Below are 56,168 nucleotides of genomic sequence, written 5' to 3'. Positions count from 1 at the left end.
AAGCGAGCAGAATTAGGGCGCCACCTATAACGGTTCTAACTCCCGGCACCTCTCCAAAGACCAGGAACGCGTAAACTATCGCGCTCAGCGGGTCGAGGTAGCTCAACAACGAGGCGTCCTTGACTTCAACCTTCTTCAGCCCGTCCATGTAGAGGTAGAGAGCTAAAACCGTGTGGAGCAGGACGAGAACCGCTATTGCCCACCAGACCGGGCTTCCAACGTTCTCAACGGCCACGAAAGGCATTAAAACGACGGAAGCTATCGCCAGCTGGAGGAAGGTCAAGCTTTCGCCGTCAACGCCCCTCAGGAACCTGCCGAGGTTTGGAATCAGGGCGTAGAAGAGCGCCCCCAGAAACGCGAATACGATTCCTGTGAAGTCCCTGTCGGAGAGGCTGATTCTCTGGGAAGACGCTATGAGGAGCAGTCCCGTGAAGGCTATCGCAAGGCTCAGAACCTTTCCCGCGTCGAGCCTTTCATTGAGGAAGCGCCACGAAATCAGCGTCGCCAGAACCGGGGCGGTGTAGTAAACGAGAACCGCGTTCGCTATGGTTGTGTAGTTGAATGCTGTGAAGAGGAAGACCCAGTTTAAGGCTAACGCAGTCCCGAGCGCGAGCATGTGATAGGGCCTCTCTCTAAGCTCTCTCAAAGCGTTTCCGAGCTTTTCCCTGAGGCCGAGGATTGGAAGGAGGACGAGCGCCCCGAGTGAGACCCTCGCAAAGGCGACGCCCAGGCCGGAAAGTCCCGAGAGCCTGCCGAATATTCCGACGCTCCCCCATATAAGCATTGCAAGCGCTATCTGGGCCTTTCCCCGGTTCATAGCGAGCTCTCCCACTCCTCGTACGCTTCCTTGACTTCCTCCTTCCTGAACTCTGGCACGGCGTCCCTAAAGGGGTTAAAGCGCTCGAGTTTTCCCTCGTCGGGGCCGATGTAGGTCGTTATCAGCCCGACCTTGGAGTGCAGGCTCGAGGGCAGACGGAGGATTCTCTTAACGTCAACGGTAACGCGCCCGTCGAAGTAGGCCTTGGAGAAGGTGCTCGATATCGAGAACAGCCTTATCAGCGTTTTATAGCCGACTCCGCTCGGGAAAGATGCCAACAAACCTCTCTCGACGAAGCTCCTCACGATTCTATTCCTGCTCTCATCGCTCAGGAGTTTTCTAGCAAGGCCCTTCTTTATCCCCGCGCTTATCAGGTGGTTCTCGTTGGCCCTCTTTATGAAGTAGCCGAAGCGAAGCCTAAACACCCTGAAGTAGCCGCTTGACAGCATAATCCTCCTGCTCATCACGTCCTCGTAGGTTACCTCCTCCGAGGCGCTGATGTAAGCTAAAATCCTCTCGCGGGCCTTGGCGTCGAGCCTCAACGCCCATTCGTCGAGAACCCTTATGTGGTAGCCCCTGCCCGAGTAAATCACGTGAACGTTCTCGAAGCCGAAGTCCTCCTTGAGAACCACCAGAGTGTCCCTCGCAAGCTCCTTCGCGTCCTCCAGGCAGATTGGGCACACCTGCCCGCTTGGGTGCCTGTCCATACATCTCCTGAGGGGCAGGTCCTTGGCGTCTATGTCGAAGACGAGCTCGGCCCCGAGCCAGCCCTCCATCTGGGCCGGTTCGCGGTAGAGCGCAACCGATGTGTAGATTGCGTAGGGTGAGGTGGCCTTAACGTAGTCCTCCAAATCTCTAACGTCGGCGAATACGTTCTTCCTGTCGCTCGGCCCCTCCCCGGTGTGGTCGAAGCCGAACTCGCGCTTTTCAAGGCTATCGAGTATGAACTCCGGAATCCTCTCGGCCTTCCACTCGCCCTTGTAGTAGAGTTCTCTCTCCTCCCTGCTAACCTCTCTGAGCAGTTCAGCCACCTTCTTCCCCCCCTTCACCAGTTTCGCTCCGCTCCTCCCTTGCGATCCTTCTCAGATAGTACGTCAGCGGGTTCTTGACCCCCCTGCAGTACCTGTCCGGCTTGCATAACTGGGGAGCGTTGGCCCTTATCTTGTCGCAGTTCGGCGGGAAGTACCACGTCGAGTTCCCGCTGTCCTCGAGCGTTGGCTTATCGGTCAATCCGAAGCCGAGGTGGTACCAGATGTTCTTAATCTCGTGGGGCTGGTCTTCGAAGAGCGGCGGCTTACAGCGGTTGCCGGCCTCGATGATAACTGGCAGAATCTCCTCCTCGATGACCCTTAGGTCGCTTACGCAGTCCTTAACACGGACGTCCTTCCTCGGCGGGTTGGGACAGATGCGCGCGTAGCTCAGGAAGCTCGTTAAGAGAACCGTAATCGCGTAGTTCCTCATTCCCGAGGGAACGCCTTTTAGGGCTTCTTTAACGCACGGCGGGAATAGGTCGAAGCGGAGCGGCTTTGCGCCAACTTTTCCGAGCTTCTCAAGCCTCTCCTTGAAGTACTCCCCGGCGAGCTCCTCAAGCTTCCCCTTGAGCTCCTCGTAGAATTCGGGAAGTTCATCCCTGACGTCGGCGAGAAGGCTGACAGCTTTGTCGAAGCGCCTCTCAAAGGCCATCTCCCAGAGCTTTAACGCCTCGTCCCAGCGGAGGTAGGCGTATCCTTTCCTTACGTAAACCTCCTTCAGCGACCCCTCCCAGAGCTCAAGGAACTCGCTCAGGTGTATCCTGTACTTCAGCTTGAGTTTTTCCCTCTCCTCTTCCGGCAGACTCCTGTCCATCGCCCTTTCCAGTATCTTCCTGTCCCTGTCGGGTATTCCCTCGGCGGGCTCAATCTTCAGAAGGCTCCCCTCCAGCGAGCCCTTTCTCTCTATTCTCGCGCGGTAGAGTTTCGCAGTTGCTTTCTTCACGAACTCGGCCTCGATACCGTAGGGGGAGAACGCCAGCGCCCCGAGGAGGGCGTAGAACCTGAAAAGGTCCCTGAGTTCCTCAAGTGTGTCAACGGTGAGAAGGTTCTCGGGGGGTTCCTTTGATTCGAGCATCCACCTGACGAGTGAGAGGGCTTCATCTGGGTCTATGCTTGAGGGGATTCTCTCAAGGAGCGTTAAAACATCGCCGAATTCACTCCTTATTAGTTCCTGCGCCTCCCTTCCAAAGGGGTCGGGCATGGTTTCACCTTGCTCTCACTTTGCCTTTTTCAATAAAACGTTTCCGCCCCGATGGTACCCATTGGCGGTTTTGAGTGGGCCCCGTTGTAAATCTTCCATTGAAAGGGACTTTAGTTCCGTTATCTTCCAAAAGTTTTATATCCACAAACCATCAAATAGCTATAGCGGATGAACTAAGGGATTCCCTAACAGCCATCACGGTGATTCGTATGACCAGAGAGATGTGGCAAGTTCGCAGGGTCAAGACCGGGATTCCCGGTTTTGACGACCTCGTTGAGGGGGGATTCCCAGAGGGAACCACGGTCCTTGTAACCGGTCCCACCGGAAGCGGTAAGACAACGTTCGCGGTTCAGTTCGTTTACAAGGGTGTTGAACTCTACGATGAGCCCGGAGTGATAGTTACCCTCGAGGAGCGGGCGCAGGACTTGAGAAGGGAGATGAGAACCTTCGGCTGGGATATTGAGCAGTACGAGAAACAGGGGAAGATAGCAATCGTTGACGGTGTCAGCGCGGTCGTTGGGCTCCCATCGGAGGAACAGTACGTTCTCGAGGGCAATCTCAACGCCGAGGACTTCCTTCGTTACATCTACCGCGTCGTTAAGGCAATCAACGCCAGAAGGCTCGTTATAGATTCAATTCCCTCGATAGCCTTCCGCCTCAAGAAGGAGGAAGAAATCAGGGAGATGCTCCTTCAGCTCAACACAATACTTCTTGAGATGGGCGTCACTTCAATCCTCACAACCGAGGCTCCCGACCCGGGCAGGGGCAAAATCAGCAGGTACGGCGTCGAGGAGTACATCTCCAGGGGCGTCATCCTTCTCGACTTCATCGAGAGGGAGGTTGAACTCAAGCGCTACCTCCTAATCAGGAAGATGCGCGAAACTCGGCACTCGATGAAGAAGTACCCCTTCGAGATAACCGAAGAGGGCATCGTCGTCTACCCAAGCGGGGAAATTTACTGATACCTAAAATTTTTTAAGGTCTCCCTCCTTACTATTTTCAATGGTTCAGCGGCGATTATTGGTATTCGTCCTGCTGTCCTCACTTTTCATCGTTTCCCTTGCGCTTAGCCGTTACTCTCCTGAGAAAGACTCCTTCACCGGCCTCTGCGTTTACTCTTCCGGCTCCCTATCAGTTCTCTACAACGGCACCGTAACGGTCGCACTCGGAAAGTCTCTGGAGCTCGGAAAGGCCTACACCGTCGAGGGCAGGCTCAGGGCAACCCACCGCGGTCTCTGGGTGGACGTCTCCACGGTAGTCCCTGCAAACGCGACGTTTCCCTTAGAAAGTATCGAAGGAGCCTACTGGTACTCCAGCGGCCCCCTCCTGCTAACCCCTTCGAAGGTCCGCCTTGCCTACGCACTCAACGTTCCGAAGGGGAGCCTCGTAAGGCTTGAGGGACTGACCTACGGCTCGAAGTTCTATCCCCTCAATGTTGAGGAGCTCGGCTATTTGAAGGAGCCCAAAAACGGCATGCCCTACCCGCTTGAGGGCGTCGTTCTCTACGGTGGAAACCCCGCAGCAGTCTGGAACGGGAGCGAGGAGTTCAGGGTTTACCTCCCCCACGGTCTCTTCCTCAGGCCGGGCCTTCGCGTCAAAATCCTCGGCGTTGTGAGGCTTTACTCGACGATTACCCTCTACGTCGATTCCCTCAACGACGTTAATGTCTTTGGGCCTGCAGAAGAGAAACCCATCAATCTGGCGGAAACTGGGGAGATAGCCACCGGCGAGTGTCTCGTTATCAAAAGTACCTCCCGCTACCTGAAGCTCAACTGCACGGACTTAAGGCTCTACGGCTTCAGCGCGAGAACCGGCGATACGGTTCGTTTCGAGGCCCTGAGGCGGAAGTCCAGTCTGTTCTGCCTGAACTGTTCCGTCGTGAAGCCCCGGGAGAAACTGCCAAACGACATGTGCTCCTTCAACGAAGGCTCCTTTGCGAGAATCTCGGGAAAAGTCACCTGGGTAAAGGTTTACAGGAGCGGCTTTGGGGTAGCGAACGTGACCAACGGTACCTGCTCGGTTCTCCTCAAGCTCCCATCGAGGCTTGGCGTCTCCCTGGCTGAAAACGAGAGCGTAACCGCCTACGGCTTCTTCACGACCTACAGGGGAAAGCCGGCGTTTGAAGTTCAGTCGGGTGAGGACCTTTGCTCCGGGAAGCACTGTTAGGCCTCCTGCTTGGCACTTTCACGGGGATAACCCCAGGAATCCACGTGAACACTTTAGCCTCCCTTCTCCGCAGTTTCGGCCTGAGCGCGGTCGTTCTCTTTGCGATGGGATTAACTCACACGTTCCTCGACGTAATCCCTTCAACCTTCCTCGGCGTTCCAGACGAAGAGACGGCCCTCAGCGTTCTGCCGGCTCACCGGCTCGTGCTCAAAGGTAAGGGCCTTGAAGTCGTCAGGATAGCGCTCATCGCGAGCTTTCTGGCGGTTCTCTTCTTCCCCCCGCTGGTTCCCCTCTACCTCCGCCTCGCTCCCCTCTACAGGCCGGCCTTTGGGAAGCTCGCCGTACTGCTCCTAATACTTCTCCTTGTCTTCACCGAGAAGGGCGTGAAAAGGCTCCACGCGCTCTTCGTGATAATCCTCTCCGGGCTTTTAGGTCTTCTAATCCTCTCACTTTCACTGAACGAGCCTTTCTATGCCCTCTTCACCGGGTTCTTCGGCGTTCCTGTCATAGTCTCCTCCCTCCTGGCCGGGACTAGGAGGATAGAACCCGGCAGTCCTGAGCTCGAGATTACTTCCAAAAGGCTCACTCTGTTTTCTTTCATGGGGACGCTCTTCGGTATGCTGGCTTCCCTTCTTCCGGCCTTCACGGCATCACAAGCAGCTTTGCTGGGCTCGTTCATCTCCCGGGACGAGCGCTCGTTCCTGGCAATCGTCTACTCCGTTAACACCGCCAACTTCCTCTTCGCCTTCCTCAACTTTCTCAAAACGGGAAGGGAAAGAAACGGAATAGTAACGCTGATGAAGCCCCTGAGCCTCAGAGCTCTCCCGGCGTTCCTCCTCGTTGCGCTCTTCGTGGGTCTTGCAGTTCTCATTTACGGCGAGCCCCTTGCAAGGTTTCTGGCGGGGGCCCTTTCGAGGCTCCCGTACCGGTTTATCAACCTCGCTGTTCTGGCGTCGCTGATTCTCCTTGCCCTCCTCTTCGATGGCCTTCCGGGCCTGCTCGCGCTGACGGCTTCATCGATTGTTGGCTATCTGGCCGTTATCCTCGGGGTGAAGAGGACCAACTGCATGGGCTCCCTGATGCTCCCGGTCCTGCTAAGATGAAACGTCAGGCGGACTTCTCCTTCATAATCCTCTGGAACTCGGAGTAATCCGTCACGATTCTCTTGCCGTCGAGGGTCTCGAAGTACACCTTCTTGACCTTAATCTTCTTGACGTCGGTGTACTTCATCTCGGGCGGGTCGTAGGAGCCTGGCTCTACAACCTCGTCCTCGACGACGTAGGTCTTCAGCTCGGGCTGGCCGATGTATTTCCAAACCTCGTAGAAGACCTCGGGCTCGAGGTGGATTTCGCCGTCGAGCTCAATCCAGTCGGCGCCAATCTCTTCCAAGAACTCCTTTACAACGTCGAAGTGCATAGAAACCACCGCTCTAATATAGGGCTCCGGGGGTTAAATACCTATCGCCGGGCAGGTTTTTAAACCCCCTTCTCTAACCCCTCCGGTGGTGAGAATGGCGAGGGTAATCGTTGACGCCCAGGCGGCGAGGGCCATAGGGAAGGGCGCGATGATAGTCTTCAAGAAGGGTGTCGTGAGAACCGAGGGCGAGTTTGAACCCGGAGACATAGTCGAGGTCTACACGAGGGGAGGGAAGTTCCTCGGCAGGGGCTTCGTCAACCCCAATTCGAACATAATGGTCCGCCTGCTCATTAAAGATAAAGACACCCCGATAACGAAGGAGCTCTTCAAGGAGAGGATTAGGAAGGCTAACGAGTACAGGAAGAAGGTTCTCGGCTACGACAAGGCTTACAGAATGGTCTACGGCGAGGCTGACTATTTACCGGGCCTGATAGTTGACCGCTTCAACGAGATAGCCTCGCTTCAGATTTCGAGCATCGGTATGGAGAAGTTTAAGCTCGATTTGGCCGAGGCCATAATGGAGGTCGAGCCTGAAATAGAGACCGTCTTCGAGAAGAACACCGGAAGGAGCAGGCGCAGGGAGGGGTTACCTGAAATCGAGCGCGTTCTCCTTGGCAAGGAGAAGTACAGGACGGTAATAGAGGAAGGAAAGGCCAAGTTCATCGTCGACATGCGCGGTCAGAAGACGGGCTTCTTCCTCGACCAGCGCGAGAACAGGATAGCTCTGGAGAAGTACGTCAAGCCCGGCATGCGGGTTCTCGACGTCTTCACCTACACCGGTGGCTTCGCGATACACGCGGCGGTTGCCGGGGCCGAGGAAGTGGTTGCCGTTGACAAGTCCCCACGGGCCATCGAAACCGCCAAGGAGAACGCCAGGCTCAACGGCGTTGAAGACGGAATGAAGTTCATCGTCGGCTCAGCCTTCCCCGTTATGGAGGAGATGCTCAGGAGGGGCGAGAAGTTCGACATTGTAATCCTCGACCCGCCTGCCTTCGTCCAGCACGAGAAGGATCTCCAGCGCGGGCTCAGGGCTTACTTCAACGTCAACTACGCCGGCCTGAAGCTCGTTAAGGAGGGCGGAATCCTCGTCACCTGCTCCTGCTCCCAGCACGTTGACATGCAGGCCTTCAAGGACATGGTCATCGCGGCTGGAGCAAAGGCGGGCAAGTTCCTCAAGATGCTCGAGCCCTACAGAACCCAGGCCCCGGACCACCCGATACTCATGGCCTCGAAGGACACCGAATACCTTAAGTGCCTCTTCCTCTACGTTGAGGATATGCACTGAAACTCGGGACGATGACGAGAAAGCACCTCCACTGAGACCGGCGTGAGTGCTGAGACGCCCACGGTCCGAGTCCCATTACGGTCGCTCCACCGGCCGAAATCCTTTTCTATTTGGTCGTTCAAACGACCAAAATAGGTGGGAACATGGTCGAGATAACGGACTATCTTTTAAAGCTCTCCGCGGAATTGCCCTCAAGATTCGAGTACGCGAGGAAGCTGAGGAAGCGCCTCCTCTTTGAAGAGCTTTCCGGTTTTGTTGATGCCTATCTCGATGGTGGTGACCCCAGAACGGTCCTCTTACCTGGCCTGAGGGGAACTGGGAAGACAACGCTCCTTGCTCAGCTCTACTTCCATACCCTCTCGCAAACGTCAGACGTGATTTACATCTCCGCAGATGAAGTCCGCCTGCTCGGTTTTTCCCTCCACGAGGTCATTGAGCGATACTTCGATGTTTTCAGACCAAAAAGGCCGGTTCTCCTGCTCGACGAGGTTCAATACGCTGAAAACTGGGATTTAACCCTTAAGGTTCTTCACGACAGGAGAAAGGCCCTGATAATTGCAACCGGTTCGTCCGCTCTAAAGCTGAGAGAGAGCCCCGACCTCGCGAGGAGGGCTATCCACGTTGACGTAAAACCCCTGAGCTTCGTTGAGTACCTCCACCTTCGCGGGAATGACGTTGAGAGGATTGGTCTCGATGCCCTCTTTGAGTTCAGAGTTGATGAACTCGAGAGGACGCTTTCCTTGGGGGCCCGCTATGCCGGTGAAGCGGGGAATTATCTAAAGCTCGGCTCACTTCCCCTGACGCTTGAGATGGATGAGCGACTGGCGTACGATGCTCTCTTCTCCCTCCTTGAACGGATAGTCTACCGTGACCTGCCGGAGTTCAGGAACTTCGACTCATCGACGCTGGATTCAGCGCTTAGGCTCTTAACCCTCCTCGCAACGCCCAAGGGAGAGCGCTTCAGCTACGAGAAGCTGTCCAAAACCCTGGGAATATCAAAGAGCACCGTCATCGAACTCGTGAGGGCTTTCGTTGCCAGCGGACTGCTCATTGAAATTCCTCCGATTGGTAGTCTTTCAAAGAAAATCCGCAGAAGTCCGAAGCTCAAGTTCTCGGCTCCCTCGCTCAGGGCGTCTCTTTTGTCCAAGTTTGAAGTGGTTGAACTCGCTCCCCTGCTTGAGGATGCCGTTGTCCTCTACCTTTCAGGGGAGGGTGTTCTTGAGTACGAACCCGGAAAAGGTGGCGCGGATTTCGTCCTCACGCGGGGCGGAAAGCGTTATGTTATCGAGGTCGGCCTTGGAAAAGCTGGCTATACTCAGGTTAAGAGGAGCATGGAGAGAACAGGGGCGGACTTCGGGATAGTCATCGGGAAAGAGTTTGAGGCTCGGGATAACCTCCTAATGATTCCTTGGTGGGCGTTCCTAAGCCTTGTTTAGTATCAAGCTGTGCCTCCACCGCGTCCCAGCTTTAAAGCGGACGTCTCTCACCGAGTAGCCCAGCTTTTCTCCCTTCTCGGCTATAACCCTTATCAGCTCCTTCTTGTCGGGCAGGAAGAGGGCCACCCTTCCGCCGGGCCGTAGGTAGTCCCTCGCTTCCTCTATCAGCCTCACCGAGAAGGCCTCGCCGTACTTCCCACCGCCAACTCCTTCTCTCTCCGTTAAAACGCCTCTCGTCGGCCTCTCGTAGTATGGCGGGGCCGAGAAGATGACGTCGAAGCGCCCTCCTTCGGGAATTATCCCCCGGATTATTCCCCCGTCGCTCTTGATTAGCCTGACCTTAGCGAGATTTCGCTCGACGTTCCTCCCCGCGTACTCGAAGAACTCATCGTCCAGCTCCGTGGCCGTTACATTGCAGTTGAAGAGCTTCTCGGCCATAAGCGCCATCATCGCGGTGTGTCCGGTTCCAATCTCCAGAACCTTCTCTCTACCCCTCAAAAACGTCTTCAGAAAGAGGTAGCGCGATATCGGGGGCGTTACGAGACCGCGCGGGTGGTATTCTATCTCCAGCCCGAAGAGGGCCTTCGCTATCGCCCTATTGTAGAGTATCCTCGCCCTCCTGTTCGAGAAGTCGAGCCTTCCGCGCTCGTCCACGTAGTTTTCCAGCTCAGGAAAGAGCTTAACCGCTTCCCTCACAGGCAGTCCGAGCTTTCCGTCCTTCCAGAGGGGCATGGAAAAAGTTGGAGGAGGAGCTTAAAAGCTCACCCCTTCGGGTTCACGAGGCGCCCCATGAAGAGTATCAGCCCGCTGTTCCTGTCCACGATGAGGAACAGGAAGGGATGGTCTGCTTTGAAGACCTTGTACTCGGGGAGTTGCCCAGGAGCCGAGGCCGCGGTCAGCACAACCGCCGTTGCCGCGGCCGCCTCGGTGCCGTTCTCGGCGACGCTTATGAACGTCTTGTGCACCACGTCGCTTATTGCTATGGGCTCCTCCGATATTCCCGAGAAGTCCGCACCATCCGTGAAGGCCTGCTTCATGCCCATCTTCACAAGGACTTTGCCCAAGTGGTAACTCCCTTCGAATTTGAACTTTGGTATGGTCACCTTGACCTCCTCGGGCTTAAGGGAGTTGAGAACGGCCTTCAGGAACCGCGGGCTGAGGTTCTCTTCTATTTCCTTCAGGCCGTTAGCGTCCTTGGGAAGGATTATCACCATGCTGAAGTTGCTGAACCTTGAGCCCTTGTAGGGCATCTCCAGAACTTGGAACGAGTCGGTCTCGGCGTAGTTGAACCTGTCAATCTGGGTCATCATCGGGACGGTTACAACCTTCCCAGTTGGGAGTGTGAACGTTCCGTTGTGCGTTCCGCTTGGACTGAAGCGGAGCGTCCAGTTGGCCTTAAAGTAGACTGCGTTGGTTATTACCAGCCTCGTGTCGGGGGTTAGTCCGCTCACGAGGTTCTTTATCTTCCCGTTAGTCTTCTCCTCCACCCACTCGTTAATCGTTCTCTCGGCGCCCCCTGGGTTTCCCTTGAAATCGAGTTCCCGCACATCGCCCAGGTAGTACTTCTTTATGACCCTAAGATAGTTCTCCTTTAGATGATAGCCCTCCTGCACCCAGAGGGCGTTGGCGATTGTGAGCTCCACTCCATAGGGTCTTTGGGCGTCAAGCAGGAGCGTTCTAAACGCCTCCCTGCGCATGGTTTCATTCTTGGGGAGGTGGAGGACCCTTGTCATCTCCCAGGCGGTTTTGCCCCTGGCGCCCTCGTAAACCATGCTCAGGGCTGTGAACACGCTGAAGGGGGATATGAGGACGTTCCCGCCGCTACCTGAGAGCTCCTTGTAAAGCCCAATGCCGAAGAGGTTGCTTGCATTGACAACGTTCATGCAATACTCGGTTTTCGTCGGGTCAAGAACGTCGTTTGCCGGTGAGTGGACTTGTTCCATGGATTCATGGGTGGTGTTTGCAATGGTCTGTGAGCTTGTCTGTTCTGCAGATGTTGGGGTAGTCTGGGTTCCCGCGATGCAGCCGGATGCAATAACAACAAAGACGAGCATAAGAACCAGAATCCTTCTCATTCTCACCACTGGATTACTTACGGCGAGAAAATATAAATACCTGACGATTGCTTCAAGCGAGTTTGAAACAAAATAGATTAAATAGATTAAAAAGTCAGCGCAGGGCGAGGTATGCCATTACCTTGGCGTCCTCGACCATGTTGTCAATCTTCGCGTATTCATTCGGCTGGTGGGCAGTTTCGTCGAGCGTCGCCCAGACGACGGCCGGAATTCCCTTCCTCCTGAAGAACGCCGCGAAGGTTCCGCCTCCTATGCCCCCTACCTTGGCTTCCTTTCCGCGTAGCTCCTTTATCGCCTCCTTCAGGAGTTTCACTATCTCGCCCTCCGGGTCCGTCGGCGGTGCCGGGTCGCCCCTCTGAAGGATTTCCACCTCGATTTCGGGGAGAACCTTCCCGTCAAGCTCCTTCCTGTGCCTCTCCTTAACTTCTTTCGCGACATCTTTGACGTCCCTGAGAATATCGTCGAGGCTGTACCTTGGCAGAACCCTGCAGTCGAAAACGACCTCGTGTTCGCCCGGGATTATGTTGGGGCTGTCGGCCGGGTTTCCTCCCATCGTTGGCTCGAAGGTGCTCTCCGGCGGGTCAAAGAGCTCGTCCTTCTCGCTGTACTTCTCGTGAAGCCTTTTGTCGAGGTTGTAGGCCAAATCGAGTGCAACGCGGTGCGCGTTCAGGCCCTTGTCCGGCATGCTCGCGTGCACCTGCTGGCCCTTGACCTTGAGCTTGAACCAGAGGATTCCCTTTTCGGCAACCTCTATGAACGTTCCGTCCTCGTTTCCGCCGTCCGGGACGAGAACGAGGTCGTCTTCCCTGAACAGCTCGGGGTGCTCCTTCATCAGCCACCCGATTCCGTACTTGCTCCCGGTTTCCTCGTCGCTGACGAAAGCCAAAATGACGGTTCTCTTCGGCCTTATCCCGAGGTTCATCATGGCCTTCACGGCGTAGAGCGAAGCAACCAAACTCTGCCCGTTGTCCTCGCTTCCGCGCCCGTAGACCCTGCCGTCCTTGACGAGCGGTTTGAAGGGCTCTGTAACGGTCCACTTGCTCAGGTCCCCCGGCGGAACGACGTCGATGTGCGTGAGAATCCAGAGCCTCTCGCTCTCCTCGCCTTTCTCGCCATAGTAATAGGCCAATATGTTCGGCCTGACCCCGTTCTTGGCCCTCTCGTCCGGGGCGTTGTAGACCTCGACCTTGTCGAAGGGCCAGTCCCTGATTATCTCAAGCAGCTTCTGGGCCTTGTCGTACTCCCCCTCGTAGCCGTAGTCGGGGCTTATGGCCGGAATCTTAATCAGCTCGACGAGCGTCTTTACCATCTCGTCCCTCAGGTCTTCAACTTCCTTCAGAACCCCTTCGAACTCCATCAGAACCACCGCCACTACTTCTCCCCGGAGCTTAAACCGGTTTCGGAGCGCTTATATACCCCACCGCCCAAACCCTACCGTCCGCAGAGGATACGGAGGTGAGTGAGTGATAGAGATAACCTTCCTCGGGAGCGGGGGCGGGAGGTTCATCACAATAACCCAGTTCCGCTCCACGGGGGGATTCCACATAAGGGCGAGCAGGAACGTTTACGTCGACCCGGGACCGGGAGCGCTCGTCAGGAGCTGGCGCTACAAGCTCGACCCGAGAAGGCTCGATGCTATCTTCGTCTCCCACAGGCACGTCGACCACTGCAACGACCTCGAGGTCATGGTCGAGGCCATGACCGGCGGTGCGCTCAAGAAGAGGGGAACGCTGATAGCCTCGAAGAGCGTCGTCTACGGTGACGAGACTCATACACCTGCGATAAGCAAGTACCACATAGAGGTCCTTGAGAGCGTCCACACGCCAGAGCCGGGCAACAAGATAGCGATAGGGGAGGAGGAGTTCCTCATAACCCCGAGCCAGCACTCGGACCCCACAACCATAGGCTTCCGCATGAAGACCGCCTACGGCGACATCTCCTACATCCCGGACACGGCCTACTTCGACGGCCTTATAGAGTGGCACGACGGGGCGAGGGTTCTCATAGCGGCGATAACCCGGCCGAGAGATATGGGAATTCCCTACCACCTCAGCACCGACGACGCCGTTGAAATGCTCAAGAGCATGGAGAAAAAGCCAGAAGTCCTGATAATGAGCCACATTGGTATGAAGATGCACTTCGCCAACCCATACAAGGAGGCAAAGTACATCGAAACGGTAACGGGCGTCAAGACCTACGTCGCCAAGGAGGGCTTCAAGGTCATGATAGACAAAAGGGAAATAGCAGTCAGGACTTTGAGGCCCGCGCGCTTCGTTTGAGCTTTTCCACTTCTTTTGCAACCGTTTTGTAGGCCAGCTCAAAGAGCTCGTCCCTTCTCTTCTCGCTCGGCCCCTCGACGACGACGCGAATCTTCGGCTCCGTCCCGCTCGGCCTGACGAGAACCCACGAGCCGTCCCTCAGCTGGAAGCGGTAGCCCGAAATCGTGAGGATTTCCTTGATTTCCTCCCCTAAGGCCTTCTCAAGCTCCTCTCTGGCCCTCTCGACGACCTTCCCCTTGAGTTCGTCCGGGCACGGGACGTTCTCCTTCCTCAGGTAATAGACAGGAATCTCCGAGACAAGCTTTGAGAGGGGGCCGTTCTCGTCAATCATCTTAATCAGGAGCGCCATCGTCACGAAGCTGTCAATCCAGTTGCCGAACCTCGGGTGCACAAGCTTCCAGGGTTCGCCGGCGAAGATGGCTCCGTATTTCTTTATGCCGTCGTGGGGCTGGCCGAGTGGGACTCTAACGACCTTTCCCCCGGCCTTTTCAACCACCTCGTCTATCCTTGAGCCGGTGTTTATCGACGTAACAACCGTTCCCCCGCCGTTTTCTTCGACGTAGTGCCTGGCGAAGAGCGCTATTACCGTGTCCTCGTCAACGTAATTACCTTTCTCGTCGAACACCGCTATCCTGTCGGCGTCGCCGTCCTGCGCTATTGCCAAATCAACGCCAAGTTCTTTAACGAGCTCCCCAAGGTAGGCGATGTTTTCATAGCGCGGTTCAGGCTTCCTCCCCGGGAAGTGGCCGTCAACGTGGGCGTTCACGCTTATCACTTTCGCCCCCATCTCGCGGAGCAGGTAGGGCGCCAAAACGCTCCCCGAGCCGTTGGCCCCGTCGTAGAGGACTTTAAGGTTCGTCTCGTGGTTCACGAAGTCGAGAACAGCTCCAATGTAGTCGTCTATAACGTCGAGGGGTTTAACCGTTTTAATCTCGTTCCACTCGGCTTTCCTGAAGTTCCCGGAGAAGACTATCTCCTCAAGCTCCCTCTCCTGTTCCACGTAGAACTCGGTCCCGTCGCCGTTGAAGACCTTTATCCCGTTGTCGGTCGGGGGGTTGTGTGAGGCTGTAATCATAACTCCCGCGTCGCCGTGCTCCCTCGTTGCCCACGCCAGAGCCGGAGTCGGAATCAAATCGGCATCTAAAACCTCCATTCCGCTCGCGAGCAGACCGCTTATCACCGCGTTCTTGAGCATGATGCTTGAGGTCCTCCCGTCCCTCGCGACGACCGCTTTTCCGCTCCTGTAGGTTCCGACGGCCATTCCGACCTTCAATGCGAGCTCGGGCGTCACCTTCTCCCAGAGCCTTCCCCGAATCCCCGCGGTGCCGAAGAGCTTCATACCACCACCGGCTTTAGTTCGCTCACGGCTTATAAACGTATATCGCCAGTCCTTTGTAGTTTACGAGCCTCATCTGTTTGGGCACGGAGTCACCGCTCAGGGGCAGAACCACGAGGGGAACACCGGTTTTTTTGCTCAGTTCGAGGATTGGTTTCATTATCTCGGGCGTTGGCCTTACGGAGTAGAGAACCACCGCGTCTTTGTAGAGCTCCAGCCTCGGTCTGAAGAGGTCGTCGCGGACCGCTTTTATGCCGGCTTTCCTCGCGTTCTCAACTGCCTTTTCGTTCCAGTCTATCGCCAGGACGTCGTAGCCGAGCTCGGTCAGCCTCAAGGCTACCTTCGTCTGGAAGCCTATGCCTAGTTCTACTGCCTTTCCCCGCGGGAAGTTCTGTGCTATGAAATCGGCGAGGGTTTCGAGCATGTTTTAGCACCGTTTCCACCTCTTAAACGTTCCTTAAAAAGGTTTGAAGCCAAAAGTTTTATACACCTACCGTGACCATATACCACTAAAGATGAATAAACTATCGTTAGTGAAAGACAGGGGGAAGTAAAATGAGGGAGGAGGAAATCATTGAGAAGCTTCAGAAGCTCGGACTCACGAAGTACGAGAGCTTAGCGTACATAACCCTTCTCAAGCTCGGCCCGAGCAAGGCCACCGACATAACCAAGGAGAGCGGAATTCCCCACACGAGGGTCTACGACGTCCTCAGCTCGCTCCACAGGAAGGGCTTCGTTGACGTTATGCACGGGACTCCGAGGCTCTACCGTCCGGTTAATCCTGAGGTCGTCCTCGAGCGCATAAAGGAGGAGTTCATCGAGGACATCGAGAAGCTCAAAGAGGCGTTCGTCGAGCTCTACAAACAGACCCACGGCCAGGAGTTGCCCGAGATATGGACGATTCTCGGCTTCGATAACACCCTTGAGAGAGTCCAGCACATAATAAGAACCGCCCGCTACGAGGTTCTAATCAACACGCCCTACGAGTTCCTCGAGCTTCTCAGACGGGACATAAAGGCCAGAAAGGACGTAATCTTTGTGATAATCACCAACCTACCCGATGAAATCCCCGACTGGCTCAAGGCGGACAACATACTCCTTGCGAGAACCGGCGGTGCCCCCTGGCTCATGGCGAGCTGGATAATCGGCGACGCGGACTACTCGATATTCTTCGGCGCGATTCCCAAGGACAAGAGGCGGGAGAAGTTCTACTCCTTCTGGGCCAAGAGCCCGAGGGCCGTCTTCCAGTACATGCACTGGTTCTACACGATTTACTTCGACAACAGCGAGGTGCTTAAGCCCATCAACTACGATGCCCTCTCAAAGCCCCTGACGCTCGTGAACGTCAGGACGCTCATCACGATACTCAGGCATGTTGGCCTTCCGAGGGAGGCCGAAATCGTTGGAAAGCTCGTCGATACGAGGGAGCCGGTGGAGCTCCACGGGAAGATTGTTGACTACGAGTACACACCGCTCGTGGCCAACGTCACAATCGAGGCTGGTGGCAACCGCTGGAAAGTCGGCGGAATAAGCAGTTACGTCGAGGACGTCGAGGGCGAGAAGTTCATACTCCTCGAGTGATGCCTATGCGCGTCCTCATACTCTCCTTCGAGTACCTGCCCGTTAAGGTCGGTGGCCTAGCGGAGGCCGTTACGAGCATAGCTGAAGGTCTAGTCGAGCTCGGCAACGAGGTAATCGTCTTCACCCCCGACCACGGGCGGAGCCTCGGCGAGCCGTTTCTCACCTTCAGGCTCTCCTTCGAGGGCAGAACCGTCGAGGTAACCGCCAGAAAGCGGGAGCAGAACGGGGTCACGGTTTACACGCTCTCAGGAGGCCTCCTCGACGCCGACGTCTATCCCGACTGGGAGACCCTCCTCAGGAAGGCCGTTCTCTTCGGCAAGGCCTCCGCCGGTCTGCTCAATCACCTTATTGAGACCTTCAGGCCGGACGTTGTCCACGCCCACGACTGGCACACTGTCTTTGCCCTCGGACTTTTGAAGAAGTACTTCTTCTCTCCCAAAACCGTTTTTACGGTTCACAGGCTTAACAAGGCCAGGATTCCCGCGGGCTACTTCCACGAGGCCAACCTGGGCGAACTCGCGCCTTATCCCGAGATAGACCCCGAGCACACCGCCTGCTACATAGCCGACGCGGTAACGACCGTTAGCAAAAGCTACCTCCTCGAGGAATGGGACTTCTTCAGGAACTTCGACGGCAAGGTGACGCACGTCTTCAACGGCATAGACTGTTCCTTCTGGAGCGAGGAACTCCTCGAGAACGCCGACAAACCAAGGGAGGCGCGGAGACGGCTAATCCTCCAACGCTTTGGTTTGAGCGACGGAAGGGCCTTCATGTTCATCGGTCGCTTCGACAGGGCCCAGAAGGGAGTTGACACGCTCCTAAGGGCGATAGAGATACTCTCCGGCGACCCATCTTTTAAGGAGATGCGCTTCATCATCGTCGGCAAGGGCGACCCGGGATTGGAGGCTTGGGCCAGGGCCGTTGAGAACCGCTTCCCGGAGAACGTCAGGGTAATCACCGACGTCCTGCCGAGGGAAACCGTCCGCGAGCTCTACGGCTCGGTGGACTTCGTGGTGATTCCGTCTTACTTCGAGCCCTTTGGATTGGTTCAGCTTGAGGCGATGTGCCTCGGGGCAGTTCCAATAGCGAGCGCCGTCGGTGGACTCAAGGACACGATAATAGACCTCAACATAGACCCTGAGAACGCCACCGGAATACTCGTCCCGCCGAGAGACGCGTTTGCCCTCGCGAGGGCCATGGTTTCGGCTAAAGAGCTCGACGAAGGGACACTCGCGAGGCTCCGCGAGAACGCCAAAAGGCGCGCGAGAAGGGACTTCACCTGGGAGAAGGCCTGTAGGCGCTACCTGCTCGTTTACAAAGGAGCAGTGGACAAGGCGATGCCCTTCCTGCTCTAACGCCAGCCGAATTCGGCTAAAAACTTCCTCTTCAGCCTTTTTATCGTCCCTGAAACTCCGAGCGTCCTGAAGATTGCCTTCGAGCCGTTTATCTCCGTCACGAGCGTTAAAGCAAACCTGAGCTCCTCGACGTGCTTCCTGTCAACCCTGACGATTCCGGTCTGGCTCTTCTCATCGAAGCGTATGAACCAGGGCTTTGCTTTAGCCGAGCCGAGGACTCCGAGCGCTGAGAGGCTCGCCTCCCAGATGGCTTTCTTGACCTCGTCCTTCCGGAAGGGCCTCTCTCCAATCAGCTGGAAGGCAATGTAGCGGTGCTTCTCGCGGAGCGTCGGGGGCAGATACTTCGGCTTCTCCCTCATAGGCATCGGACAACTTTGCCCGCCAACGTTTTTAAGGCCTGCCCTCGGGTTAGGGTTGGCGAGGGCTATGGTATGGGAGACCCCTTACTTCTCGTACGCCGTGAGAGAGTTGCCTAAAGGCTGTCAGCTCTGCGTTAGGGGTGAGAAGCTCGTCCTCTTCACCACAGGGAAGTGCCCGAGGGACTGCTTCTACTGCCCGCTGAGCCCCTGGAGGAGGGAAGATGTTGTTTACGCCAACGAAAGGCCCGTTAAGAGCGTTGATGACGTCATCGAGGAAGCGAGGATTCAGGAGGCAAAAGGCGCGGGCGTCACCGGCGGAGACCCCCTCGCGAGGCTCGACAGGACCGTTCAATACATACGCGCCCTCAAGGAGGCCTTTGGCGGGGACTTTCACGTCCACCTCTACACCACCGGCGCTTTGGCCACGAAGAAGAACCTTGAGAGGCTCTACGATGCAGGCTTAGATGAGATACGCTTCCATCCAGACCTCTTCAACCCGAACTCGAAGCTTTTCAGGGTGGAAATCGAGAACATAAAGAACGCCTTCGACTTCGACTGGGACGTCGGCGGGGAGATTCCCTCCGTCCCGGGTCAGTTCGAGAGAATGAGGTGGTACGCCGAATTCCTCGACAACCTCGGCGCGAAGTTCCTCAACGTGAACGAGCTGGAGTTCAGCGAGACCAACCTCAGAAACCTTCTCGACAGGGGGTACAGGCCGATAAGCGACGAGAGTTCCGCCATCAAGGGTTCGCTCGAACTCGGGCTTAAACTCCTCGAGTGGGGCGAAGAAAATACCTCGCTGAGCTACCATCTCTGCACCGCGAGGCTCAAGGACGCCGTCCAGCTCAGGAACAGGCTCAGGAGGATGGCGAGGAACGTGGCAAGGCCCTACATGGAAATCACCGAGGACGGAACGCTCCGCTTTGGGATTGCTGAATACAGCGACCTGGACGAGCTTTACGAGTTCCTCGTTGAGGAGGCCGAGGTTCCGGAGGAGTGGCTCTACATCAACCGCGAGAAGGGCAGAATTGAGATGCCAGAGGAGGTGGCTTTAGAGCTGGCCGAGACCATCGAAGGCGAGGTGAGGTTCTTCATCGTGGAGGAGTACCCAACCTTCGACCGGATTGAGGTCGAGAGGATTCCGTTGCCCTGAATTTCTCCTTCGTTACCCTTTTGAGTTGTTGCTTATGGGTGCGTAAGTAACTTACGGGGGCATAAGTGGTAATGGCTTCGAAAAGGTTATTTACCCCCGGAATATTAACGGCCATGCGGGTCTTTGTTAGGGACTACCTCCTCCCATGGGCGTTCATCGTCGTATTTTGGCTCGCCCTCTGGCTTCTCATCCCCCCAATGAGGGAACATCTAAACGCCGTGAACATCTTCACGGTTTTCCTCCTTCTCATTCCGTTCCTCCTCGTGGCGCTTCACTTCGTTGGTAAGACCCTTGAACGCTACGGCTATTCGCGTGAAGACATCAGAAGATTGCCCGAGATAATCGAGAAAACCCACGGCAGGCTCTACCTTCCGAAGGAGGTTTTCAATATCGTCGGCGATGCCCTTATCTTCTGGGGGCTCTTTGCGTGGGTCCTCCTGGCGACCGGAGACCCGATAATGGGACTTTTAAGCGGGGTCGCGATGTTTGCTGAAATCTTCGCCTTCTTCGTTCTTTTCGTCTCGATGGTCATTTGGGTTATTATCTTCCCCCACTCCCTTTACAGGCTCTTTACCGGGAGGGAACCCAGCAGGGACTTCCTGATTGAGGTTCCCATAAAGCAGAACCTCATCTACACGGCAATCCTCGTCGCGGTCAGGCTCATAGCGCTCCATTCAAACTACCCTGCGAGTGATGATTTAATTGGGAAGATGATTGCCTTTGGAAGAAAAACGGAGCTGGTAAGCTTGCTCCTTGAGCTTTCAGGCTTAAACTTTCTGTTCAGTATAACCGGCCTCTATGGGCCGAAGAAAAGCAGAAAACTGATGGCGCTGGCGCTGACGGTCATCGTGGCCCTTCAGCTTTGGGTTGCATGGAGGATTGTGGCGGACAAACTTTAAATATTTCGTGCATGCATGCACTTATGGGTGGTGCCGTTGGGCAAGACGATAACGATAGCGGATGACGTTTACTACGAGCTCGTCAAGATGAAGGGCAACAAGAGCTTTTCCGAGCTTTTGAGAGAGCTCATAGGCAAGAAAAAGAAGGGCAACCTTGACGTGCTGATGATTGCCTTCGGGACGAGAACCCCCGAAGAGCTTGAAGAGCTCAAAAAAGAACTGAAGGAGGTCGAAGAATGGATGGACTCCTGGACACCAGCGTGGTAATCGAGCTCTTCGGCGGGAACAGAAAGATTGTGGAAGAGCTCTATCAAGAAGGAAACAGAGAGTATCATCTACCAGTGATTGTTCTCTTTGAGCTTCACTGTGGTCACCTGAAAGAGCGGGAGGAGCTCATGCTTGAGATGATACCCAAGGTTGAGTTCGACGAAAACTCCGCAAAGGTAGCGGGAGCGATTTTCAGAGACCTCATGAAGAAGGGAAAACGACCTCCCCTGAAAGACCTTCTCATAGCTTCCACTGCCATAGCCCACAACGCAACGCTCTACACCTGCGATGAGGACTTCAAACGCTTCGAGGAGTACGGATTGAAGGTAAAAATTTTGGAAAAGTGATGCGACTGAATGGAAAAGGAAAAGCAAAAGCTCAACCAGTGTAATCGGGCTCTACGACCCTCTCAGGATTAGCTTGACCACGGGGTCGGCCAGTCTGTACTCCCCGTTCTCCTCCTCAATCCACCCCATCTTCTTCAGGTTCTTGAGAAGTTCGTACAGCCTCGGTTCTGGAGTTTTCATACCCTTCACGGCGAGGTAGTCCCTTATCAGGCTCCACCTGTTGTAGCCGAGGGCTATCGCCCGTAGAATCTCAGTGTACCTCCTGCTCCTCCTTTCAAGCTCCCCCAGCTCACCGAACAGCAGGCCCTTTGCAACGTTGAGCGTCGCCTTTATGGCTTTTTCGAAGTCTCTCGTTTCAAGGTATTTCACGCCGAAGAGGACGAGCCAGCCAGGGATTCCATCGAGTATCGAGACGGCGCGGTCTATGGCGTCTTCGTCTACATCAAGGCCAGCTTCTCTAAAGCCGGTTCTCAGGAACTCCTTTGAGGTTTTTTCGTCGAAGGGCCTAACGTAGATTTCGCCTCCAATCCTCCCGTAAAGCGGGCTCTCGTAGTCGTCTATTCCAAGAAAGTCGTGGAGCAGGCCGACTTCCGAGCCGGTCAGGATAATCCTGAGGTTCGGCAGACTGTCGTAGGTGTGGGCAAACAAAGCTAGGAGCTCCTTTCCGCCCCGTGAGCCGTAGAAGCGCAGGTATTGGGCCTCGTCAAAGGCTATTATGAACCTCCCGGTTTTCTCGCCGACTTCGTTCAGCTCCCTGAAGACCTCCCTCAGCGAGGCCTTCTCCGGTTCTATCTCAAGAAACCGGAGGTTCAGCTTTACCCTGAACCGGGCAAGGGTTCTCTGGAGCGGTCCCCTTTTCGACTGAATTTCCCTTATGAGGTCTTCCTTCGTTATGTGCCCGCTCTCGGCGTAGAGCTCCCTGCAGTCTATCAGAATCCCGGGGTTCTCGTTGAGGTAAGCTCTGAGTATCGAGCTCTTGCCGACTCTCCTTATCCCAAGAAGGAGAGTCAGCGGATACCTCTCAACGCTTTTCTCAAGCTCCTCGAACTCTTTCTCCCTGTCAAAAATCTCCTCTCTCCTCCCCTTCGGCCTGAGGTCGAACAGCACTTACGCCACCGTAAGTAACTTACGGGGGCATAAGTTATAAGGGTTTCCCTGAAATATTAGGACGCCGGCCGTTGAAAGAAACACAAATTGCGTGGAGAATTGTTTTTGGTTAGAATTGAAAAAAGAGTTTGGAAAAAGGTAAACTTCCTCACTCCACCTTCTCAATCCCTATCTTCGCCTGAACCTCGGGCCATTCGACGACGTAGCCCTTGGCCTCGCCGAAGATAACCTCGGTCGCCCTCGTCTCCTTCTTTATGTAGTCGAGGTTCTCGCTGAGCAGTTCGCGGTTCTCGTCGGTGGTCTCTATGGTGACGACGATTCTGTCGTTCACGTCCAAATCAAGGCGCTTGCGCATCTCCTGTATCCTCCTGACGAACTCCCTGGCGAGACCTTCAGCCAAAAGCTCCCTCGTGAGGGTCTTGTCCACGAAGACCCTTCCGCCCTCGAACTCCTCGCTAACGAAGAAGTCAGGCAGTTTCTCCTCGACTGTCAGGTGCTCCCTCGTGAGGTGGAAGGTCTTGCCCTCAATTTCGACGTTCATCTCGCCGGCCTCGTAGAGTTCCCTTCCGTGCTCGTTTATCCACGCTATCACGAGCTTGGCGTCGCCCTTGAACTCAGGCCCGACCTTGGCGAAGTTGGGCTTTATGATGAGCTCGCGCTCGACCTTGCCGACGACGACCTCCTTGGCGTTGAGCTGGTCGCGCAGGATTCTGTTGAGCCTCTCGACGGCCTTCTTAACAGTCTCGTCCTCGGTCTCGACGATTATCCTCCTGACAGGGTAGCGGAGCTTTATCCTGGCCCTCTGCCTGGCGCTTGAGCCCGCCTCGACTATCTTCCTTACCGCCTCCATCTCGCGCTCGAGCTCCTCGTCTATCGCGTTTTCGTCGGGCTTCGGCCAGTCGAGCATATGGACGCTTTCCACGCCGAGGAACGGCCTGAGCATGTTCTGGTATATCTCCTCGGCTATGTAGGGCGTGAACGGGGCCATTAACCTGAGGAGGACGTCGAAGACCTTCCAGACGGTGTAGTAGGAGGCCAGCTTGTCCGGGTCGTCGCCTTCAACCCACATGCGCTTCCTGATTAAGCGGACGTACCACCTGCTCAGGTCCTCGACGACGAAGTTGTAGATGGCTCTCGTCGCTTTCGTCAGCCTGAAGGTCTCTATTCCCTCTTCGACGTCCTTTATGAGCCCGTTGACCCTGCTGAGTATCCACCTGTCCTCTTCGCGGAACGGAAGCTCCTCTGGCTTGAGCTTCGTCGGGTCAAAGTTGTCGAGGCTCATGTAGGTCGCGCTGAGCACGTAGACGTTCCAGAGTATGTTAAGCATCCTCTTGACCTGAGCCAGTCCCTTCCAGCTGAAGCGCAGGTTCTCCCAGGGGTTGGTGGCCCAGAGCATGTAGAACCTGAAGGGGTCTCTGCCTTCCCTCTGGACGACCTCCTCGGGCCTTATGATGTTGCCGAGGCTCTTGCTCATCTTGTCGCCCTTTTCATCCAAGACGTAGCCGTGCATGGCCACCTTCCTGTACGGCACGGTGTCGAAGGCTATGACGCTGGCGGCCTGCTGGGAGTAGAACCACTTGGTGACCTGGTCTTCACCTTCGACTATGAAGTCAGCAGGCCAGAGCTTCTCGAAGAGCTCCTTGTTCCTTGGATAGTCGAGCGAAGCCCAGCTCGCTATACCGCTGTCAAACCAGACGTCAACGACGTCCCTGACGCGCTTCATCTCCTTGCCGTTGACCTTTATGATGAAGGCATCGACGTAGGGCCTGTGCAAATCTTCTGGGCCAAGCTTCTCCTCTATGACCTTGAGCTTCTCGTTGTAGTCCTCTGGGAGTTCAACGCGCTCACCGTCCACCTCTATCGCAACGGCGAGCTTGACAAGCTCCTCAAAGCTTCCAACGACGTATATCTCGCCGTCCTCGCTCCCCCATATCGGGAGCGGTATTCCCCAGTACCTCTGCCTGCTTATGACCCAGTCGCCCGAGTTCATGACGCCGTTGTCGTATCTAACCTTCACCCAGTCCGGATACCAGGTGACCTTCTCGTCGTTCTCCTTGATTATCTTGTCCTTTACCTTGCTGACCTTGAGGAACCACTGGTCTGTTGCCCTGAAAATCAGCGGGGTCTTACAGCGCCAGCAGTGCGGATACTTGTGCTCTATCGTTCCGGCCTTGACGAGGTAGCCCTTCTCCTTGAGGTGCTCTATTATCTCTGGGTCAGCGTCCTTGACATAGACGCCCTTCCACCTGCCCTCGGTGTAGCGACCCTGGTCGTCGACCGGGCTGTAGACCGGCAGGCCGTACTTCTGTCCGACCTCGAAGTCCTCTTCACCGTGGCCCGGCGCGGTGTGAACCAGTCCGGTACCGTCCTCAAGCGTCACGTGCTCGCCGAGGATTACGCGGTGAGCCCACTCGTACTTCTCGCGGAACTCCCTCTGTCTCGGATACTCGTCCATGAGGACGTGAACGTATCTCACTCCCTCAAGCTCCTCGCCTTTGAACTCCTCGACTATCTCGCCCTTGACTCCGACCTCGCTCAGAACGCGCTCGACGAGGGCCTTCGCGATTATCCAGTACTCCTCGCCGTTCTCTGTCTCGACCCTGACCCTCGCGTAGTCGTACTCGGGGTGAACGGTAACCGCTAGATTGGCCGGGAGCGTCCAGGGCGTTGTCGTCCAGATGAGGAGATACTCGTTCTTCTTTCCTTCAACCGGGAACTTGACGTAGATGCTTGGGTCCTTCCTGACCTTGTACTCACCGCGAACCTCGTGCTCGGCCAGAGCAGTCTCACAGCGCGGGCACCAGTGGAGAACGCGCTTGTCCTTCTCGAGGAGGCCCTTCTCCCATGCTTTCTTCAGGGTAAACCAGCCCGATTCGATGTACTCGTTCTTTATCGTCATGTAAGGGTTGTCCCAGTCCATCCAGATTCCGAGCATCTTGAACTGCTCGGTCATTATCTTCAGGTTGTTGAGGGCGAACTCCTTGCACTTCTTGATGAAGTTGTCAACGCCTATCTCGGTCTCGATGTCCTTCTTGGTCTTAAGGCCGAGGGCCTGCTCGACCTTGACCTCTATCGGCAGGCCGTGCATGTCGAAGCCCGGCTGTCTGCGAACGTTGTAGCCCTGCATAGTCCTGAAGCGGATTATCATGTCCTTGATTATCTTGTTCCAGGCCGTTCCAAGGTGTATTGCACCGCTGACATACGGCGGTCCGTCGAGGAAGTAGTACTTCGGGCCGTTCGCCCTGCTGGCCTTTACCTTCTCGTAGGTGTCGTTCTCCTTCCAAAAGGCCTCTATCTTCTCCTCCAGCTTGCCCGGGTTGTATTCCCTAAACTCCGGCTCCTTAATCATCCCAGAACCCTCCAGAAGTGATAGTTAAGGCTAACCCAGAAGAGGGCTCAAGCCTCGAAACGGGCGGAGCGAAGGATAAAACACTCCCCCCTCATGGGTATCGGGGCAGAGTTGGGAAGTTAGCTTATAAGGTTTTCTGCCGAGTTTTTTCGGTGGTGGCATGAGAATCGCGGTCGGCTCTACCAATCCGACGAAGGTTAAGGCCGTTGAGAGGGTTATGAGAAGGATTTACGGCGACGTTGATGTCATAGGGGTTGAGGTCGATAGCGGTGTTCCCGACCAGCCGATTGGAATCGAGGAGATAGCGAGGGGTGCTATAAACAGGGCGAAGAGGGCATTGGGGAAGACCAATGCTGACCTCGGCATCGGAATCGAGGCGGGAATCTACCCCTTTCCCGGAACGCTGACCGGCTACCTTGACGTCCAGGTCTGCGCGGTGGCGAGTCCCGATGGGAGGATAACGATAGGCCACGGCCCTGGTTTTGAGTATCCGCCGGTTGTAATCAAGAGAATCCTCAAGGAGGGCGTTGAGGCAGGCGTGGCGATGGGCGAGCTCGTCAGAGACCTTGAACTCAAGAGGAAGGTCGGTGCGATAGGCGTTCTCAGTAAAGGCCTGCTCACAAGAACCGAGCTCAACGAGATGGCGGTCCTGATGGCGATGATACCGAGGATGAATCAGGAACTGTTCTTCGGGAGAAAATGAGGCTGTGCCCTCCCCGACCGTCCCCCGGTCACTTCTCCCGGAGGCGTGAGAGGGGGAGGGCGGTTAAGGTTAGGTCGGTGAGAATTTTAAGCTTTTGCGGAACTCACGTGCAAACATTGCCAACGGTATGGTTTTATAATTCCCTTCATAAATAGTTGATGGGGAGAGGCATGGCATCTGATGTGAGCGCTATTGAGATGATGTTGAAGACCAATGAGAAAGCCAGACGCTCAGTTAGCGAATGGATTGTTCAGCTCGCGAGAAAGATTCATGAGAGTCCGGAGGATATAGTGTGGTTTTTTGAGATGCGACAGCGCATGAGGGAACTTGAAGAGAAAGCTAAGAGGATTAGTGATGAAGAGCTGGAGCTTTGGGAGAAGGAAATAGAGAAAGAATTAAAGAACTCTGAGCCAGTGGAGCAGAGTCTTGAAACGTTGATTGAGATTGGCGAGAGGAGTTTTAGAAAGTTCAAGCGCATCGAGGCAAAGCTGAGGGGGTTAGAAGTCATTTAAAGGAATAAATTGTCAAAATTAGAAGCCTGTGAGAGAAACCTTACGATGAAGCTTTCTCCTCGACCTGCCTCTCCTCCTCGGGCTCGCCCTTTCTCCTGCTCTCGTTCTTGATGACCTGTATCACGTAGTCTATGAACTTCCTGACCTCCTCAAGCTCCTCCTCCGGAATATCCTGAATCTTCTTGTTCTTGCTCTTGTATGTGAGCAGTTTGAGGAGCGCGAGCCTTCCGAGGGCCGTCCTCGTGCTTATCTCCCCGTTCTTCCAGTCGCGCCATATGGCGTTCGCTATGCCGTAGAACTCGGGGATGCTGTCGAGTCCCGGGTCGCCGACGTCAATGACCTCCTTTCCGAGGTACTTGTAGCGCTTCTCCTTCTCCTCCTTTGATAACTCCTTGGTGCGGTCCTTTATGTACTCGTGCACCATGACAATCACCTCCACTTTAAGAATGGGCGAAAGTTTTTATTAACCTTTCGTTAGTTTTTCCTTATCTCGTTCCAGACGCCTGCCATTATGAGGAACGCGCCCGCCAGGGCCCTCCTCGTGAACCTCTCGCCAAGAAGGATGAAGGCCGACAGGGAACCGAAGATTGGTTCCATCGAATAGATGAGCGCCGCTTTGTAAGCCGTCGTGTATTTCTGGTACTTGACCTGAAGTGTGAACGCTATGACGGTTCCAAAGAGGGCCGTGTAGAGTAGTCCGAGCCAGGGGAGCAACTCCCTTGGAAAAACCTTGGGCTCAAAGGCCAGCGCGAAGATTAAGGAAAAGATGAAGTTCCAGAAAATCTGCCAGAAGGCCAGGCTGAGGTAGTCCTTCTCGCCGAAGCGCTGGACGAGGACTATCTGGAATGCAAAGCTAACCGCGCAGAGGGCAGTGAGGAGGTCGCCGTAGCCGATGCTCGAGCTTGCCCCTGAGATGAGGTACAGTCCTGTGAGGGCGATGGCGAGCGACAGAACGTCTCTCGCTTTTACCCTCTCCCCGAGGAGGAAGTATGCTATGAAGGGCGTGAACACGACGTAGAGAGACGTTATGAAGGCCGAGTTCGAAGCTGTGGTGTACTCGAGGCCGACAATCTGGAAGCCGTGGCCGAAGAATAGCGTGAGCCCGAGGAGGAAGCCCTCGCGCAGGGTGTTCTTCCGGATGACCTTCGAGCGGAAGAGAATGAGCATTAGAAGCGACGCGATGCCGAAGCGGTAAGCCAGGAAGAGAATCGGAGGAAGGTAGTCCAGACTGACCTTCATCGCCGGAAAGGTGAAACCCCACATCGCTGTTATCGTGAGAAGTATGAGCTCGGCCCTCTTCATCGAGCCGAGTTGCTACCGGAATTTAAAAAGCTACTCCCCGGGTCCGTTGATGCAGGACATGTTCATTGAAAGGAGCATCTCCACGTAACCGCTTTCGAGGTTCTCGCGGATTTTACCGGCCAGCTCCCTGAGCTCCTCCTCTTCGAGCGGTTTCTTCGTTTTCAGCCACTTTATAAGTCCGTCCCTCTTGTCAAGGATTACGACGTCTCCTTCCGTGATGAGCGGGACGTAGTTCATCTTTATTCCGTAAAGCTCCTCCGCGAAGGCCAGCTTCGCCCTCAGCAGTTCGAGGTAGTTGGCCAGCTCCTCCCCAAGGAGTTCCCTCAAGAGCCTCTTCATTCTCCCACCACCTGTGCTTTGCTGGACAGGTTTATTAACCTATCGGGCAGATATGGGTAGGAAAAGGCGATAAGGGTTGAGGACGTATCACTATCGGTGAGACCATGTTCATGAAGTACGCCCACCACTTTCACGCCTACCAGCCGGGTGACATAGTTTACGTTGAGGATGGCGACGGCTCCGGGCCGATAGAGTACGAGGAGCGGAAAAGCCCGGTCGCGATTAGAATCGGCGATGAGGAGGTTAGGGGCGAGAACTGGACGCGGACGATGCTCTACTCCTATGAGAGGATTTCCGATGTTCTCTCAAGGCTCAGGGGAGTCAGCGTTGATATCGAACCCTTCACGTTCCTCATGCTCCTCCGGTACAGAAGGAGTGCCTTTGAGAGAACCGTTGAACTCCTCAAAACCCTCGACGCGGTTCCAACGGTTCCCTTCCACCCGATAATGCCCCACCTCGACGAGTTTGAGCAGAAAATCCTTGCAAGGGTTTCCTTTGACTTCTATGCCCCGCTGATTGGTGACAAGTCTGTAATCGGCTACTGGCTCCCGGAGGCCGTGATAACGAGAAAGACCGTTCAGCTCATTGAATCCCTCACCGATAGGAAGCTCGCCTTCCTGCTCGATGAAAGAGGGCTCCTCTACGACTTCCCGCAGGCGAAGCACTCGTGCAACCGCTACTCCAACTCCTTCGTCTTCGGTCGTGAGTGGGGCCTGAGCGACGCCTTCGCATTCAACACCCTCGACGTCCCCGGATTGGTGAGCGAGACCCTCTCGCGGAGGGACGACTACAAGGAGAACCTTGGCGTTCCCTACCTGGTCTTCACCGCAAGCGACCTTGAGAGCCTGCTCGGAAATCCGGCACAGCTCGAACGCTTCGTTGCCTGGATGGAGAGCCTTGAGGAAAAAGGCGTTGAACGGATTTCGGCGCCTTCCTTCGTCTGGAAGAAGCTCTCCGGCGAGTTCAAGCGCCTCAAGGGCGAGTGCTCCTTCGAGATGCCGGTCAAGGAGTTCTCCAGCTGGAGCGACTACCTCGACCTGAGCCTCGACGGAAAGACGAGCGACTCGCGCTGGCTCGGTTACCGAAGGGCCGATGGTCGGGTCTTCGCGAGGGAAATAAACGGAAGAAAAATCTCCCAGCTCTGGAAGGTGGCCTTCACGCGCCTTTTCGGTGAGCTCAACAGGACTGTGAGGCTCGGCGTTTTAACGGGCCTGAAAGAGCTTAACGCCAACCCAGAGGAGTTTCTGGTCAGGTACGCGAGGGTCTTCTTCAGGGATTACTACGACTACTTTGGCCTGAGCACGTCTCTCAACTACGTCCTCGAGCCCGCCAACGGCGATAGGGACGCCCTACCCCTCGGCAGGGCCTACTACCTCATGCTCCTCTCCAACCACTCCTGCCCGCGCTTCTGGGAGAACCTCGACACCCGCGTTGCCTTCTCCAACGTCTCGGTCATGGCGAAGGCTCTGATTGAGCTGATGAAGTATTTCGAGGGAAGCGAGCTTCAGTCGCTCTTTATCGGGGCGTATCTCAAGATGCTCCGCTTTGAGGACCTCTACCACGTATGGAACCTTTCCACGATGCCGTCAATCGAGGGCTGGGAGACAAGCGAGGAAGCTTGGAGTAATGCTTTGAAGCCTGAGGTTCCAACGAGCGGCTACAACGTCGTGACGAGGGCCGCGCTCTACGTAGGAAAGCGCGACCTAGGCGGGGACCTGAGGGTCATCGTTGAGGGCTACAACCTTGAGTGGGCAGTTGCAGACACTGGTCACATCCCCGGCGAGCACCATGGTCTCTGGGAGACCCCTGAGTACTGCGAACACCGGGGATAGTTTCCTAATTTTATCCCTTGAAACGCGGTCTTGGCCATTATAACCAACCAGAACGGTAGGTTTATATTTTGTCTTCCCTAACTTCGTAACTGGTGGTTCCAATGAAATCCGAAGAAAAGGTCGAGTTTGGGGAGTCTCATCTACTCGAATGCCTACTCAAGGGCATTGACTGCAGAAGGTGCATGGAGCTCAAGCGAGCGCTTGAGGGTATACGGGAGAAGGTTCAAGGTCGAGAGCTCCTTTTACTCCTTGAGATTCCACTTCTCCTTGCTCAGGAAGAGATAAGCCTCACGCTCAAGCTCCTTGGGAACGTAATTTAGTAAAATATCCGCTTCCCTCACCGCGTCCCTTATCCCTTTTCCGAGCGACACCTGGTTTTTGTCGAGGAGTTCGATGATGGCTTCCACAACGCTCTTCGTAACCCTCTTTTCAGAGTAGAGCCTCTTTCCAATGACCCAGACCTTCTCGTTCTTCCTGTAGAAGTTCCGTCCCCGCTCGGTGAAGAACTCCGGGCCGGGCTTAATCTTGACTTTCTCGCGCGTGTCTCTATCAAGTTCGAGCATTATGAAGGCCTTCCCTTTTCTCCCGACGTCCCAGCCGAGGACGCGGAAGCCTTCCCTCTCAAGGGCCTTTTCAAAGCCCCTCGCGCTCCTCTCCAGCTGGGGCAAAAGGATGTCGTCTACCATATCGGGGACATCGATTAGGAGCGTTACAAGGGCGGTTCCCCTCTTCCTCAGCTCGTCGAGGTAGTTTCCCTTAGGCTTCTCCGGTGGGAAGAAGAACTTGACCGAGGGGTTCTCGAGGAACTCCATGCTCTTGAAGTAGAAGCGCCCGTACTTCTCCCAGCTCAGGTTGGCCGAAACGTTCCGCCTCGGATCGACGGGGTCTATCACTATCAGCGGTCTGTCCTCCTCGGTTTCCCTCTTCACGGTCTTAAGCGCGATTTCCGGCTCTTTCCTCAGCCAGTCCGCCGGGTCTATTATCTTCTGCCTCAGTATGAAGTCAGCTCTCTCGGCCACATCGAGGAAGGAGCCGTACTTGATGACGAGGATTTCGGCCAAATAGCCGGAAAAGCCCCTTACGTAAATCTCGCTCCCGTAGGCGTTGATGCCCTTCAGGAAGCGCTTGAGGAGCCTTACCTCATCGTTCCGCCCCCTGAGGTTTTCGTTCACCCACTTCGTGTGGAGTATCGAGCGGTCAACGGCAGTTCTAACGTCTTTCCAGCTTCTAACGTCGTAGCAGGGCACGAGGTCAACGCTCACTCCCCTGTATCTCGCCCGGACGTATGGGTGCTCGGCGTAGGCTATCTCGTAGGAGTCGAGCTTCTCCGCTATGGCTTTTCCGAGTTCCAGGCCTTTTTCCCTCAGCTCCTCAAGGGGAGTTTCGAGGGGGAAGGCCAGGAACAGGTCAACGTCGTGGTCTCCGGCAAGGTAGGTGTCCTTCGCGAGCGAGCCGACGAAGTACGGCCTGACGTCGAGGCCGAGTTCGTTTATCTTTTCCTCAGTTATAGTTCTCAGCTCCTCCATGAGGGCCTCAACGAAGGCCCTCTCCTCCTCGCTCGGCCTTATCCGTTGGAGGACTTCGCTGAGGACTTCTTCCATCTCCATTGCGCTCACTCCGCAAGCTCGAACCTCGCAACGGTCTCGTAAATCGGGCCCTTCGGCGTCAGCGTGCTCTTCTTCAGCTCTATCGCCTCGACATTGAACTCGCCGAAGTCCTCGTTAGCCAAATCCTTCAGCGCCATCGCCAGTTCAACCTTATCGCGGACGAACTTGACGCGCCCGATTGTTATGTGGGCCACGAAGTCCTTGTCCTTCTTGAAGCCGAGCCTTCTCATCTCGCGCTCGACGTCGTTCGCTATTGCCTTAATGCCTTCGTCGTTCTCGATTCCGGCCCAGATAACCCTCACGTAGTTCGGGTTCGGGAAGACACCGATTCCTTTGACGCGAACGCGGTGCTTTTTGTGCTTCCTCGCTATCTCCGCCAGGGCCTTCTTGACCTCCTCCGCCGTTATCTCGTCAATCTCCCCGAGGAACTTGAGCGTCACGTGGAAGTTCTCCCGCTCGACGAACTTTATCTTCGCTGACTTGTTCCCTATCCTCTCCTGGGCCTTCAGGAGGTTGTCGCGAACCTCTTCGCTTACATCTATCGCTATGAACGCCCTCATACCACCACCGAGAAAAGTTGGAGGGAGGGGTTAAAGGGGTTACTCCCTAACAACGACGGGGAACTCCTCCCAGGGGAAGACTATCCATTTGTCTGTTCTGAAGACGTAGAAGTCGGGAACGACCTTGGTCCAGGGCTTCATGCTGAGGCAGGCCACCTTGACCTCCTTTGCCCCTGCCTTCTTGACCTCCTCGATGACGACCTCGAGGGTCTTTCCCGTGTCGCTGACGTCATCCACAATGACGACCTTCTTATCTTTTAGCGAGCCGTGAAGGGGAATCGTTATCACGGGCTTCTCCATCCTCTCGTCGATGCCCTTGTAGAACTTGACGTCTATGACCTTGAGCTCCACGTCGCCCAAAACGTGGCTCAGCCTCACAGCTGGGATAAGCCCGCCCCTCGCGATTCCGACTATCACGTCGGGCATGAAGTGCTTTCTCAGTTCTTCGGCGAGCGCGAAGACTGCCCTATCAATCTGCCACCAGGTCAGGTAAACCTTGTCCATGGGAACACCTCCGAATAGCGTGAGTTCTCAACGCCGAACTTAAGCTTTGGGTGAGTGGTGGAAGTTAAAAGAAAGGCCTTAAAAAACCTATTTTGGCAGGAGAATGTTAAAAGATGTCTGGAGGAACGAAATTAAGAGGGCAAAGAAACAGAAGAAACCCTCAGCTGATGACGCACTTGCTCCATCCACAGCGTGGACAGGTGGCGCAACCGCTCTCCATCCTGAGCTCTACCAGTTCACCGTCTTTCTCGTAGCAGACCGGGCAGTAAGCCACTCCAAGGAGCTCCTTAATCTTCTCCTCTGGAATTTCCAGTTTCTCCGCGTGGTGCGGGTGCTCTGGCGTCTTTGGTGTGACAGTCTTTGCCGTGCTCAGGGAAAAGCTTAGCGTTTGCTCCTTCTTCTCCTTTCCGTTGGTGCCGTTGAGTATGGCCTCGACGTTGATGAACTTCGCCAGCCAGGGCTCGGCCTCGACAACGGCTTTCAGCTTCTCGACCGCGTACTTGCTCGGCTTGGCCGGGACGCGCTTCCGTTTTTCTCCTTCAACGCTGTAGACCTGCACCGAGAGCGAGCCGTCGCGGTAGACGGTTATTCCCTTACAGCCGAGCTTGTAAGCCAAAAGGTAGGCCGCTTTAACGTCCTCCACGGTCGCGTCGTTCGGCATGTTTATGGTTTTACTCGCGCTGTCGGTGAGCCAGAGCTGTATGTTGGCCTGGGCCAGGATGTGGTCGAGCCAGTGGACGTCCATCGAGGTCACGAAGACCCTCTGCATGTCCTCGGGAATCTCCTCAAGGCCCTGCACACTTCCATAGTTGTCGCTTATCTTCCTGAGTATCTCGTCGCTCCAGAGACCGCGCTTCTTGAGCTCGGACTCGAAGACAGGGTCGACGTAGTAGAACTCGCCGACGGTGACGCTCTTCTTGTAGACGAGGGCAAAGATTGGCTCGATACCGCTGGAGGTGTCGGCTATCATCGAGACGCTTCCTGTCGGCGGGCAGGTGGTCACCATGCCGTTCCTGACGCCGTGCTTCTTGATTTCCTCGACGAGCTCGTCCCACGGGAGCGTCCATATCTCGCGGTGGTAGAAGCCCTCGACCGGTAGCTCACCGTCCTTGTATCTGCTCTTCTTGTAGAGCGGGAACGTTCCGCGCTTTTTGGCGGCCTCAACGCTGTACTTGTAGGCGTAGAACGTGAGGTACTCGGTGGCCTTCCTCATGAAGGCAAAGCCTTCCTCGCTGTTGTAGGGAATGCCGAGCTTGAAGAGCGCATCTGCCAGTCCCATCATTCCGACGCCTATTCTCCTCGTGAGCTTCGTGTTGTGGTCGATTTCAGGAAGCGGGAAGCGGTTGACGTCGATGGCGTTGTCGAGGTATTTAGCCACTTTCTGAATCACGTAGGCGTACTCGTCCCAGTCAAAGTAGGGCTTTCCTTCGTCGTCATACTTTACAAATTTGGCGAGGTTTATGCTCGCGAGGTTGCACGATTCGTATTCGTAGAGGGGCTCTTCACCGCAGTTGTGGCTCAGGAAGCCGTTGCTTATGTAGCTGTGCTTCTCTGGAACAGTGAAGTCGTAAACGAGCTCTTCACCAAGCACTTCAACGCTCTCAACGGTAACGATAGGCTCGTCCCTCTTGGTCTTCTTGAGGTTGAGCTTCTCCATCTTGTAGCCCTCAAAGCCAATATTCTCCGCGAAGAGCTTCCTGCTGTAGTTGGCTATGACGAGCTCGTGGTAGCCCTCGCCCTTGTAAGTCCTCTCCTCGCCGTCTTTGGTGGTGTATTTGAACTCGCTCGGGTACGGCCTTTCGTAGAGCTTGGACAGTATTCCAAAGAGCAACAGGAGGTCCTGAACTTCCCTGAGTAGCTCGCGGTCCTTGGATGTTAACCTTATCGCCTTGTCGTTATCAACGTAGCCATCGGCACTGAAGAGGCCACGGAGGAAAGCCGCCATCTCCCTCGGCTTTAGCCTGAAGACGATTTCGGGAACGCGCTTGTCGTTGGTTTTAACGATGCCCTCAATCCACTCGTAGGCTTTCCCTCTCACGCCGAGCTTAATTTGGTTGCCATAGCGGTGGGGCTCGGCCTTGATTCCAAAGTGTTTGACGAGTATTTCCCTGACTTTCCAGGCTGTTTCCTCTTCCTTTTCGGCATTGAAGTAGAACCACGCCCTCCTGTCGTTGGTGTTGAGGTATCCATCTCCAATGAACCAGCCGAGAACGAAGGCCAAATCTTCACCTATGCTCTCGCTTCCGAAGTCATCTTCGACTTCAAAGCGCGGGAGGAGTATTTTGTCTCCCGGAGTTATGTCCTTAACTTCCTTCCAGCCCTCTGGAGTCATAAGCTTGTGGTCAAGTGTTGCGGTTATTTCGTATCCCTCTTTTGTCTTCACCCTTGCGACGGTCTTCCTGCCGACCTTCCAGACATAGGCGGGAACTGCTATCGGGTCAACAATCGCCAGCTCAGCTCCGTGAACCGTTTTGTACTCCACCTTTTCTTCTCCCGGAAGGAGAACCTCAACCGCGTAGGCGTAGGGTTCCCCTCCATCGGTTATGCCCTCTACTGCAACAGCTTCTTTCTTTCCGCGCTCCTTCGCGAGCGTGAAGAGTTCTTCTGCTTTGATGTATCCTTCTGGGGTAAGAATCCTCGTCTCTCCAACTACACACGGGTTGGTGGCCCTTATCGGCCCTCCCTTCGCCTCCGCTAAAACGTTCCTCCTGTTGATGACGTCGAAGAATATAACGCCGGGGTCGGCCTTGCTCCAGGCCATGAAGGCCAACTCCTCGAAGAGGCTCTTGGGGTCGACCTCCTTGACCTTCTCGCCGGTCCTTGGGTTCACGAGCGGGTAGCGCTTGCCCTCCTTCAGGGCCTCCCAGAAGTCCTCCCATATGCCGACGCTGATGTTGAAGTTGCTGAGCACGTTGGTTCCGGTGTTGCGCTCCTTCGCGTGGATGAACTTCTCTATGTCAGGGTGCCAGACTTCAAGGATTCCCATGTTTGCTCCGCGCCTTACTCCACCCTGCTTGATGACGTCGCTGACCGCATCTATGAGGTGCATGAACGAGACGGGGCCTGACGCTGCCCCGGCCGTAGAACCGACGAAATCGCCTTCAGGACGGAGCTTTGAGAAGTTTAAGCCGGTGTTGTGAACGAAGACCATCCCGTTTTCTCCAGCCAGGTAGTTCTGGTAGTTCTCAACCGTCAGGTCATAGAAGGTCTTTGGCTCGTTTGTGGTGGTTATTTCCTTGACTACCTCCAGGCTCTCGACAAGGTGGAGCATTCTCTTGACGTCCTCAACTCCCGTTGCGTCGTAGAGCCTTCTGAGCATCTTGACGAGGACAGCCTTTGAGACCTTTCCTCTCGTGTGCCACTGACCGAGGGATATTTTCTCACCCTTTATGATAGCGAGAGTCTGGCTTCCGTTCGTCTTGAACTCAACGCCGTGTTTTGAGGCCCATCTCTTAAACGCATCGAAGTTGAGTGGAAGGCCGAAGGTTCCTCCCTTGTGTCTCTCTAGGAGAGTTTCAAGCTTCTTCCTCTTCTCTTCGTTTTGGAGGTTCTTCCCTATTAGCTCGTAGAACCTGAGTAGCGAGGAGTACTCCTCAACGTGGACGATGTAGTCAACGCCATCTTTTCTGGGTTTCTCCCTCATTCTCGCTTTTATCCCGAGTGAACTGAGATAGTGTGTGATGTCCTCTATTAGTTTCCTGTTCACCATACCCAGTTCAACGCCCGGCTTGCTGTTCACGTGTCCCTCCGCATCGAACAGCCCGGTTATAAAAGAGAGCACGGCGGCACGGCCTTTTCTGAGGATTTCGGGTGGAATCCCGTTGTCTATTCCATCTATGAGCTTCATGTAGTGGGAGGTTATCTCCCTGGCCTTTATGTTGATGTAATAGATGTTCCTGTCCCTCTGGAGGCTGTATCTCTTTCCGAACGTCTCTTCGAGGTACTTGTTTATGGTCTCGAATGTTTCAACTCTGTAATCGTATATCCTTAGTCTGTCGTAGATGTATTCATGTCCCTTGACATACGAGCGTTGTTTATCAAAGCTTCCATCGCCTGCTATGAAGCCGGCGAGCCAGTAATCGAAAATGAACTCGTGATTGTCGTCCTCTGGCATTCCTCCTACCAGCATGTCTCCCTCCCTGAGTTCATCTGCCCTCTTCTCGACGACTTTAAAGTCTGGGGTAAGCACAAAGAAGGGGTGCCACGGTGACGTTAGAATCCGTGTTCCCTTGTTGGTCTTGATGTTGTATTTGGTCACCTTCTCTCCAAGCTCGTACCTCCAGATGGCCTTAACCCTTCCCCTAACGACTTTCCCTGTTTTTGGGTCAAATGACTTCACGTAGATGGGAATGTTTGACACGTCTATGCCCCATCTGTTGTAGTTTTCATCGTAGAACTCACCCAGCTCCTTGTAACGCTCGTACATCTCTGCCATCGTTGTTAAGTGCTCTTCTCCCTCGTTTTCAAAGAGTATCTTGGCGTTTCCGTCTATGCATCCACCGCCCATTTTCTGTATCATGGCCACGTCGTGCGCGGCCTTCATTATGCTCTCCATGTCGTCCTCTATTGGGACAACGAAGCATGCCGAGAGCATTCCCAACGGCCTGCCAGAGTTGATGAGCGCAGGAGTGTTGGGCATGAAGACCTGGCCGGCCATGAGCCTGAAGTACTCCTCTATTTCAGCCTCGTAATCGTCGAAGGCCCCGTTTTCGAGCATGCCCAGGAACTCGTCTATCGAGACTTTCATCTTACCCTTCTCTGACAGCTCGCGGTAGAGGTTCACGAGCCTCTCGAAGTGGTACCTGTTGAGCTTGAAGCGTCCGATTGAGTACTTCCCGTCGAACTCCTCGAAGTGCTCGAGGTAGTACTTGACCCGGCTTAAATCCCGCTCGTGCTTTCCTTCCTTGTCGTAAACGCGCTCGTCGTAGAGCAAATCGGGGATGACCGCGAGGGTGGCGACCCTCTCAAAGAGCTCCCTGGGGCTTTCGATTATTTCGCCCTTCTCGTTCCTTATGAGGTATCTGCTCGCCAGAACGCGGAGGGCGTTGAGGGAGAAGCGCTTGTCGATTTCATCGAGCTTGTCCTTGTTGAGGATTTTCTTCTTCTCCTCCCTGATTTCGGCCTTCTTCTTGCGGTAGAGGATGTAGGCCTTGGCGACGTCGAAGAGGCCGGCACGCATGAGCTCAAGCTCCACGATGTCCTGTATGTTCTCGATGTTGGGAATCTGCCCGTCGTAGAGCTCGTTGACGCGCCTGACGACCCTTCTGACAACCCTATTGAGCAGCTTTTCGTCGTGGATTCCAACTTCGAGCATTGCCCTCTGGATGGCCCACCTTATACGCTCCCTATCAAAAGGTACGATTCTACCGTCTCTTTTCATCACTTTTTCAACGGCCATATAAACACCCCTGACACACAGCTGTGTATAAATCTGACCATTAGTAAAATCATCAGCACCGCCACTCTCGCCGGGTCCCCTAATATATCTTGCCCCTTCTCGGCTTGCCACCCTGACGAATTCTGACTTATCACCTTGGATGGTAGGGGACAGGTAGAAAAGGGGGGTGGACAACTTAGAGGGACTCGTACATCAGCTTCAACCTGTACGCGTGGGTTAGTTCTTCTCTCGCGAGGTGGAGAAAGAGGTCGCTGAAGGGCTCACCCAGGAGCTTTGCGAGCTTTGAGTACATTTCGTAGGCGTGCTTCTCCCTCAGAACGGCTTCGACCACGAGTTCCTCGAAGCTCTCCGGTTTGACCCTCTCGTCGCTCAGGACGGGTTCTATTGACAGTTCGTCCATGTAGTCGATTATTAGGTTTTCGAGGGTCCCCTCGTTCAGGAGTCCGGCGAGGGTTTCACGGTGTCTGAGTTCCTCCTCCGCTATGAGTGCGAAGGTGTCCTGTAGTTCTGGCCTTTCAAAGAGGGCGAACGTTTCCCCGAGCTTGTAGAGGTTGTAGAGTTCGTTCTCCTGCCAGATTAGCCTCTCTATTAGCTCCCTCGCCTTCATTCCACAACCCTCAGGTAGTCCAAGAGTTCCCTTACGCTCGGCAGGACGAGGTCCGGCTTAACCCCGCTCCGCTCGACCTCCTCCAACGTGCTGACCCCGGTGAGAACCATTATCGCCTTCATGCCGAAGCGCTTCGCGAAGGCAATGTCTGTGTCAAGCCTGTCCCCAACTATCCATACCTCGTCAACGGGCCCGAGCTTTTCCCTCACTACTTCATAGGCCGGTTCGTTGGGCTTTCCGATTATTATGGGCTCCCGGTCGGTTGAGGCCTTCAGCGACGCTATTATCGCCCCCGCCCCTGGATAGAGGCCCTCCTCCGCTGGGTAAGTGGTGTCGGGGTTCGTTCCGATGAAGCTTGCCCCGTTCCTTATCGCCAGCGTCCCGTACTTGAGCTTCTCGTAGGTTAGCTCGGGGTCAAGGCCAACCACAACGTGCTCGATTTCCTTCCATTTCCCTTCCCTGCACTCCTCAAGGCTCACCGTTCCCCAGCCGAGCCTTTCCATCTCCTCGTGGAGGCCCTCTCCCCCGATGACGAAAACCTTCCCCGGTTTAAGGTGCTTTGCCATGTAAAGTCTCGTGGCGAGGCCAGAGGTGACTATTCTCTCCGCCGGAACTTCCATGCCCATCGAGAGGAGCTTTTGCCGGTAGGCCTCTGGTGTTTTCGTTGAGTTGTTGGTGAGAAATACGAAGGGAATTCCCTTTTCCTTCAGGTATTTGATTACTTCCCGCGAGCCTTCTATCGGCCGGTTTCCGCGGTAGAGGACGCCGTCCATGTCGAACACTATTCCAATCATGCTCCCACCGGAGGGAGAAGGTGGGGAAAGTATAAAAGCTCACTGGCTCGCGTCGAGTCTCAGCGTCACGTCTATTCCATCGGTCTGGCACTCGTTGCCCGCCTTCTTCGGCAGTTCCAGGTTCATCTCGACCCTCGCTTTCTCCCCGGGCTTGAGCTTTACCGGCAGGGTTAGTGTCTTTCCGTTGAGGTCGTCGAGGGTTTTGTTCACGAGTACGGACTTCCCGTTCACGCTGATTGTTTTCAGAACCAGCCACTTTCCAAGCTCTCCGACCTTGGGCGTTGAATCGACGTCCTTCTCGGCATTGGACATTTTGACCTCGTAATCCCTTACCGTGAGGGTCAGGGTCAGCCGCCCTATGGCCACGGTGCCCCCGTTCTTCACGTAGAAGCTGACCCTTCTGACGTCGCCGGGGACGAGGTTCTTGAGCTCGAAGAGCTTCAGGCTGTGGTAGAAGCGCTTCCCGTCCCTGCTTATGGTAACACTCAGCTCCCCGCTCGTTATCCTGTTTCCCTTTGAGAGCGCCGAGTCCGTAAAGAGGGAGCGGGAGACGCCCGCGGCGAGGAGCAGACAGAGCAAGGAAACAACTAACAGTGAGCGTTTCATCTTGACTGCCTCCGGTGGTAGTCACTGGGGGTTGGCGCTCATCCCTTATATCCTTTTCGCTCGTTGGTTGTAACTGCTCATTTATGGACGTAGATATTGAGCTTAAGACTCTGTATTGTTCCGTTGACGGCCTTCAGGATGAGTTCCTTTGCCGGTGTTTCGGCGTAGTTTCCGTCCCGCGGCGCCGGCGGAAGGTTTGGCTGGCGGTCCTTGAACAGGAGGAACCAGAGCTGCCACCTGCCCGGCCTGTCTATCCTGAAGGTGTACCTCTTCTCGAACTCGGGCGTCCAGTTGCCCTCGAGCTTCACCGGAACCGGCGGAAGGGTGACGTTGAACCAGCCGGGCATGGGGTACATCTCGTGGATTATCGTCGTGTTCGTCCTGTTGTCCCAGGTCAGGTTCACGAGCCAAATCTGGACGTAGTAGGTGACGTTCCTGTGCTCGTGGTTTACGATTCCTATTATGACTGTTGCGTTCTGTCCGACTGTCAGGTTGGTGGGGTAGTCGCTCGCCTTGCCGTTCGGGCCGAGGATGTAGAACTCCGTGAAAGCTTCTCCGGGCTTCGGATGGGTCACGACGTAGGCCAAGACTCCCACGGAGGTCACGATTGCGATTATCAGAATCACGGTGAGCGCTTTGTCGAGCCTGCTCGCCTTTTCCCACTCGAGCTCCCTCTTGATGTCCTCAAGGGTTATCCATGGAATCCAGGGCTCGATTGCGTTCTTCCTCCTGTAAACCGCCGCGAGGGCGAAGATTACGTTGAAAAGGGTCAGGCTGACGAGGATTGGCTTGAGCCTTATCCCCCAGGGGGTGTAGTTGAGGGCGAGGCCTATGAGGGGGACTATCGCTATGCTGAGACCGAAGCTCAGCGCCAGCCTCTCGAGGTTGTCGAGCTCCTTCCTCTCGGGGAAGAGGGCCGTTACGAAGGCGTAGCCCGGGAAGAAGAGCACGAACGCTAAGCCGAGTGCCTTCCTTGCCAGGCTGTCAGGAAAGGCCGCTATCAGGACGTCCATGAGGATGGAGAGGCCTATGAGTGTCAGCAGGTCCCAGTAGCGCCAGAGTCCCTCAGGTTTTTCCACTCACCTTCCCCCCGAGAGGATTGAGTACACCTTTGCCATGACTATGATGGCGAACACCACAATCAGGAGCTCTATGAGGGGTTTTAAACCCTCCTTCTGCTCCCTGCTCAGGAAGAGGCTTCCCACCTCAACGGTAATCAGGAGGCCTATGAGCGTTAGGGTCAGGAATACGCCCACGCTCGACGTTGCCAGGGCTGAAATCAAAACCCACGCCGACAGGAAGAGGAGCATGAGGTCCTCTACATCCATTCCTCGACTCCCCCGAGCTTCCTGACGGTTGCCTCAATCCCGTAGTCCTTCTCCTCGATGGACTCTACCGCGAGCACCTGACCCGTCCCCTTGGCGAGCGCGAGGAGAACGGAGGCACACACCGGACAGGGGGCCTTCTCGCAGTTCTCCGGTTTGCACCCGATTGTCGGTCGAATCACCACGCGGAATCCCTCGTCCTTTTCCTCTATGTACACCCTGTCCGCGAGTTCGAGGTACCTGAGAACCGAGCCGGCGACGCTCTCAACGGCACCGCTCCCGGCCCCGTCGAGCGGTCCTTCAAAGTGCTCCTCGAACTTCTCGACGAGGGAGTCCCCAAAGGGGCCCAGGAAGAGCCCCATTGCCCTGTCATTGGGAACGTCGGTCAGGAAGACCGTCTTCTCGTCCAGCCTCGCCAGGTCGAGCTCAAACTTCTCGTGGAGCGGCACGAAGAGTCCGCCCCTCGGAAGGTTCTCGTAGGGTGGTATGAAGACGGCGTTGCCCTCGAGGTAGAGGTTGTCGGCGAAGGTCGAGAAAACCTTCCTGTACGGTTCCATGAGGGCGTTAACGCTCTCCCTTTTGACGTACTCGCTCGATTTGAACGTAAGGACAACGAGACCCAAGAAAACGCCGGCTATGCCGAGGTTCGTCAGTTTGACTTCGGCGTTGAGGAAGCCCACGATGCCGATGACCGCGCCGAGGGTTATGAGAAAGGTGCCGATGACGTTTTTTGCCTCCATTTTCCCTCCCAGAGGAGAAACCACTAACCTTATAAAAGGTTTTTCTTGTTAATGAACCTTGATACAAAATGAAAAAGAGAGCCGCATCCTTCTTCCTGCTGGTGCTCCTTGTGCTCTGGACTCCATCGGTTCAGGCCCAGCCCCAGGGTAGGGACGACTCCGGGGCCTACGTCTACTTCGGCGGTCTCCTCAACATGAGCGTTTCCGCGCTCCACTCGGTTCTTGACGGCAACACCTCCCTTGAAGGCGCCATCCGCCTCTGGAACGCCACGAACATTACCTATTCCGCGGTTCTCGTCTACGGCCTTAGGGGCCCAGTGGCCGCCCTTGCCGGTGCCTTCAACGACCTCGGTAGGGGCGTCTACCTAATCTCGCTCGGGGCCGCTGAGTTCACCAACTACACCCGGGCGGGTGACTACGCGGATGCGGGTTCGGCGGTCCTCCTCGTCGAGGAGGGCTACGCCCTGTCAAGACGGGCCCTCATTGTTATTTCCTCCGTGCGGCTCTCAGTGAACGGTTCCGAGAAGACGCTTCCGACCGATTCCCTGAACGATGCCCTGAACCGCGTGGGCTCGCTGATAAGTGAGTACCACTCGATTCTGAGCTCCAGGTGGCATCCGTCGAGCCTCGTCGTTTTCTCCTCCAAGGAGTCCCCCTACGTCTTCGAGAACGTTACCTTCTTCGGCTACGCGCCCAACATGAGCACCGTCAGGCTCTGGGTTGGGGACAGGTCCTTCGCCCTTAAAGTCTCAAACGGGACGTTCTCGATGACCTACGCCTTCAGCGACGTTGGCACTTACGAGGTTTACGCCATCGGCGTGAATTCCACGGGTACCTTCAAGTCCAACGTCCTCAGGATTAGGGTGTCGAGGATTCCGACGAGGATAGTGGCGTCGGAGAAGAGGGAGAGGAAAGCCGTTGTAGTTGGCTACGTCCTCGACGCCTGGGGCAGGGGCGTTCCCAACGCAACGGTCTTCGTGGTTGCTGGAAAGGTCTACAAGGGCCTGACCGGAGCCAACGGAAGTTTTAGGATAACCGTTCACCTGAACTCGACCGTGAACGGGACGGTTGCCTTCTTGGGCAACAGCTTCTACGGTCCCTCAACGCTCGTCCTGCCGCTCGTCCCGGCGAAATCACCCCTACTGATTAAGGTCTCCTCGTCGTTCGACCCGCTCTCGGGCGCTCTCACCCTAAAAGGAACGCTCTCTCCGAAACCTGACTACCCCCTTACCCTGGGGGTATACGTCGATGGTAAGAGGCGCTCAGAGGTTACGGTTAGTGGAGGGAAGTTCGAGGTCCGGCTCAAGCTTAGTAGTGGTGAGCACGAGGTCTACGTCCTCTTTCCGGGTGACGATAACTACCTGCCCGCGAAGTCCAACGTTCTCGACGTTAAGGTTTCGAGCACCAGCTACGCTGCAAGACTGCTCGGTTTAGCGGCCCTCGTCATCGTCGCTTTCATCGTCTACAGGCGTGTGAGGGGTGGGAAGAAGGTCCCCGCTCCGGAGGCAGTCCCAGAGGTTAGGGCCGAGGAAGGGCCCGGTGGCGAGGTTCCAAAGAGCGTCCGCGAGGTTTATCTGACCGTTTACCGGGCCCTCCTGCGCCTCCTTCATCTGCCGCCCTCTGTCACCCCGAGGGAGCTCCTCTCGAGGTTTCAGGGCTCCGGCCTTTACCCGAGGCTCAAGGCCCTGACGGTCCTCCATGAGAGGGAGGTCTACGCGGGGGTCAGGATGAAGGCAAATGTCGTAAAGGGTGCGCTCAAGGCCGCGGCCAACCTGATAGTATCGCTCTTCGTGGGGGAGGAGCTGTGAGAAGGGTCGCCTACGTAATCCTGGTCATCATAGGGATATTCCTTCTCGTCATGCCCCTAAGCGTTCCGAGGTTCAAGAGCGACGCGCCCTACAGCGTCCTGAACACCGGGCCGAAGGGGACGTCGAGCTTCGGCGTTCTCCTCTACCACTCCGGGAAGGTCGTACCCATCCTCTTCCCCTACTCAGGCTCCGACTTCTCCTCAAAGAACGGGACGCTCATCGTGATAGCCCCCGACGTCGGGTTCTCGAAGCGGGAGGTTGACGTGCTGAGGTCGTTCCTCTCCTCCGGCGGAACGCTCCTCCTGGCCGACAACTTCAACGAGGGGAACGCCCTCCTCAAGGCCCTGGGCGTTCCCGACAGGCTCTCCCGCGAGCCTGCAATCAGCGTGACGTACAACTCGAGCTCCGCCTACCCGGTAACGAGAGCCCTCTCCCCGAGCCTCTCGAGGGGCGTTTCATACCTCGTCCTCCACAGGCCGGCTGCGATACTGAACGCCCAGCATCCCCTGGCCTTCACGAGCAACGCCACGCTCTTCAACGGAACCTACGGGGCCGTCCCGATAATCGACGAGATAAAATACGGTAAGGGGATGATAATCCTCGTCTCCGACCCGGACGTTTTCACGAACGCCCTCTTCAGGCAGAACGAGCCCTTCCTCCGCGACCTGGTTTCCTACCTTCCCGGCAAGGTGTTCTACATAGACGAGGCCCACCACAGGGACCTCAACCCGTACTCGTCCGGGACAATCGTCATCCAGCGCGCCGTCAACAGGGGCGACGTCTTCTACTACATGCTCTTCGTGGCCCTGCTGGCCTTCTTCATCGAGTCGGGCCTCGCCTCAAGGCTCCTCTTCGCGGCCCTTGGACTGGCGCTGGGAATTCTCGAAAGGCTCTTTGGAACCGAGGAAGAGGGCCTTGAGGACGTAATCAGGAAACTCGAGGAGAGGGGCTACGACGGGGATAAGTTAAAAAGACTTGTCGAGGAAATCGAAACCGGTTCAAAGTTAGGTGGTGCCCATGGACGGTAAAGAGTTCATCGAGGCCCTGAAGGCCGAGGTTTCGAAGGCCGTCGTTGGAAGGGAGGAAGTGATTGAGCTCCTCACGATAGCCCTCCTTACCGAGGGTCACGTCCTTCTCGAGGGGATTCCAGGGGTCGCCAAGACGACCATAGCCAAGGCCTTTGCCTCGGCCATAGGCCTGAGCTTCTCGAGGATACAGTTCACTCCAGACCTCCTTCCCGCCGACATAATAGGGGTTCGCTACTACGACCAGAAGACCGGCGAGTGGGTAGTCAAGATGGGACCTGTTTTTGCGAACGTCGTGCTCGCCGACGAGATAAACCGAGCCCAGCCGAAGACGCAGAGCGCCCTGCTCGAGGCGATGCAGGAGAGGCAGGTGACGATAGAGGGCAACACCTACGAGCTCCCCCGGCCCTTCCTCGTGATAGCTACCATGAACCCCCTCGAGCAGGAAGGTGTTTACCCCCTCCCAGAGGCCCAGATTGACAGGTTCATGCTCAAGGTTGAGATGGGCTACCCGAGCAAGGAGGAGGAGCTGACGCTCCTGAGGCGGAAGAGCACCGGCGACTTCGGCGACGTTTCCCCCGTTGTTGGTGGAGATGAGCTCTTCTCGCTCATGGAGGCCGTCCGGTCGGTCAGAGTTGGCGACGAGGTCATCGAGTACATCTACGCCCTCATCTCTGCAACAAGGAGCGACGAGAGGCTTCTCTTCGGCGCCTCGCCGAGGGCCGGCGAGCACCTCCTCTACGGTGCAAAAGCCGTTGCGTTCCTTGACGGGAGGGACTACGTGATTCCAGACGACGTTAAGAGGGTTGCCGTACCGACCTTGGCCCACAGACTCGTTCTCCGCGTTGATTACGAGCTCGAAGGCCTCAAGCCCAGGGACGTCATCGAGGACATCCTGAGAAGAACCCCGGTTCCGGTGTAGCGTATGGACAGGGAAGACCTCCTGGTGATGACCGCGTTCCTCCTCATGCTCGAGGGCTACCTTTCGAGCAACGTTCTCCCCGGGTTCCTAGGCTTAGCCGTCCTCCTGTACCTGACCCTCGTCAGGTCCTCGACGGTCTTCTCTCTGGGGGCCTCGCCCCTCCTTCCTGAAGGCCCCCTCGAGGCCGGTAGGGAGTACGAGTTTGGAATTCGGGTTTCGAACGAGGGGAGCGCCGTCGAGCTCAGACCCAGCGTCCTTGGGAGGGGGCTGAGGGTAGACGCCGGTGACCTGTTCCTCGGCCCGGGGGAGGAGGCCGTCCTCCGCGGCCGGCTGAAGCCCCTCGAGAAGGGTGACGTGCTCATCGAGTCCATAACCCTCACCGCCGAGGACGAGAGGGGCCTCTACTTCGAGGAGTTCCCCGTGGCCTCGGAGGTGGTCTTCCGCGTCTACCCGTCGCTGAAGGAGATTGAGGAGGCGGCGCGGGTCGACAGGAACCTCCGGCTGGCCGAGCTCTACAGGGCCGGCCGCTTCTTCGGGAGCGAGGGCCTTGACTTCAAGGATTTGAGGGAGTACCAGCACGGTGACGACTTCAGGAGGATAGACTGGAAGGCAAGCCTCCGCCTCGGCGAGCTCATAGTGAGGGAGTTCCTTAGGGAGGAGAACGTCGACGTCTACATCTTCCTCGACAACACGAGGGAGATGAGGAAGGGTATAAAGCGGGCAAAGGTGGACTACGGCTCGACCCTCGTCCTCCAGCTGGCGTCCGTGCTCCTCGGGAAGTACCGCGTGGGCCTCGTCGTTTACGATGACGTCGGCGCGAGGCTCGTCGAAGCGTCGAGGGGCGCTGGCCAGCTCGAGGCCATCCGGCGAAACCTCGGGATAAAGCGCGAGAGGGGTTTGATGAGCCTGAAGTTCGGCGCATCTTCCCGCCTCGGGGAGAGGGCGAGAGAGTTCGTCTCAAAGGTTCTCCCCCTGAAGAAGGGCAGGCGCGGCTCCTCTGGCCTCGCCGAGGCCTTCTCGCTCCTCAAAAGCCCCTCCTTCGTAATCCTCATCACCGACCTCAACAACCCGAGGGAGGTCTACGGGGCGGTTTCAAAGGCCCTGCGGAAGCACAGGGTCCTCATACTCTCCCCGAACCCGGTCCTCTTCTACTCCGGGAGGCTTGACGAGAGAACCCTCGAGCGGCTTTACAGGGCCTACGAGGAGCGCGAGAGGCTTATAAGGAAGTTCAACGCCCTCGTTCCGACGATAGACCTCGGGCCGAGCGACTACCTCAGGGAGATAGCGAGGGTGGTGTGAGTGATAGGGGTGATAGCGTCGATAGTGGCTTTCTACGCCGCCGGGAGCTACGTGGGCATCCTGTCGGCGGTTCCGTGGTTAATCTCGCTCAAAAACAGGGACGCCGGACTCATAGCCTTCCTCCTCTACGTCCTCTACGCCTCCAACTCCGTAAGCTTCCAGACGGTTTACTCATACGCCTCCCTCGTCAGGGGCTCCGCCGTGGCCCTCGCGACGCTCATCCTCCTCGACGACGTCCTTAGGGTGCGGCACCTCCCGGACAGGAGGGAGCTCGCTTCCCTGCCGTTCCTCCTCCTGGGCGTTCTCTTCCCGGAGTCGGTAATCGTGGGCTCCCTCCTCGCCCTGGCGATAAGGCTGTCGCCCAACGTTTTCGTGCCCGCCGTTCTCTTGGGCTTGGCGGCGGTTTTTGCCCTCTTCAGGCAATCGCTTGATTACGCGGGCTCCGCCCCAACCCAGGTCGCCGTTATGTCGGCCTTTGGTATTTTTATAACGTTTCTGCTCTTCGTCTGGAAAACTTTTAAAAAGAGGGAGTTGTTTAATAGTTAATGGGTCCCAGAAGACAGGGGGATGAGGCAAGGTGAAAACACTGACTCCCGAGGAAGTTACAATCCTCATACCAACGAAGAACGAGGAAGAGGGGATTGGGTGGGTTATTGACGAGTTCAAGAAACTTGGGTACACCAACATTCTGGTTGTGGACGGTCACAGCACCGACAGAACGAGGGAGATTGCCAAAGAGAAGGGGGCGACGGTCATAGTTCAGAGCGGTAAGGGTAAGGGACAGGCGGTCGCGGAGGCCTTCAGTGTTATAGACACACCTGTTGTTGTCATGATTGACGGCGATGGCACCTACGACCCAAAGGACGTTAAAAAGCTCCTTCAGCCCATCGAGAGGGGTATAGCCGAGCACGTTATAGGGAACCGCTTGATTAACTTTGAAAAGGGGGCGTTTACTCGGTTAAACCTGATTGGTAACAAGATTTTCAACGCGCTCTTTAGGACGATTTACGGCGTTGAAGTTCACGATATCCTCAGCGGTTATCGGGCCCTCACAAAGGACCTCTATAAGACTGTGAACCTTAAGAAGCACGGCTTTGAAGTCGAGACCGAGCTGACCGTTGAGACGATAGCCAACGGCTTCAGGATATTCGAGGTTCCGATTAACTATTACAAACGCAAGGGTAGAGCGAACCTTCATCCAATAAAGGACGGCTGGAGAATTGGGAAGACGATACTCGAGCTCCTCACTCGGTATAACCCTGGTAAGTACCTGTATTTCATTGGAACGTTCTTCCTTCTCGTGGGTCTCTTCACTGGGATTTATGTCGTCAAAGATTGGATGCGGGGCATAACCCATTACCTGCTTGCCCCCCTGACGTCCACTTTCGTTATCGTTGGTATCAACCTCATCGTCTTTGGGTTCATCGTCGGTTATATCTTTAAGAGCATCGCGGAGTTGAAGAGGGAGATAAGGACCATAGCATTAGGACAGAATGAAGAGCGGTGACAGTGTATGCATAAAAAACCTTCTATAGCGATAATTGGACTCAGGGGTATTCCATCAAAGTACGGTGGCACTGAAACGTTTGTTGAGGAACTTACCAAGAGGTTGAAGGATAAGTTTCTTTTCTATGTGATGCACGAGGACAGGACTTTTTTTGAAGACGAGTACAATGGGATTGTCCGCGTTCACTCCTTTTCAATTGAGAGCAGGAGCACAAGTATTCCTTCAATCAATGATTTTCTAAATACCGTTTACATGCTTTCCCAACATAAAAAAGATATCTCTACCATGTACTTTTTGGGCCCGGATAGTTCCCTCGCGGCAATTCTCGCTAGGCTTGCAAGAAAGAGGCTCTTAATAAACCCAGATGGAGTTGAGTGGAGGCGTTTGATAAAGAGAAGTCGCTTTGTTCCGTTCTACCTGTTCCCCATTTATATGGCTACAATGCTTTACATGTATCTGATGGAATATCTCTCGTGCAAACTTCCCGATGTTGTGGTTGCAGATTCTGTGGGAATCAAGGAACATCTTGAGAGACGTTACAACCCAAGGAGGGTTGTTTACATTGCCTATGGGGCGAGGGAACTTTTACCTTCCCAGCTGTCCCGAGATGAGGAGATGAAAATACTCGAAAAGTTTGGCCTTGAACCAAACGGCTATTACCTGACTGTTGCCCGTATAGTTGCCGAAAACAACATCCACATGGAAGTCGAGGGCTTCAAGAGGGCGAACTCCGGTAAAAAGCTGGTGGTAGTGGGAAATTTCAATAGAAAGGACCCGTATACCCGACATCTCCTTAAGTTAAAGGGGGATAATGAGGATATACTGTTCCTTGACCCGATTTATGATAGGGAGGTCCTTGGTGTTTTGAGGAAGAACTGCTTTGCCTACATTCACGCCTATGAGGTGGGGGGTACTAATCCTTCTCTACTCGAGCAGATGCTGTTTAAGAGGCCAGTATTAGCGTATGACGTGCCGTTTAACAGAGAGGTTCTCCAAGAGGGGGGGATTTATTTCAAGGATGCTGAGGACTTGGCGAGGAAAATGAAGATGCTTGAGGGTGGCTACTACGACTTAAAGCTTATAAAGAAGACCCAGATTAAAAGAATACGGAGACAGTACAACTGGGACAAGGTCGCGAGGGAGTATGAGAGGGTGTTTAGGAGTTTAATATGATCGAGGGGGCAGAAATGACGCTAGTAGGCTCTATAATGGAGAGAACAATTAAAAGGAACATAAGGGTGTACAAAACAGTTCGTAGAGTCTATGATGTAATTAAATTTAGAGGATATAATTCAAAGAACAAGGAATATTTTGAAAAAAGAATCACAAAGCTGAGGCCTATTGCAGAAAAGTTCTTGGATCTCTCAGCTAGACCAGATAAGAATGTTATTCTTATAACAGTTGATTGTTTGAGGAATGACCACGTGTCCTATAATGGATACTATAGAGAGACTACTCCCTTTTTGGATTCCGTGAAGGGCTATAAAGCATCACTAATTGCGGCTTCGCCTTGGACGTATCCAGCTGTTGCATCTCTCCTTACTGGGTTTTATCCTCATAATCACGGGGCAGTCCTAGATGATAGGGACCGAAAGTTTGATTTGTCTAAGTTAAAACCATTAAAAAGCAACATTTTGACATTGAGTGAAATCTTGGCACTATTTGGATATGCAACTTACTTTAATTCGGGGATTGATCTTGCAATGCTCTCCGTGAGAAGAAGGTTTCATGAACAAAAGCTTAATTCTTTAACAGATTCAGAGGCTATTTTAAATGATCTGGAGGGTTGGATAACTAAACAAAAAGCACCTTTTTTTGTCCATATACATCTAAAAGACCCCCATGAACCGTTAAGCCCGCCGAGGGAATTTTATAACTACTTCGGAATTGTCAAGAAACTGCCAAAAATAGAATACTGGGGAGATTTCCAAAAACCAGAAAACCAAAAGGGAAGAGAATTTGAAGAGTTTAGAGAAAACAAGATTCTGCTGTATGATAACACTCTAAGATATGTGGATTATACATTAGAACAATTCTATGCATTTCTTGAAGACAGAGGATTAATGGATAACACAATCTTAATAATCACGGCAGATCACGGCGAAGAGTTTTGGGATCATGCGGAGTTGGAGGCTAAATATTTCTACGATGTACGCGGCTATGCGGGAATAGGACATGGTCACACTGTGTTTAATGAGCTTATTCAAGTTCCACTAATAATGACAGGCCCTGACGTCCCTAGGAAAGAAGAGAAAGACAAGTTTGTTAGTGGGGTAGATATTGCGCCAACATTGTTGGATTTACTTGACATCCAGCACAACATACTTTTTGATGGTATGAATATGTTTAAAGCTCCCAAAAAGAGACTTATTCTAAGTGAAAACACAATACATGGGCGTGAGAAGAAAGCATTGATTTATGGAAAGCTTAAGTTTATTTATTCCAAAGACGATGACATTGCTTGGATATTCAATCTTAAAAACGATCCAAAGGAACAAAATCCAATTTTGGACGATGAACTGTCAGTGATATTTATGGAGAAGCTTTCCAAGGTTACATTAGAAAAGCCAGTATTTTGGAGGGTCTTAACGTGAGGGATTTGGTTATTATCAATATAATACCCTCTGGCATTGGAGGAATACAGACGTATGGAAAAACGTTAGAAAAAAAGTTGACTGAAGAGGGCATCATTGTTGAAAGGGTTGAAGCGTATAAAGTAGATAGAACCAAGAATTTAGTGAGTGAAATCTCAAAAAAAGTTGCGAGTTTTATTATAAACTTTATAGAACTCTCTAAGATTATAAGAAATCACAAGAACAGAAAAGAGAATATTATTATTCATGCTCATGTCGGAAAAGACATTAGTTTCTGGGAAAACGGTGCTTATGGTCTCTGGGCCAAAATACTGGGAGTACCGTTTATTTTCCACGTTCATTCAAGTTTACTTCATGTAGAGTATAAACAAAGCAACAGTATTGTGAAAGGAATTAGGAGATATATATTAGCTAAAACCTCCCGGATAATTGCGCTATCGGAGTACTGGAAGAGACAGCTTTTACGGATAGAGGGGCTTCACAGTGAAAAAATAACTGTTATCTACAACTTTGTAGATGTAGAAAAGTTTAGAGGATACAGCAAAACCGAATGCAGAAGGCGTTTAAAATTACCGCTAGACTTGAAAATATTGGTTAGTATAGGACGTCTAGAGAAAGAAAAGGGTCACAGGTACTTAATCGATGCTATTAATATTATCCTCCAAACTAGAAAAGACCTTTTGTGCATTGTAATTGGAGATGGGACATTAAAAAGAAATCTTGAAGAGGATATTAGAAAATTAGGCCTAAATGGCTATGTTAAATTTATTGGCTCAAAATCTCCAGACGAAATTCCCCTTTGGTTAAATGCCGCTGATATTTTTGTAATGCCTAGCATTAGAGAGACTTTTCCAATAGCCATGTTGGAAGCACTAGCGGCTGGAACACCATTTGTAGGGAGTGCAATTGGAGCAGTGCCTGAAGTTATTGTTTCCGAAGAGTTTGGGTTATTAGTAGAACCAGCAGACCCTAAAGACTTGGCAGAAAAAATTTTAATTGCATTGGAAAAAGAATGGAATAAGAAAAAGATAAGGAAGTATGGAGAAAAATTTACTTGGGAAAAGATAGCAAATAAAATTCTAAACATCTATAAGGAGGTTCTTCCGCATGGAGAGAATTAGAAAGTTACAATTTTCTACAATACTATTCTTTTTTCTAAATATATTATCATCTTTGGTGTATTACTTTAGGGTCAACCCGTATGTTAGGCCCGAAATGTATTTCTACCTGCTTGCTCTCGCGGTGGCAGTTATATCATATCAGATATTGGGTTTGGGTACTCACAAAGCCTTATTTAAGGTTTTAATTTTTTTTGAAATATTCCTAATAGCATTTTCTTTTACTACAACACAGCAAGCATTATACAGAACAGTTTTAGGTAGAGACCCTTGGACTCATGAAGCACTAGTCTCCCAGATCTTGAAGAACACTCATATTCCTCACTATGAAAATATAAAAACCCCCTATGTCTGGATGCCGAACTTTCATCTACTTATAATAAGTTCTATGTTAATTGGGAATATAAGTTATAAATGGGCGTCTTTCTTCTCCGTTGGAATGATTACTTTAGTCATAGAACTGATGGTTGTGTATAAGCTTGGAAAGCATATTTTTAAAGATGACACAATAGCTATTTTTGCAAGCTTGTTTTTGGCTGTTTCAGATAACGTTCTTAATATGGTTGGCAAGAATATAATACCCAACTCTATTGGAGTAGCGGTAGCTTTATTGGTATTCTATCTTCTCTTAAGAAGTGAGTTGAAAAATAAGCACAAGGTACTTCTAGTGAGTCTTGTTGTCAGTTTATCATTATTGCACACAATAAGTTATTCATTCATGATAATTCAGACAGCTTTAATCCTCCTCATATCAAGAGTCTATGGATTTCATCTCCAAAGAAAGAATACTATAGTTTACCTATTTTCAATGATGTTGATTGTTGCAATTTCTGTTTGGGGTCTTATCTCGGGATTCTACTTAAGAGTATTTATAATCCTAGTTGAAAGCCTATTGAAAGGAATTAATATAACAAGATATACATCATCTTTAATAATCCCATTTAAGTTTGTTCTCTTAGGAAGACTCGGAATGATTTTATATTTTGGCATTTCAGGAATTGGCATACTACGTTACCTTTACTCAGAAACTCATAGAAAGACTCATAGAAAGCAATTAAACCTAACACATTTAGCAGTATCCGCTAACAGCATGTTTTTTGTTGGTTTTGGAGCACTTGCATTTTTAATATGGCCATGGATTGCTTCGAGGTTCTGGTACTATGGAGAAGTTCTTGGAAGCTTTTTTGTAGCATACCTATTATTTGGTATTTATAACTCAAGAGACAGGAAGTCTATAAAAAAAGTATTGGTCATTGGGGTAATACTAATAATTTCATGGCTTATGTTCGTTGCATCAATTTCAAATGATGACAATCCTTTAATCAAAGTTTATTCAACGAGGACAGGATGGTACGATTCAGAACTTCAGGCAGGATTATTCATCCTTACTCATCAAGATAACATACCGATAGCCTCTGACTGGGATTATATAATGAATTTAAATAACTTAGAATGGATGAAATTAAAGAGGCTTCCTCCCCATCCTCCAAAATATGGTGATATAGGCTGGATAATTCAGGCAGAATTCCCCCAGAGATTTAGCGATTTGTTTAATTCAGATACAGATAATTATATGTTTATACTAAGGGTTAATTTAGTTAGAGATTATATGTTCTGGCTAGGGCCAAGATGGGAGTTAAGAATGAACCCTCCTCTTGGAAAGGGTGTATATAAACTGCTTAGTAATGTAAACTCAAAAAAAGATATTTGTTACAATTCTGGAACAGTTATTATATGGTGGATTTAAACAAAGCATACGTACAGCAGGATGAGCGTTACTATATATGCCCCTATTACCCCCCATCCCACTCCATCAATCCCAAATCTTGGCATCAGCAGGTAACTAAGTCCCAAAAACAGTGTAGATTTTAGGACGTTAATTACAACTACCTCTCTGACTCTACCCTGCAAGTTTAGGACAGTTATGGAGAAGTTCACGGGAACAACGAAGAATCCCGAAAAAGTTACTATTTTTAAAAGCCCCCGGCCATTAACATATCCTTCTCCAAAGAATCCTAGAACAAATTCTCCAAGGAGCCAAATCCCAATATTTGCGACAACAAGGTAAAGGTATGTTAAAACTATTGCCTTCTTCAGTGTCGCCTTCATATCCTTTAGCCCATGGCTCCCCTCAACAAAGAAAGAGGTGTTTATGGCATTGGGCACGAGGAGAATCATGCTCCCTATTGTAAATGCGATGTAATAATAAGCCGCTTCTTCTTTACCAAGCATCGTCAAAACAATTGTCGGCATAATGTAATTTGGTGCAACGTTGGCAATGTTCGCTATGTAGTTCCCAAGAGAAAACCTGAACGCATCTTTGAGAAAGTTTTTATCAGGCTTAACAACTATGCCGTCAACAAAGATAAGAGCATAAACAAGCCCAAGGAGAAGACCTAGCCCGAAGGAACTCACTATACCCATGATCCCAAAAGAAACCAGAAGGAATAGGAATACAAATCTTCCGGAGAATAAAATGCTCTGAATGAAGCTGTGGTGAGCTTGTCTCTTAGCTATTGCGTAAATTGAAAAGATATTATAGAGTGTTCCAACGATGGAGAAAGCTACAAAAATCGCGAAGAACTTCTTTGTAACTGTTGCCCCGAAGGATTCTGAGTGCAACATGAAAAGGCCGTAAAATACTGAAAAAAACAACGCTGAAATAGAAGTTAGGGGGATTGCACTCCCTATTGTTTTTTCCTTATACTTCGGATAGAACTTTATTATTGCAAAGTTCATTCCCATCATAGAGAGGGTAAAAACAAGGTTTATGGCAGAAACTATGGCGGAGGCAACGCCAACGTCATCAGCACGGTACAGTCGGGCCGCAACAGTCCAGAACAGAAAGCCTGCGACTGCTGTTGCTAATGAGGCTAATGAGATGTAGACGGAATTCCTGTAAAGGGGAGTCTTGAGGTTTTTGAGTTTATTTTTAATCAACTGCAACACTGCCATATCCTCTCCCCTGAACTGAACCTTTTATCAGGAGGATCTCGTTTCGATTGTGCATTTTTCAATTTTAAAAGATATCCCTTTTTAGATTTCCCTAGTTGCAGCGTTCAAATGCGCTTATCGTGTTTCACACGAGCATCCACTACCTCTCATCGTCAAAAAGCTGGGAGATGCTCCAGCACCGGCGAAGAGGATAGCCGTCCAAATTATACTGTTCACGGCAACAATCGCTAGTGCTGTTGAAGCTAGATCTCTGACCCTTGAAGTTCTTTTTTTCTGTAAAATGCAACCTCCCGAGGTAAGGCACTCTGAAGGCCGAGGGTCGCGACGACGAGGGCGATGCTCAGAACGGTTAAGGCGAGGTTGAAGACGCCGTAGTCCGACGTCGAGAAGTGCCTCGCTATTATCGCCCTGCTGACGAACTGCAGGAGCATCGAGATTACGGTGCCCACGAAGACGATTCCGGTTCCCCTAGCGATTTTCTGGAGCGCCTGGCTTGCCTCGCTCATGGGGGTCACCTTTTTGCATCATTTGGACCATAGCTTGTTATAACAAACAATGTTCCTCACTAAAGAGTTCTTCTATCCTGAAGCGCAGGCTTTCAATGAGCTCCTCCCAGTTCGGACGCAGTGTCTTGGGGATAAAGTGGTTGGTT

General features: G+C 53.6%; 54 protein-coding genes (2 of these 54 running past the window's edge). 26 read left to right on the top strand and 28 right to left on the bottom strand.

Going from position 1 to position 56,168, the window contains the following annotated elements; genetic code table 11:
• The 3 genes in view from ACYQ04_RS09930 to priL are tightly spaced (each overlapping or abutting the next) and all read right to left on the bottom strand, a layout consistent with a single transcriptional unit that may run on beyond the window.
• On the bottom strand, positions 1-817 hold the 5' portion of the coding sequence (locus tag ACYQ04_RS09930) for a DMT family transporter (protein WP_460129206.1). 29 nt of this gene lie to the left of the window's left edge; 817 of the gene's 846 nt are visible here — the first part of the coding sequence; it begins with the start codon at positions 815-817; its stop codon lies off the left edge, out of view.
• Positions 814-1,848, bottom strand: coding sequence for a DNA primase catalytic subunit PriS (priS, locus tag ACYQ04_RS09925; protein WP_460130159.1), 1,035 nt, complete (start codon positions 1,846-1,848; stop codon positions 814-816). Before priS ends, ACYQ04_RS09930 begins: the two co-directional genes overlap by 4 nt.
• On the bottom strand, positions 1,841-3,049 hold the full coding sequence (gene priL / locus ACYQ04_RS09920; protein ID WP_460129204.1) for a DNA primase large subunit PriL: 1,209 nt from the start codon (positions 3,047-3,049) through the stop codon (positions 1,841-1,843). Before priL ends, priS begins: the two co-directional genes overlap by 8 nt.
• 209 nt (positions 3,050-3,258) lie before the next feature.
• On the opposite strand from priL, the gene ACYQ04_RS09915 reads away from it, so the two are divergent.
• From ACYQ04_RS09915 to ACYQ04_RS09905, 3 genes are read left to right on the top strand one after another with little or no spacing between them, the layout of a single operon-like run.
• Positions 3,259-4,011 (top strand): ATPase domain-containing protein, encoded by a 753-nt coding sequence (locus ACYQ04_RS09915; protein WP_099209570.1) that lies wholly within the window; start codon positions 3,259-3,261, stop codon positions 4,009-4,011.
• Positions 4,012-4,051: 40 nt separating this feature from the next.
• Positions 4,052-5,215, top strand: a complete 1,164-nt coding sequence (locus ACYQ04_RS09910; RefSeq protein WP_460129202.1) for a hypothetical protein — start codon at positions 4,052-4,054, stop codon at positions 5,213-5,215.
• Entirely contained in the window at positions 5,194-6,318 is a 1,125-nt protein-coding gene (locus ACYQ04_RS09905) for a tripartite tricarboxylate transporter permease (RefSeq protein WP_460129201.1), read from the top strand. The genes ACYQ04_RS09910 and ACYQ04_RS09905 overlap by 22 nt, the downstream gene beginning before the upstream one ends.
• Positions 6,319-6,322: 4 nt before the next feature.
• Here the strand turns inward: ACYQ04_RS09905 and ACYQ04_RS09900 are convergent, their stop codons facing one another.
• Complete coding sequence (locus ACYQ04_RS09900) at positions 6,323-6,631, bottom strand: DUF5748 family protein (RefSeq protein WP_167915214.1); 309 nt, start codon at positions 6,629-6,631, stop codon at positions 6,323-6,325.
• Positions 6,632-6,725: 94 nt separating this feature from the next.
• Between ACYQ04_RS09900 and ACYQ04_RS09895 the strand changes: the two genes are divergently transcribed.
• Positions 6,726-7,916: a class I SAM-dependent rRNA methyltransferase gene (locus ACYQ04_RS09895; RefSeq protein WP_460130157.1), complete on the top strand. Its 1,191-nt coding sequence runs from the start codon at positions 6,726-6,728 to the stop codon at positions 7,914-7,916.
• Positions 7,917-8,059: 143 nt separating this feature from the next.
• Entirely contained in the window at positions 8,060-9,352 is a 1,293-nt protein-coding gene (locus tag ACYQ04_RS09890; RefSeq protein ID WP_460129199.1) for an ATP-binding protein, read from the top strand.
• On the opposite strand, the gene ACYQ04_RS09885 is transcribed toward ACYQ04_RS09890, so the two are convergent.
• Positions 9,338-10,084 (bottom strand): RlmF-related methyltransferase, encoded by a 747-nt coding sequence (locus ACYQ04_RS09885; protein WP_460129197.1) that lies wholly within the window; start codon positions 10,082-10,084, stop codon positions 9,338-9,340. The two genes, ACYQ04_RS09890 and ACYQ04_RS09885, sit on opposite strands and share 15 nt — an antisense overlap.
• A 29-nt stretch (positions 10,085-10,113) precedes the next feature.
• Positions 10,114-11,235 (bottom strand): serpin family protein, encoded by a 1,122-nt coding sequence (locus tag ACYQ04_RS09880; protein ID WP_460129195.1) that lies wholly within the window; start codon positions 11,233-11,235, stop codon positions 10,114-10,116.
• Between the two features lie 73 nt (positions 11,236-11,308).
• Between ACYQ04_RS09880 and ACYQ04_RS09875 the strand changes: the two genes are divergently transcribed.
• On the top strand, positions 11,309-11,503 hold the full coding sequence (locus ACYQ04_RS09875; protein WP_460129193.1) for a hypothetical protein: 195 nt from the start codon (positions 11,309-11,311) through the stop codon (positions 11,501-11,503).
• 18 nt (positions 11,504-11,521) lie between these two features.
• On the opposite strand, the gene ACYQ04_RS09870 is transcribed toward ACYQ04_RS09875, so the two are convergent.
• A complete protein-coding gene (locus ACYQ04_RS09870; RefSeq protein ID WP_460130155.1) occupies positions 11,522-12,784 on the bottom strand; it encodes a M20 family metallo-hydrolase in 1,263 nt (420 codons plus the stop codon).
• Between the two features lie 106 nt (positions 12,785-12,890).
• Here ACYQ04_RS09870 and ACYQ04_RS09865 point away from each other — a divergent pair, with 106 nt between their 5' ends.
• Positions 12,891-13,706 carry an MBL fold metallo-hydrolase gene (locus tag ACYQ04_RS09865; RefSeq protein ID WP_099209577.1) on the top strand — a complete coding sequence of 272 codons (816 nt, stop codon included), beginning with the start codon at positions 12,891-12,893 and terminating at the stop codon, positions 13,704-13,706.
• Here the strand turns inward: ACYQ04_RS09865 and glmM are convergent.
• Together glmM and ACYQ04_RS09855 are read right to left on the bottom strand one after the other, a co-directional pair.
• A complete protein-coding gene (gene glmM, locus ACYQ04_RS09860) occupies positions 13,675-15,045 on the bottom strand; it encodes a phosphoglucosamine mutase (RefSeq protein WP_460129191.1) in 1,371 nt (456 codons plus the stop codon). The two genes, ACYQ04_RS09865 and glmM, sit on opposite strands and share 32 nt — an antisense overlap.
• A 22-nt stretch (positions 15,046-15,067) precedes the next feature.
• Positions 15,068-15,466, bottom strand: a complete 399-nt coding sequence (locus tag ACYQ04_RS09855; protein ID WP_460129189.1) for a UPF0146 family protein — start codon at positions 15,464-15,466, stop codon at positions 15,068-15,070.
• Between the two features lie 131 nt (positions 15,467-15,597).
• On the opposite strand from ACYQ04_RS09855, the gene ACYQ04_RS09850 reads away from it, so the two are divergent.
• Positions 15,598-16,623 carry a TrmB family transcriptional regulator gene (locus ACYQ04_RS09850; RefSeq protein ID WP_460129187.1) on the top strand — a complete coding sequence of 342 codons (1,026 nt, stop codon included), beginning with the start codon at positions 15,598-15,600 and terminating at the stop codon, positions 16,621-16,623.
• 5 nt (positions 16,624-16,628) lie between these two features.
• Positions 16,629-17,978, top strand: coding sequence for a glycogen/starch synthase (locus ACYQ04_RS09845; protein ID WP_460130153.1), 1,350 nt, complete (start codon positions 16,629-16,631; stop codon positions 17,976-17,978).
• Here the strand turns inward: ACYQ04_RS09845 and ACYQ04_RS09840 are convergent.
• Positions 17,975-18,337, bottom strand: a complete 363-nt coding sequence (locus tag ACYQ04_RS09840) for a ribonuclease P protein component 2 (RefSeq protein WP_042693248.1) — start codon at positions 18,335-18,337, stop codon at positions 17,975-17,977. The two genes, ACYQ04_RS09845 and ACYQ04_RS09840, sit on opposite strands and share 4 nt — an antisense overlap.
• A 67-nt stretch (positions 18,338-18,404) precedes the next feature.
• On the opposite strand from ACYQ04_RS09840, the gene ACYQ04_RS09835 reads away from it, so the two are divergent.
• The 4 genes from ACYQ04_RS09835 (at position 18,405) to ACYQ04_RS09820 (ending at position 21,003) form a co-directional block, all read left to right on the top strand.
• Entirely contained in the window at positions 18,405-19,490 is a 1,086-nt protein-coding gene (locus tag ACYQ04_RS09835) for a radical SAM protein (protein ID WP_460130152.1), read from the top strand.
• A gap of 113 nt (positions 19,491-19,603) precedes the next feature.
• Complete coding sequence (locus ACYQ04_RS09830) at positions 19,604-20,389, top strand: hypothetical protein (protein WP_460129186.1); 786 nt, start codon at positions 19,604-19,606, stop codon at positions 20,387-20,389.
• Between the two features lie 36 nt (positions 20,390-20,425).
• Complete coding sequence (locus ACYQ04_RS09825; protein ID WP_167729145.1) at positions 20,426-20,656, top strand: antitoxin VapB family protein; 231 nt, start codon at positions 20,426-20,428, stop codon at positions 20,654-20,656.
• Positions 20,626-21,003 carry a type II toxin-antitoxin system VapC family toxin gene (locus ACYQ04_RS09820; protein WP_460129184.1) on the top strand — a complete coding sequence of 126 codons (378 nt, stop codon included), beginning with the start codon at positions 20,626-20,628 and terminating at the stop codon, positions 21,001-21,003. The genes ACYQ04_RS09825 and ACYQ04_RS09820 overlap by 31 nt, the downstream gene beginning before the upstream one ends.
• Before the next feature lie 51 nt (positions 21,004-21,054).
• Here the strand turns inward: ACYQ04_RS09820 and ACYQ04_RS09815 are convergent, their stop codons facing one another.
• Positions 21,055-22,110: an AAA family ATPase gene (locus tag ACYQ04_RS09815; RefSeq protein WP_460129182.1), complete on the bottom strand. Its 1,056-nt coding sequence runs from the start codon at positions 22,108-22,110 to the stop codon at positions 21,055-21,057.
• 148 nt (positions 22,111-22,258) lie between these two features.
• Entirely contained in the window at positions 22,259-25,459 is a 3,201-nt protein-coding gene (gene ileS / locus ACYQ04_RS09810) for an isoleucine--tRNA ligase (protein WP_460129180.1), read from the bottom strand.
• Positions 25,460-25,619: 160 nt separating this feature from the next.
• Here ileS and yjjX point away from each other — a divergent pair, with 160 nt between their 5' ends.
• Both yjjX and ACYQ04_RS09800 read left to right on the top strand, forming a co-directional pair.
• Positions 25,620-26,162, top strand: a complete 543-nt coding sequence (yjjX, locus tag ACYQ04_RS09805; RefSeq protein ID WP_460129178.1) for an inosine/xanthosine triphosphatase — start codon at positions 25,620-25,622, stop codon at positions 26,160-26,162.
• Between the two features lie 158 nt (positions 26,163-26,320).
• Complete coding sequence (locus ACYQ04_RS09800; RefSeq protein WP_460129176.1) at positions 26,321-26,674, top strand: hypothetical protein; 354 nt, start codon at positions 26,321-26,323, stop codon at positions 26,672-26,674.
• 40 nt (positions 26,675-26,714) lie between these two features.
• On the opposite strand, the gene ACYQ04_RS09795 is transcribed toward ACYQ04_RS09800, so the two are convergent.
• From ACYQ04_RS09795 to ACYQ04_RS09785, 3 genes are read right to left on the bottom strand one after another with little or no spacing between them, the layout of a single operon-like run.
• On the bottom strand, positions 26,715-27,098 hold the full coding sequence (locus ACYQ04_RS09795; protein ID WP_099209590.1) for a hypothetical protein: 384 nt from the start codon (positions 27,096-27,098) through the stop codon (positions 26,715-26,717).
• Positions 27,099-27,148: 50 nt separating this feature from the next.
• The gene (locus ACYQ04_RS09790; protein WP_460129174.1) at positions 27,149-27,976 is read right to left on the bottom strand and encodes a DMT family transporter; all 828 of its coding nucleotides are present in this window, start codon (positions 27,974-27,976) and stop codon (positions 27,149-27,151) included.
• Positions 27,977-28,006: 30 nt separating this feature from the next.
• Positions 28,007-28,315 carry a hypothetical protein gene (locus ACYQ04_RS09785; protein WP_099209592.1) on the bottom strand — a complete coding sequence of 103 codons (309 nt, stop codon included), beginning with the start codon at positions 28,313-28,315 and terminating at the stop codon, positions 28,007-28,009.
• 104 nt (positions 28,316-28,419) lie between these two features.
• On the opposite strand from ACYQ04_RS09785, the gene ACYQ04_RS09780 reads away from it, so the two are divergent.
• Entirely contained in the window at positions 28,420-30,147 is a 1,728-nt protein-coding gene (locus ACYQ04_RS09780) for a glycoside hydrolase (protein WP_460129172.1), read from the top strand.
• 242 nt (positions 30,148-30,389) lie between these two features.
• Here ACYQ04_RS09780 and cca read toward each other — a convergent pair whose 3' ends face one another.
• The 10 genes from cca to ACYQ04_RS09730 form a co-directional block, all read right to left on the bottom strand.
• Positions 30,390-31,754, bottom strand: a complete 1,365-nt coding sequence (cca, locus tag ACYQ04_RS09775; protein WP_460129170.1) for a CCA tRNA nucleotidyltransferase — start codon at positions 31,752-31,754, stop codon at positions 30,390-30,392.
• A gap of 5 nt (positions 31,755-31,759) precedes the next feature.
• Entirely contained in the window at positions 31,760-32,314 is a 555-nt protein-coding gene (gene thpR, locus ACYQ04_RS09770) for an RNA 2',3'-cyclic phosphodiesterase (protein ID WP_460129168.1), read from the bottom strand.
• A 39-nt stretch (positions 32,315-32,353) separates the two neighbouring features.
• Positions 32,354-32,818: a phosphoribosyltransferase gene (locus ACYQ04_RS09765; RefSeq protein WP_460129166.1), complete on the bottom strand. Its 465-nt coding sequence runs from the start codon at positions 32,816-32,818 to the stop codon at positions 32,354-32,356.
• Between the two features lie 160 nt (positions 32,819-32,978).
• On the bottom strand, positions 32,979-38,216 hold the full coding sequence (locus tag ACYQ04_RS09760; protein WP_460129165.1) for a vitamin B12-dependent ribonucleotide reductase: 5,238 nt from the start codon (positions 38,214-38,216) through the stop codon (positions 32,979-32,981).
• 175 nt (positions 38,217-38,391) lie between these two features.
• Positions 38,392-38,823: a ferritin family protein gene (locus ACYQ04_RS09755; RefSeq protein ID WP_460129163.1), complete on the bottom strand. Its 432-nt coding sequence runs from the start codon at positions 38,821-38,823 to the stop codon at positions 38,392-38,394.
• Positions 38,820-39,617, bottom strand: a complete 798-nt coding sequence (locus ACYQ04_RS09750; RefSeq protein WP_460129161.1) for a 2-phosphoglycolate phosphatase — start codon at positions 39,615-39,617, stop codon at positions 38,820-38,822. Before ACYQ04_RS09750 ends, ACYQ04_RS09755 begins: the two co-directional genes overlap by 4 nt.
• A 39-nt stretch (positions 39,618-39,656) precedes the next feature.
• Positions 39,657-40,223: a TasA family protein gene (locus tag ACYQ04_RS09745; RefSeq protein ID WP_460129159.1), complete on the bottom strand. Its 567-nt coding sequence runs from the start codon at positions 40,221-40,223 to the stop codon at positions 39,657-39,659.
• A gap of 77 nt (positions 40,224-40,300) precedes the next feature.
• Positions 40,301-41,236: a DUF1616 domain-containing protein gene (locus ACYQ04_RS09740; protein ID WP_460130149.1), complete on the bottom strand. Its 936-nt coding sequence runs from the start codon at positions 41,234-41,236 to the stop codon at positions 40,301-40,303.
• 66 nt (positions 41,237-41,302) lie between these two features.
• Positions 41,303-41,551, bottom strand: coding sequence for a DUF8044 family membrane protein (locus ACYQ04_RS09735; RefSeq protein WP_460129157.1), 249 nt, complete (start codon positions 41,549-41,551; stop codon positions 41,303-41,305).
• Positions 41,542-42,288, bottom strand: a complete 747-nt coding sequence (locus tag ACYQ04_RS09730) for a DUF7982 domain-containing protein (RefSeq protein ID WP_460129156.1) — start codon at positions 42,286-42,288, stop codon at positions 41,542-41,544. Before ACYQ04_RS09730 ends, ACYQ04_RS09735 begins: the two co-directional genes overlap by 10 nt.
• Positions 42,289-42,356: 68 nt before the next feature.
• Here ACYQ04_RS09730 and ACYQ04_RS09725 point away from each other — a divergent pair, with 68 nt between their 5' ends.
• Genes ACYQ04_RS09725 through ACYQ04_RS09680 form a run of 10 tightly spaced genes read left to right on the top strand, consistent with a single transcriptional unit; the run spans position 42,357 to position 54,308 of the window.
• Positions 42,357-44,096, top strand: a complete 1,740-nt coding sequence (locus ACYQ04_RS09725) for a carboxypeptidase-like regulatory domain-containing protein (RefSeq protein WP_460129154.1) — start codon at positions 42,357-42,359, stop codon at positions 44,094-44,096.
• Positions 44,093-45,124: a DUF4350 domain-containing protein gene (locus ACYQ04_RS09720; RefSeq protein WP_460129153.1), complete on the top strand. Its 1,032-nt coding sequence runs from the start codon at positions 44,093-44,095 to the stop codon at positions 45,122-45,124. Before ACYQ04_RS09725 ends, ACYQ04_RS09720 begins: the two co-directional genes overlap by 4 nt.
• Positions 45,114-46,043, top strand: a complete 930-nt coding sequence (locus tag ACYQ04_RS09715; RefSeq protein ID WP_460129150.1) for an AAA family ATPase — start codon at positions 45,114-45,116, stop codon at positions 46,041-46,043. The genes ACYQ04_RS09720 and ACYQ04_RS09715 overlap by 11 nt, the downstream gene beginning before the upstream one ends.
• Before the next feature lie 3 nt (positions 46,044-46,046).
• Positions 46,047-47,342 carry a DUF58 domain-containing protein gene (locus ACYQ04_RS09710; RefSeq protein WP_460129149.1) on the top strand — a complete coding sequence of 432 codons (1,296 nt, stop codon included), beginning with the start codon at positions 46,047-46,049 and terminating at the stop codon, positions 47,340-47,342.
• The gene (locus ACYQ04_RS09705; RefSeq protein WP_460129147.1) at positions 47,343-47,888 is read left to right on the top strand and encodes a hypothetical protein; all 546 of its coding nucleotides are present in this window, start codon (positions 47,343-47,345) and stop codon (positions 47,886-47,888) included. It abuts the gene before it with no gap.
• Positions 47,889-47,919: 31 nt separating this feature from the next.
• On the top strand, positions 47,920-48,849 hold the full coding sequence (aglJ, locus tag ACYQ04_RS09700; RefSeq protein WP_460129146.1) for an S-layer glycoprotein N-glycosyltransferase AglJ: 930 nt from the start codon (positions 47,920-47,922) through the stop codon (positions 48,847-48,849).
• Between the two features lie 6 nt (positions 48,850-48,855).
• Positions 48,856-50,022 (top strand): DUF1972 domain-containing protein, encoded by a 1,167-nt coding sequence (locus tag ACYQ04_RS09695; RefSeq protein WP_460129144.1) that lies wholly within the window; start codon positions 48,856-48,858, stop codon positions 50,020-50,022.
• The gene (locus tag ACYQ04_RS09690; RefSeq protein WP_460129142.1) at positions 50,019-51,443 is read left to right on the top strand and encodes a sulfatase; all 1,425 of its coding nucleotides are present in this window, start codon (positions 50,019-50,021) and stop codon (positions 51,441-51,443) included. The genes ACYQ04_RS09695 and ACYQ04_RS09690 overlap by 4 nt, the downstream gene beginning before the upstream one ends.
• Positions 51,440-52,564, top strand: a complete 1,125-nt coding sequence (locus tag ACYQ04_RS09685) for a glycosyltransferase family 4 protein (protein WP_460129140.1) — start codon at positions 51,440-51,442, stop codon at positions 52,562-52,564. The genes ACYQ04_RS09690 and ACYQ04_RS09685 overlap by 4 nt, the downstream gene beginning before the upstream one ends.
• The gene (locus ACYQ04_RS09680) at positions 52,551-54,308 is read left to right on the top strand and encodes a glycosyltransferase family 39 protein (protein WP_460129138.1); all 1,758 of its coding nucleotides are present in this window, start codon (positions 52,551-52,553) and stop codon (positions 54,306-54,308) included. The genes ACYQ04_RS09685 and ACYQ04_RS09680 overlap by 14 nt, the downstream gene beginning before the upstream one ends.
• Here the strand turns inward: ACYQ04_RS09680 and ACYQ04_RS09675 are convergent.
• The 3 genes from ACYQ04_RS09675 to ACYQ04_RS09665 form a co-directional block, all read right to left on the bottom strand.
• Positions 54,305-55,516, bottom strand: a complete 1,212-nt coding sequence (locus tag ACYQ04_RS09675) for a lipopolysaccharide biosynthesis protein (protein ID WP_460129136.1) — start codon at positions 55,514-55,516, stop codon at positions 54,305-54,307. The genes ACYQ04_RS09680 and ACYQ04_RS09675 overlap by 4 nt on opposite strands.
• Before the next feature lie 242 nt (positions 55,517-55,758).
• Positions 55,759-56,022 carry an oligosaccharide flippase family protein gene (locus ACYQ04_RS09670; RefSeq protein WP_460129135.1) on the bottom strand — a complete coding sequence of 88 codons (264 nt, stop codon included), beginning with the start codon at positions 56,020-56,022 and terminating at the stop codon, positions 55,759-55,761.
• 37 nt (positions 56,023-56,059) lie between these two features.
• On the bottom strand, positions 56,060-56,168 hold the 3' portion of the coding sequence (locus tag ACYQ04_RS09665; protein WP_460129133.1) for a nucleotidyl transferase AbiEii/AbiGii toxin family protein. The gene runs 689 nt beyond the window's last position; only the last 109 of its 798 coding nucleotides appear in the window; its start codon lies beyond the right edge, outside the window; its stop codon occupies positions 56,060-56,062.

It is taken from the genome of Thermococcus prieurii (assembly GCF_054657655.1).
The sequence above is the reverse complement of the archived record's forward strand: the minus strand, read 5'-3'. Positions and strand labels throughout refer to the sequence as shown.

Coding starts and splice junctions, on each gene's coding strand:
- priL (WP_460129204.1), bottom strand. CDS start 3,049: ATGCCCGACCCCTTTGGAAGGGAGGCGCAGGAACTAATAAGGAGTGAA.
- ACYQ04_RS09915 (WP_099209570.1), top strand. CDS start 3,259: ATGACCAGAGAGATGTGGCAAGTTCGCAGGGTCAAGACCGGGATTCCC.
- ACYQ04_RS09910 (WP_460129202.1), top strand. CDS start 4,052: ATGGTTCAGCGGCGATTATTGGTATTCGTCCTGCTGTCCTCACTTTTC.
- ACYQ04_RS09900 (WP_167915214.1), bottom strand. CDS start 6,631: ATGCACTTCGACGTTGTAAAGGAGTTCTTGGAAGAGATTGGCGCCGAC.
- ACYQ04_RS09895 (WP_460130157.1), top strand. CDS start 6,726: ATGGCGAGGGTAATCGTTGACGCCCAGGCGGCGAGGGCCATAGGGAAG.
- ACYQ04_RS09890 (WP_460129199.1), top strand. CDS start 8,060: ATGGTCGAGATAACGGACTATCTTTTAAAGCTCTCCGCGGAATTGCCC.
- ACYQ04_RS09885 (WP_460129197.1), bottom strand. CDS start 10,084: ATGCCCCTCTGGAAGGACGGAAAGCTCGGACTGCCTGTGAGGGAAGCG.
- ACYQ04_RS09880 (WP_460129195.1), bottom strand. CDS start 11,235: ATGAACGTTGTCAATGCAAGCAACCTCTTCGGCATTGGGCTTTACAAG.
- ACYQ04_RS09870 (WP_460130155.1), bottom strand. CDS start 12,784: ATGGAGTTCGAAGGGGTTCTGAAGGAAGTTGAAGACCTGAGGGACGAG.
- glmM (WP_460129191.1), bottom strand. CDS start 15,045: ATGAAGCTCTTCGGCACCGCGGGGATTCGGGGAAGGCTCTGGGAGAAG.
- ACYQ04_RS09855 (WP_460129189.1), bottom strand. CDS start 15,466: ATGCTCGAAACCCTCGCCGATTTCATAGCACAGAACTTCCCGCGGGGA.
- ACYQ04_RS09850 (WP_460129187.1), top strand. CDS start 15,598: ATGAGGGAGGAGGAAATCATTGAGAAGCTTCAGAAGCTCGGACTCACG.
- ACYQ04_RS09845 (WP_460130153.1), top strand. CDS start 16,629: ATGCGCGTCCTCATACTCTCCTTCGAGTACCTGCCCGTTAAGGTCGGT.
- ACYQ04_RS09840 (WP_042693248.1), bottom strand. CDS start 18,337: ATGAGGGAGAAGCCGAAGTATCTGCCCCCGACGCTCCGCGAGAAGCAC.
- ACYQ04_RS09835 (WP_460130152.1), top strand. CDS start 18,405: ATGGTATGGGAGACCCCTTACTTCTCGTACGCCGTGAGAGAGTTGCCT.
- ACYQ04_RS09830 (WP_460129186.1), top strand. CDS start 19,604: ATGCGGGTCTTTGTTAGGGACTACCTCCTCCCATGGGCGTTCATCGTC.
- ACYQ04_RS09820 (WP_460129184.1), top strand. CDS start 20,626: ATGGATGGACTCCTGGACACCAGCGTGGTAATCGAGCTCTTCGGCGGG.
- ileS (WP_460129180.1), bottom strand. CDS start 25,459: ATGATTAAGGAGCCGGAGTTTAGGGAATACAACCCGGGCAAGCTGGAG.
- yjjX (WP_460129178.1), top strand. CDS start 25,620: ATGAGAATCGCGGTCGGCTCTACCAATCCGACGAAGGTTAAGGCCGTT.
- ACYQ04_RS09800 (WP_460129176.1), top strand. CDS start 26,321: ATGGGGAGAGGCATGGCATCTGATGTGAGCGCTATTGAGATGATGTTG.
- ACYQ04_RS09795 (WP_099209590.1), bottom strand. CDS start 27,098: ATGGTGCACGAGTACATAAAGGACCGCACCAAGGAGTTATCAAAGGAG.
- ACYQ04_RS09790 (WP_460129174.1), bottom strand. CDS start 27,976: ATGAAGAGGGCCGAGCTCATACTTCTCACGATAACAGCGATGTGGGGT.
- ACYQ04_RS09785 (WP_099209592.1), bottom strand. CDS start 28,315: ATGAAGAGGCTCTTGAGGGAACTCCTTGGGGAGGAGCTGGCCAACTAC.
- ACYQ04_RS09780 (WP_460129172.1), top strand. CDS start 28,420: ATGTTCATGAAGTACGCCCACCACTTTCACGCCTACCAGCCGGGTGAC.
- cca (WP_460129170.1), bottom strand. CDS start 31,754: ATGGAGATGGAAGAAGTCCTCAGCGAAGTCCTCCAACGGATAAGGCCG.
- thpR (WP_460129168.1), bottom strand. CDS start 32,314: ATGAGGGCGTTCATAGCGATAGATGTAAGCGAAGAGGTTCGCGACAAC.
- ACYQ04_RS09765 (WP_460129166.1), bottom strand. CDS start 32,818: ATGGACAAGGTTTACCTGACCTGGTGGCAGATTGATAGGGCAGTCTTC.
- ACYQ04_RS09760 (WP_460129165.1), bottom strand. CDS start 38,216: ATGGCCGTTGAAAAAGTGATGAAAAGAGACGGTAGAATCGTACCTTTT.
- ACYQ04_RS09755 (WP_460129163.1), bottom strand. CDS start 38,823: ATGAAGGCGAGGGAGCTAATAGAGAGGCTAATCTGGCAGGAGAACGAA.
- ACYQ04_RS09750 (WP_460129161.1), bottom strand. CDS start 39,617: ATGATTGGAATAGTGTTCGACATGGACGGCGTCCTCTACCGCGGAAAC.
- ACYQ04_RS09745 (WP_460129159.1), bottom strand. CDS start 40,223: ATGAAACGCTCACTGTTAGTTGTTTCCTTGCTCTGTCTGCTCCTCGCC.
- ACYQ04_RS09740 (WP_460130149.1), bottom strand. CDS start 41,236: ATGGACGTCCTGATAGCGGCCTTTCCTGACAGCCTGGCAAGGAAGGCA.
- ACYQ04_RS09735 (WP_460129157.1), bottom strand. CDS start 41,551: ATGGATGTAGAGGACCTCATGCTCCTCTTCCTGTCGGCGTGGGTTTTG.
- ACYQ04_RS09730 (WP_460129156.1), bottom strand. CDS start 42,288: ATGGAGGCAAAAAACGTCATCGGCACCTTTCTCATAACCCTCGGCGCG.
- ACYQ04_RS09725 (WP_460129154.1), top strand. CDS start 42,357: ATGAAAAAGAGAGCCGCATCCTTCTTCCTGCTGGTGCTCCTTGTGCTC.
- ACYQ04_RS09715 (WP_460129150.1), top strand. CDS start 45,114: ATGGACGGTAAAGAGTTCATCGAGGCCCTGAAGGCCGAGGTTTCGAAG.
- ACYQ04_RS09710 (WP_460129149.1), top strand. CDS start 46,047: ATGGACAGGGAAGACCTCCTGGTGATGACCGCGTTCCTCCTCATGCTC.
- ACYQ04_RS09695 (WP_460129144.1), top strand. CDS start 48,856: ATGCATAAAAAACCTTCTATAGCGATAATTGGACTCAGGGGTATTCCA.
- ACYQ04_RS09690 (WP_460129142.1), top strand. CDS start 50,019: ATGATCGAGGGGGCAGAAATGACGCTAGTAGGCTCTATAATGGAGAGA.
- ACYQ04_RS09680 (WP_460129138.1), top strand. CDS start 52,551: ATGGAGAGAATTAGAAAGTTACAATTTTCTACAATACTATTCTTTTTT.
- ACYQ04_RS09675 (WP_460129136.1), bottom strand. CDS start 55,516: ATGGCAGTGTTGCAGTTGATTAAAAATAAACTCAAAAACCTCAAGACT.
- ACYQ04_RS09670 (WP_460129135.1), bottom strand. CDS start 56,022: ATGAGCGAGGCAAGCCAGGCGCTCCAGAAAATCGCTAGGGGAACCGGA.